General features: G+C 60.1%; 60 protein-coding genes (2 of these 60 cut by a window edge). 33 read left to right on the forward strand and 27 right to left on the reverse strand.

All coding sequences use genetic code 11. The annotated features are described in order from the left end of the window. The 9 genes from mlaD to IE079_RS07780 all read left to right on the forward strand — a co-directional run. Positions 1-250, forward strand: partial view of an outer membrane lipid asymmetry maintenance protein MlaD gene (mlaD, locus tag IE079_RS07740; protein ID WP_189575129.1) — the 3' portion only. 209 nt of this gene lie to the left of the window's left edge; the window shows 250 of its 459 coding nt (coding positions 210-459); the start codon falls outside the window, past its left edge; it ends in the stop codon at positions 248-250. A 23-nt stretch (positions 251-273) separates the two neighbouring features. After that, positions 274-969, forward strand: a complete 696-nt coding sequence (locus IE079_RS07745; RefSeq protein ID WP_189575132.1) for an MlaC/ttg2D family ABC transporter substrate-binding protein — start codon at positions 274-276, stop codon at positions 967-969. Next, entirely contained in the window at positions 966-1,271 is a 306-nt protein-coding gene (locus IE079_RS07750) for an STAS domain-containing protein (protein ID WP_189575133.1), read from the forward strand. The genes IE079_RS07745 and IE079_RS07750 overlap by 4 nt, the downstream gene beginning before the upstream one ends. Before the next feature lie 49 nt (positions 1,272-1,320). Next, positions 1,321-1,563, forward strand: a complete 243-nt coding sequence (locus IE079_RS07755) for a BolA family protein (RefSeq protein WP_189575135.1) — start codon at positions 1,321-1,323, stop codon at positions 1,561-1,563. Positions 1,564-1,633: 70 nt separating this feature from the next. Continuing rightward, on the forward strand, positions 1,634-2,896 hold the full coding sequence (gene murA, locus IE079_RS07760) for a UDP-N-acetylglucosamine 1-carboxyvinyltransferase (RefSeq protein WP_189575137.1): 1,263 nt from the start codon (positions 1,634-1,636) through the stop codon (positions 2,894-2,896). A 40-nt stretch (positions 2,897-2,936) separates the two neighbouring features. After that, positions 2,937-3,590: an ATP phosphoribosyltransferase gene (gene hisG / locus IE079_RS07765; protein WP_189575140.1), complete on the forward strand. Its 654-nt coding sequence runs from the start codon at positions 2,937-2,939 to the stop codon at positions 3,588-3,590. Positions 3,591-3,894: 304 nt separating this feature from the next. After that, on the forward strand, positions 3,895-5,214 hold the full coding sequence (gene hisD / locus IE079_RS07770) for a histidinol dehydrogenase (protein ID WP_189575143.1): 1,320 nt from the start codon (positions 3,895-3,897) through the stop codon (positions 5,212-5,214). 9 nt (positions 5,215-5,223) lie between these two features. Next, positions 5,224-6,282 (forward strand): histidinol-phosphate transaminase, encoded by a 1,059-nt coding sequence (hisC, locus tag IE079_RS07775; RefSeq protein WP_189575145.1) that lies wholly within the window; start codon positions 5,224-5,226, stop codon positions 6,280-6,282. 58 nt (positions 6,283-6,340) lie between these two features. Continuing rightward, complete coding sequence (locus tag IE079_RS07780) at positions 6,341-7,084, forward strand: Nif3-like dinuclear metal center hexameric protein (RefSeq protein ID WP_189575147.1); 744 nt, start codon at positions 6,341-6,343, stop codon at positions 7,082-7,084. A 166-nt stretch (positions 7,085-7,250) separates the two neighbouring features. Here IE079_RS07780 and IE079_RS07785 read toward each other — a convergent pair whose 3' ends face one another. Continuing rightward, positions 7,251-7,700 carry a Z-ring associated ZapG family protein gene (locus IE079_RS07785; RefSeq protein WP_189575149.1) on the reverse strand — a complete coding sequence of 150 codons (450 nt, stop codon included), beginning with the start codon at positions 7,698-7,700 and terminating at the stop codon, positions 7,251-7,253. Between the two features lie 362 nt (positions 7,701-8,062). On the opposite strand from IE079_RS07785, the gene zapE reads away from it, so the two are divergent. Then, complete coding sequence (zapE, locus tag IE079_RS07790; RefSeq protein ID WP_189575151.1) at positions 8,063-9,160, forward strand: cell division protein ZapE; 1,098 nt, start codon at positions 8,063-8,065, stop codon at positions 9,158-9,160. 22 nt (positions 9,161-9,182) lie between these two features. On the opposite strand, the gene IE079_RS07795 is transcribed toward zapE, so the two are convergent. The 8 genes from IE079_RS07795 to IE079_RS07830 all read right to left on the reverse strand — a co-directional run bounded on the left by IE079_RS07795 (position 9,183) and on the right by IE079_RS07830 (position 17,255). Then, entirely contained in the window at positions 9,183-10,103 is a 921-nt protein-coding gene (locus IE079_RS07795) for a glucosaminidase domain-containing protein (protein WP_189575154.1), read from the reverse strand. Positions 10,104-10,177: 74 nt separating this feature from the next. After that, on the reverse strand, positions 10,178-10,744 hold the full coding sequence (locus IE079_RS07800; protein ID WP_189575156.1) for a YfaZ family outer membrane protein: 567 nt from the start codon (positions 10,742-10,744) through the stop codon (positions 10,178-10,180). Positions 10,745-10,913: 169 nt separating this feature from the next. After that, positions 10,914-11,117: a DNA gyrase inhibitor YacG gene (gene yacG / locus IE079_RS07805; protein WP_189575158.1), complete on the reverse strand. Its 204-nt coding sequence runs from the start codon at positions 11,115-11,117 to the stop codon at positions 10,914-10,916. Beyond that, positions 11,117-13,498: a response regulator gene (locus IE079_RS07810; RefSeq protein ID WP_227712379.1), complete on the reverse strand. Its 2,382-nt coding sequence runs from the start codon at positions 13,496-13,498 to the stop codon at positions 11,117-11,119. Before IE079_RS07810 ends, yacG begins: the two co-directional genes overlap by 1 nt. 31 nt (positions 13,499-13,529) lie before the next feature. Continuing rightward, on the reverse strand, positions 13,530-14,273 hold the full coding sequence (tsaA, locus tag IE079_RS07815) for a tRNA (N6-threonylcarbamoyladenosine(37)-N6)-methyltransferase TrmO (RefSeq protein ID WP_227712380.1): 744 nt from the start codon (positions 14,271-14,273) through the stop codon (positions 13,530-13,532). Between the two features lie 14 nt (positions 14,274-14,287). Further along, complete coding sequence (locus tag IE079_RS07820; RefSeq protein WP_227712381.1) at positions 14,288-15,364, reverse strand: hypothetical protein; 1,077 nt, start codon at positions 15,362-15,364, stop codon at positions 14,288-14,290. 6 nt (positions 15,365-15,370) lie between these two features. Next, a complete protein-coding gene (coaE, locus tag IE079_RS07825) occupies positions 15,371-15,982 on the reverse strand; it encodes a dephospho-CoA kinase (protein ID WP_189575162.1) in 612 nt (203 codons plus the stop codon). A gap of 121 nt (positions 15,983-16,103) precedes the next feature. Then, positions 16,104-17,255 (reverse strand): isocitrate/isopropylmalate dehydrogenase family protein, encoded by a 1,152-nt coding sequence (locus IE079_RS07830; RefSeq protein WP_189575164.1) that lies wholly within the window; start codon positions 17,253-17,255, stop codon positions 16,104-16,106. A gap of 225 nt (positions 17,256-17,480) precedes the next feature. Between IE079_RS07830 and IE079_RS07835 the strand changes: the two genes are divergently transcribed. Then, complete coding sequence (locus IE079_RS07835) at positions 17,481-18,251, forward strand: EAL domain-containing protein (protein ID WP_189575166.1); 771 nt, start codon at positions 17,481-17,483, stop codon at positions 18,249-18,251. A gap of 15 nt (positions 18,252-18,266) precedes the next feature. Then, positions 18,267-18,623 (forward strand): hypothetical protein, encoded by a 357-nt coding sequence (locus IE079_RS07840; RefSeq protein ID WP_189575168.1) that lies wholly within the window; start codon positions 18,267-18,269, stop codon positions 18,621-18,623. A gap of 12 nt (positions 18,624-18,635) precedes the next feature. On the opposite strand, the gene IE079_RS07845 is transcribed toward IE079_RS07840, so the two are convergent. Continuing rightward, a complete protein-coding gene (locus tag IE079_RS07845; protein WP_189575171.1) occupies positions 18,636-19,562 on the reverse strand; it encodes a LysR family transcriptional regulator in 927 nt (308 codons plus the stop codon). Positions 19,563-19,689: 127 nt separating this feature from the next. On the opposite strand from IE079_RS07845, the gene IE079_RS07850 reads away from it, so the two are divergent. Next, positions 19,690-20,379 carry a histidine phosphatase family protein gene (locus IE079_RS07850; RefSeq protein ID WP_189575172.1) on the forward strand — a complete coding sequence of 230 codons (690 nt, stop codon included), beginning with the start codon at positions 19,690-19,692 and terminating at the stop codon, positions 20,377-20,379. Positions 20,380-20,412: 33 nt separating this feature from the next. Beyond that, on the forward strand, positions 20,413-21,186 hold the full coding sequence (locus IE079_RS07855) for an SDR family oxidoreductase (protein WP_189575175.1): 774 nt from the start codon (positions 20,413-20,415) through the stop codon (positions 21,184-21,186). Between the two features lie 63 nt (positions 21,187-21,249). Here the strand turns inward: IE079_RS07855 and dacB are convergent, their stop codons facing one another. Next, positions 21,250-22,767, reverse strand: a complete 1,518-nt coding sequence (gene dacB / locus IE079_RS07860; RefSeq protein WP_189575176.1) for a D-alanyl-D-alanine carboxypeptidase/D-alanyl-D-alanine endopeptidase — start codon at positions 22,765-22,767, stop codon at positions 21,250-21,252. Positions 22,768-23,101: 334 nt separating this feature from the next. Between dacB and IE079_RS07865 the strand changes: the two genes are divergently transcribed. Then, positions 23,102-23,515: a GFA family protein gene (locus tag IE079_RS07865; protein ID WP_189575178.1), complete on the forward strand. Its 414-nt coding sequence runs from the start codon at positions 23,102-23,104 to the stop codon at positions 23,513-23,515. Between the two features lie 17 nt (positions 23,516-23,532). On the opposite strand, the gene IE079_RS07870 is transcribed toward IE079_RS07865, so the two are convergent. Continuing rightward, positions 23,533-24,606 (reverse strand): PQQ-dependent sugar dehydrogenase, encoded by a 1,074-nt coding sequence (locus IE079_RS07870; protein WP_265013634.1) that lies wholly within the window; start codon positions 24,604-24,606, stop codon positions 23,533-23,535. Between the two features lie 455 nt (positions 24,607-25,061). On the opposite strand from IE079_RS07870, the gene IE079_RS07875 reads away from it, so the two are divergent. Then, positions 25,062-25,277 carry a dodecin gene (locus IE079_RS07875; RefSeq protein WP_189575183.1) on the forward strand — a complete coding sequence of 72 codons (216 nt, stop codon included), beginning with the start codon at positions 25,062-25,064 and terminating at the stop codon, positions 25,275-25,277. Positions 25,278-25,296: 19 nt separating this feature from the next. On the opposite strand, the gene IE079_RS07880 is transcribed toward IE079_RS07875, so the two are convergent. Then, entirely contained in the window at positions 25,297-25,749 is a 453-nt protein-coding gene (locus tag IE079_RS07880) for a YaiI/YqxD family protein (protein WP_189575185.1), read from the reverse strand. Between the two features lie 124 nt (positions 25,750-25,873). On the opposite strand from IE079_RS07880, the gene IE079_RS07885 reads away from it, so the two are divergent. Then, positions 25,874-26,443 (forward strand): histidine phosphatase family protein, encoded by a 570-nt coding sequence (locus IE079_RS07885; RefSeq protein WP_189575187.1) that lies wholly within the window; start codon positions 25,874-25,876, stop codon positions 26,441-26,443. A gap of 66 nt (positions 26,444-26,509) precedes the next feature. Here the strand turns inward: IE079_RS07885 and IE079_RS07890 are convergent, their stop codons facing one another. Then, entirely contained in the window at positions 26,510-27,322 is an 813-nt protein-coding gene (locus IE079_RS07890) for a hypothetical protein (protein ID WP_189575189.1), read from the reverse strand. Positions 27,323-27,657: 335 nt separating this feature from the next. Between IE079_RS07890 and IE079_RS07895 the strand changes: the two genes are divergently transcribed. The 6 genes from IE079_RS07895 (at position 27,658) to IE079_RS07920 (ending at position 34,474) form a co-directional block, all read left to right on the forward strand. Beyond that, positions 27,658-28,740 (forward strand): thiamine pyrophosphate-dependent dehydrogenase E1 component subunit alpha, encoded by a 1,083-nt coding sequence (locus tag IE079_RS07895; protein ID WP_189575191.1) that lies wholly within the window; start codon positions 27,658-27,660, stop codon positions 28,738-28,740. Then, entirely contained in the window at positions 28,737-29,765 is a 1,029-nt protein-coding gene (locus tag IE079_RS07900; protein ID WP_189575193.1) for an alpha-ketoacid dehydrogenase subunit beta, read from the forward strand. The genes IE079_RS07895 and IE079_RS07900 overlap by 4 nt, the downstream gene beginning before the upstream one ends. Next, positions 29,762-30,883, forward strand: a complete 1,122-nt coding sequence (locus IE079_RS07905; protein WP_189575195.1) for a dihydrolipoamide acetyltransferase family protein — start codon at positions 29,762-29,764, stop codon at positions 30,881-30,883. The genes IE079_RS07900 and IE079_RS07905 overlap by 4 nt, the downstream gene beginning before the upstream one ends. A gap of 138 nt (positions 30,884-31,021) precedes the next feature. Next, a complete protein-coding gene (locus tag IE079_RS07910; RefSeq protein WP_189575198.1) occupies positions 31,022-31,564 on the forward strand; it encodes a GNAT family N-acetyltransferase in 543 nt (180 codons plus the stop codon). A 49-nt stretch (positions 31,565-31,613) separates the two neighbouring features. Next, positions 31,614-32,714, forward strand: coding sequence for a histone deacetylase family protein (locus tag IE079_RS07915; protein WP_189575201.1), 1,101 nt, complete (start codon positions 31,614-31,616; stop codon positions 32,712-32,714). Between the two features lie 329 nt (positions 32,715-33,043). Next, a complete protein-coding gene (locus IE079_RS07920; RefSeq protein WP_189575203.1) occupies positions 33,044-34,474 on the forward strand; it encodes a Coenzyme F420 hydrogenase/dehydrogenase, beta subunit C-terminal domain in 1,431 nt (476 codons plus the stop codon). Between the two features lie 18 nt (positions 34,475-34,492). Here the strand turns inward: IE079_RS07920 and IE079_RS07925 are convergent, their stop codons facing one another. Beyond that, on the reverse strand, positions 34,493-35,998 hold the full coding sequence (locus tag IE079_RS07925) for a lipopolysaccharide biosynthesis protein (RefSeq protein WP_189575205.1): 1,506 nt from the start codon (positions 35,996-35,998) through the stop codon (positions 34,493-34,495). 909 nt (positions 35,999-36,907) lie between these two features. Here IE079_RS07925 and IE079_RS07930 point away from each other — a divergent pair. Then, positions 36,908-38,137 (forward strand): polysaccharide pyruvyl transferase family protein, encoded by a 1,230-nt coding sequence (locus IE079_RS07930; protein WP_189575206.1) that lies wholly within the window; start codon positions 36,908-36,910, stop codon positions 38,135-38,137. A gap of 66 nt (positions 38,138-38,203) precedes the next feature. Then, a complete protein-coding gene (locus IE079_RS07935; RefSeq protein ID WP_189575210.1) occupies positions 38,204-39,070 on the forward strand; it encodes a hypothetical protein in 867 nt (288 codons plus the stop codon). Between the two features lie 103 nt (positions 39,071-39,173). Here IE079_RS07935 and IE079_RS07940 read toward each other — a convergent pair whose 3' ends face one another. The 5 genes from IE079_RS07940 to IE079_RS07960 form a co-directional block, all read right to left on the reverse strand. Next, entirely contained in the window at positions 39,174-40,031 is an 858-nt protein-coding gene (locus IE079_RS07940; RefSeq protein WP_189575212.1) for a hypothetical protein, read from the reverse strand. Positions 40,032-40,137: 106 nt separating this feature from the next. Then, positions 40,138-41,121, reverse strand: coding sequence for a glycosyltransferase family 2 protein (locus tag IE079_RS07945; RefSeq protein WP_189575213.1), 984 nt, complete (start codon positions 41,119-41,121; stop codon positions 40,138-40,140). Beyond that, on the reverse strand, positions 41,118-42,275 hold the full coding sequence (locus tag IE079_RS07950) for a polysaccharide pyruvyl transferase family protein (RefSeq protein WP_189575214.1): 1,158 nt from the start codon (positions 42,273-42,275) through the stop codon (positions 41,118-41,120). The genes IE079_RS07945 and IE079_RS07950 overlap by 4 nt, the downstream gene beginning before the upstream one ends. 487 nt (positions 42,276-42,762) lie before the next feature. Continuing rightward, positions 42,763-44,763 (reverse strand): Fe(3+)-hydroxamate ABC transporter permease FhuB, encoded by a 2,001-nt coding sequence (gene fhuB, locus IE079_RS07955; protein ID WP_189575215.1) that lies wholly within the window; start codon positions 44,761-44,763, stop codon positions 42,763-42,765. Continuing rightward, entirely contained in the window at positions 44,760-45,698 is a 939-nt protein-coding gene (locus IE079_RS07960) for an ABC transporter substrate-binding protein (protein WP_189575217.1), read from the reverse strand. The genes fhuB and IE079_RS07960 overlap by 4 nt, the downstream gene beginning before the upstream one ends. A 150-nt stretch (positions 45,699-45,848) precedes the next feature. Here IE079_RS07960 and IE079_RS07965 point away from each other — a divergent pair, with 150 nt between their 5' ends. Further along, positions 45,849-47,510 carry a multidrug ABC transporter permease/ATP-binding protein gene (locus IE079_RS07965; protein WP_189575219.1) on the forward strand — a complete coding sequence of 554 codons (1,662 nt, stop codon included), beginning with the start codon at positions 45,849-45,851 and terminating at the stop codon, positions 47,508-47,510. Positions 47,511-47,586: 76 nt separating this feature from the next. Then, positions 47,587-47,766, forward strand: a complete 180-nt coding sequence (locus tag IE079_RS07970; RefSeq protein WP_189575221.1) for a hypothetical protein — start codon at positions 47,587-47,589, stop codon at positions 47,764-47,766. Positions 47,767-47,861: 95 nt separating this feature from the next. Here the strand turns inward: IE079_RS07970 and IE079_RS07975 are convergent, their stop codons facing one another. Together IE079_RS07975 and IE079_RS07980 are read right to left on the reverse strand one after the other, a co-directional pair. Continuing rightward, on the reverse strand, positions 47,862-48,068 hold the full coding sequence (locus IE079_RS07975) for a cold-shock protein (RefSeq protein ID WP_189575223.1): 207 nt from the start codon (positions 48,066-48,068) through the stop codon (positions 47,862-47,864). Between the two features lie 227 nt (positions 48,069-48,295). Next, entirely contained in the window at positions 48,296-49,264 is a 969-nt protein-coding gene (locus IE079_RS07980; RefSeq protein ID WP_189575225.1) for a ribonuclease Z, read from the reverse strand. 73 nt (positions 49,265-49,337) lie between these two features. Between IE079_RS07980 and IE079_RS07985 the strand changes: the two genes are divergently transcribed. The 4 genes from IE079_RS07985 to IE079_RS08000 all read left to right on the forward strand — a co-directional run bounded on the left by IE079_RS07985 (position 49,338) and on the right by IE079_RS08000 (position 51,940). Continuing rightward, on the forward strand, positions 49,338-50,921 hold the full coding sequence (locus IE079_RS07985) for a PQQ-dependent sugar dehydrogenase (RefSeq protein WP_189575227.1): 1,584 nt from the start codon (positions 49,338-49,340) through the stop codon (positions 50,919-50,921). 105 nt (positions 50,922-51,026) lie between these two features. Further along, positions 51,027-51,227: a hypothetical protein gene (locus tag IE079_RS07990; RefSeq protein WP_189575229.1), complete on the forward strand. Its 201-nt coding sequence runs from the start codon at positions 51,027-51,029 to the stop codon at positions 51,225-51,227. 119 nt (positions 51,228-51,346) lie between these two features. Beyond that, the gene (locus tag IE079_RS07995) at positions 51,347-51,670 is read left to right on the forward strand and encodes an antibiotic biosynthesis monooxygenase family protein (RefSeq protein WP_189575231.1); all 324 of its coding nucleotides are present in this window, start codon (positions 51,347-51,349) and stop codon (positions 51,668-51,670) included. Positions 51,671-51,673: 3 nt separating this feature from the next. Continuing rightward, on the forward strand, positions 51,674-51,940 hold the full coding sequence (locus IE079_RS08000) for a DksA/TraR family C4-type zinc finger protein (RefSeq protein ID WP_189575233.1): 267 nt from the start codon (positions 51,674-51,676) through the stop codon (positions 51,938-51,940). Between the two features lie 126 nt (positions 51,941-52,066). On the opposite strand, the gene arfB is transcribed toward IE079_RS08000, so the two are convergent. After that, positions 52,067-52,477, reverse strand: a complete 411-nt coding sequence (gene arfB, locus IE079_RS08005) for an alternative ribosome rescue aminoacyl-tRNA hydrolase ArfB (RefSeq protein ID WP_189575628.1) — start codon at positions 52,475-52,477, stop codon at positions 52,067-52,069. Between the two features lie 77 nt (positions 52,478-52,554). After that, positions 52,555-53,424 carry a LysR family transcriptional regulator ArgP gene (locus IE079_RS08010; protein WP_189575235.1) on the reverse strand — a complete coding sequence of 290 codons (870 nt, stop codon included), beginning with the start codon at positions 53,422-53,424 and terminating at the stop codon, positions 52,555-52,557. A 99-nt stretch (positions 53,425-53,523) separates the two neighbouring features. Between IE079_RS08010 and IE079_RS08015 the strand changes: the two genes are divergently transcribed. Next, a complete protein-coding gene (locus IE079_RS08015; protein WP_189575237.1) occupies positions 53,524-54,132 on the forward strand; it encodes a LysE/ArgO family amino acid transporter in 609 nt (202 codons plus the stop codon). 8 nt (positions 54,133-54,140) lie between these two features. Here IE079_RS08015 and IE079_RS08020 read toward each other — a convergent pair whose 3' ends face one another. Next, on the reverse strand, positions 54,141-54,521 hold the full coding sequence (locus IE079_RS08020) for a ribbon-helix-helix domain-containing protein (protein ID WP_189575239.1): 381 nt from the start codon (positions 54,519-54,521) through the stop codon (positions 54,141-54,143). A 55-nt stretch (positions 54,522-54,576) separates the two neighbouring features. Continuing rightward, positions 54,577-55,146, reverse strand: coding sequence for a DJ-1/PfpI family protein (locus IE079_RS08025; protein ID WP_189575241.1), 570 nt, complete (start codon positions 55,144-55,146; stop codon positions 54,577-54,579). A gap of 165 nt (positions 55,147-55,311) precedes the next feature. Here IE079_RS08025 and IE079_RS08030 point away from each other — a divergent pair, with 165 nt between their 5' ends. After that, a complete protein-coding gene (locus tag IE079_RS08030; protein WP_189575243.1) occupies positions 55,312-55,899 on the forward strand; it encodes a CPBP family intramembrane glutamic endopeptidase in 588 nt (195 codons plus the stop codon). A gap of 8 nt (positions 55,900-55,907) precedes the next feature. Here IE079_RS08030 and IE079_RS08035 read toward each other — a convergent pair whose 3' ends face one another. Then, a protein-coding gene (locus IE079_RS08035; protein WP_189575246.1) for a C40 family peptidase crosses the window boundary here: on the reverse strand, positions 55,908-56,010 show its 3' end. 404 nt of this gene lie beyond the right edge of the window; only the last 103 of its 507 coding nucleotides appear in the window; the start codon falls outside the window, past its right edge; it ends in the stop codon at positions 55,908-55,910.

The following is a 56,010-nucleotide window of genomic DNA, read 5'->3' on the forward strand; positions in this document are numbered from 1 at the left end:
AGTGACCCTGGACCAGGAAACCTTTCAGGCCCGGGTGGTGATCGACATTGAGGCCGATTATGACAGCATTCCCGCCGACAGCTCGGCGATCATACGTACATCCGGTCTGCTGGGAGAGCAGTATATTGATATTTCGCCAGGTGCCGATATGGAGTCCCTGGCAGACGGTGATACCTTTTACGAAACCCAGTCAGCGCTTAATATCGAGCGTATGATCAGCAACTTCGCCACCGGTCAGGGTGGGGACTAAGTCAAAGAAAACGGGAGAGACCCATGACCGCAGTTCGATCAAACAACCGGTTTGCCATTATCCCCTGGGCGTTGGCGGTGATTGCCCTGTCAGCGGCCCTGCTGGTGCGGCCAGCCGCAGCCAACAGCCAGGAGCTGGCCAGCTATGTCGATGACAATACCCAGAAGCTGGTACAAAGGCTCAATCAGGAAAGTGACCTTTACACCGACGATCCGGATGCTTTCTATGAGGAAATGGAACAGGCCTTGAGCGGCTTCGTGGATTTCCGCCGGATCGCCGCCCGGGTGATGGGGCGCTATGCCAGGCAGGCTACGCCGGAGCAGCGTGACGAGTTTGTGGTCCGCTTCAAGCGCAGTCTGTTCGAGAGTTACGCCCAGGCGCTGGTGAACAATTCCGACGGCTTTGAGATCGCCGTGCGGGAGGCCCAGATCAACCCCAGGGATGAGGACCGGGCCTCCGTTGACATGATGGTGACCACTGAAGCCGGTGACCGTTACCAGGTGACCTATTCCATGTATCGCAACAAGGACAGTGGTGATTGGCTGATGGAAAACGTGATTGTCGAGGGCGTGAACATCGGCCTGGCTTTCCGTGACCGTTTCGCCCAGGAAATGGAATCCCGTCGTGGTGATGTGGATGCGGTTATCGAAAACTGGGGTGAGGCCGTGGCCTCCCTCAACCTGGACGAGGAAATGGACCAGGGTGCCGACGGCGAATGAGCGCCAGCGCCGAACCCGACGGCAGCCGCCTTGTCCTGGCAGGGCGGATCACGGCCGGTAACGTATCTGCCATCCGCCGTCGGGGCGAGGGCTGGCTTGCCACGCTGTCGCCCGGCGCCTCGGCGAGGGTGGATCTTGCGGCGGTAACCACGGCCAGCAGCGTGTTGTTGTCGTTGCTTCTGTGCCTGCGTCGCCGGGCGGGTCAGCGACAGGTTACACTGACCTTCGCCGGAACGCCGGAGGATCTGGTCGGTCTGTCCCGTCTCAATGGTGTTTCCCGCTGGCTGACCGGCCCCGGATAATCCGGTACAATTCCGCTTTCGTTTCGAACAAAACCGAGGTTAGACGCGTATGCAAGCCCAGGACGTTGCCGAACTGGTTCGCAAAGAACTGCCCGACTGCGAGATCGAGGTGCAGAACGATGGAAACCACTACCTGGTGGTGGCTGTTGGCGACCGCTTTGAAGGCATGTCTCCGGTAAAGAAGCAGCAGCTCATCTATGGTGCGCTGCGGGAGCAGCTGGATGACGGCACTATCCACGCCCTGACCATTCGTGCTTTCACGCCGGCCCAGTGGGCAGCCCGGCAACAGTAAGCGGGCGTACAGCTAACAGTTTACAGCTGTCGGTTCACAGCTGTGGGTTCATAAAAACAGGACATTCAACGTGGATAAACTACTCATCCGTGGGCGCAAGCCGCTTGACGGCGAGATTCGCATCTCCGGCGCCAAGAACTCAGCCCTGCCGATCCTGGCGTCCACTTTGCTGGCGGACGAGCCGGTGACGGTTGGCAATCTGCCGCACCTCAATGACATCACCACCATGATCGAACTGCTTGGGCGCATGGGGATCGAGGTGATGATCGACGAGAAAATGAGCGTGCAGGTGGATGCCAGCACCATCAAGGAAACCGTCGCGCCCTACGAGCTGGTGAAGACCATGCGGGCGTCCATCCTGGTGCTGGGGCCGCTGGTGGCGCATTTCGGCGAGGCCGAGGTCTCGCTGCCCGGCGGCTGTGCCATTGGCAGCCGCCCGGTGAATCTTCACATCCACGGTCTTGAGCAGATGGGAGCCGAGGTGCGTGTGGAGAACGGATATATCCACGCCAAATCCAATGGTCGCCTGAAGGGCGCCCATATCTTTCTGGACACGGTCACCGTAACCGGCACCGAAAACCTGATGATGGCAGCGGCTCTGGCAGATGGCGTGACCATCCTGGAGAACGCCGCGCGAGAGCCGGAAGTGGTCGATCTGGCGGAGTGCCTGATCGCCATGGGCGCTGACGTTCGTGGTCATGGCACTGCTACCATCGAGATCCACGGTGTGGAGCGCCTGCACGGCTGTCATTACGATGTGTTACCGGACCGTGTGGAAACCGGTACCTACCTGGTGGCTGCGGCGGCAACCTGCGGCCGGGTGCGGCTGAAGGATACCCGCGAGGGCCTGCTGGAAGCTGTCCTGCTCAAGCTGGAAGAGGCGGGTGCCCATATCAGCACCGGCAAGGACTGGATCGAGCTGGACATGAAGGGCAACCGGCCGAAGGCGGTGTCCCTGCGCACCGCCCCTTATCCCGCCTTCCCCACGGATATGCAGGCGCAGTTTGCCGCCATGAATACGGTGGCCGAAGGCACGGGCACCATCGTCGAGACGGTGTTTGAGAACCGCTTCATGCATATTCAGGAGCTCAGCCGCATGGGTGCCGATATCACCCTGGAGGGCAATGCCGCGATCATCACGGGTGTACCACACCTGACCGGCGCGCCGGTAATGGCAACGGATCTGCGGGCGTCTGCGAGCCTGGTGATTGCCGGGCTGGTGGCGGACGGCGACACCATTGTGGATCGTATCTACCATATTGACCGTGGCTATGAGTGCATTGAGGAGAAGCTCCAGCTTCTGGGCGCGACTATTCGCCGGATTCCGGCCTGAGGCCGGGCCGGATAAGACATTCAGACCGGACTGATAACCGATGACCGAAACGTCGATTACCATTGCGCTGTCCAAGGGACGCATCCTTGACGAGACCATCCCGCTGCTGAAAGAGGCGGGCATCGAGTTTGTGGACGATATCAAGAAGTCCCGCAAGCTGGTGTTCCCAAGCACGGATCCCAATGTGCGTCTGCTGATTATCCGCGCCACGGATGTGCCGACCTATGTCCAGTATGGCGGTGCCGATCTGGGGGTGACCGGCAAGGATGTGCTGTTGGAGCATGGTGGCGACGGCTTGTATGAGCCCCTGGATCTTGATATTTCCCGCTGCCGGCTGATGACGGCCGGCGTGAAGGGCCAGAAGGCGCCCGAGGGGCGCCTGCGGGTGGCCACCAAGTTTGTGAATCTGGCCCGCCGTTTTTATGCGGCCCAGGGCCGGCAGGCGGATATCATCAAACTCTACGGGGCGATGGAGCTGGCGCCGCTGCTGGGGCTGGCGGATGAGATTGTGGATATTGTGGATACCGGCAATACGCTGAAGGCCAATGGGCTGGAGCCGCGGGAGCTGATTGAGAATATCAGTACGCGGCTGGTGGCGAACCGGGCGTCCATGAAGATGAAGCATGACATGTTGCAGCCCATTATTGAGAAGATGGGGCAGGCGGTTGAGGCTCGTCGGGTTGTTGAAGCCTGACGGGTACGGGATTGCTGACTAATGAGTTTGGCGCCCGCCCGGCTAAGCGGTATGGCTTTCCGGGACACGCCGTGAATACGTCCCTGGCAGATTTTTGCTCCTGCAAAATCTGCACTTCCGCCATCCGTGGCGGTCGTAGATCTTCAAAAACGTCCTTGTTTTTGAAGGTCCCGGAAAGCCATACCGCTCATCCGGGCTTACATCAGAGGCGCCTTCATGGCGCTTGAAGGTTCTGGAAGGGCTCCCCGGTCCATCCGGACTACTTGGGAGTTGACCTCAGCTTTCTTTTTTTCGCAGGTGACCTATGACTGACCTTACGATTACCAGACTGTCTGCTTCCGACGCAGGATTTGATGATGCGCTGTCCCGCCTTCTGGCCTGGGATGACAGTGTGGACCATCAGGTAAACGAGTCGGTCCGTCATATCCTGCGCGAGGTGAAGCTGCGGGGTGACGAGGCGGTGATGGAGTTTACCGCGAAGTTTGACCAGCTTGAGGTGGCTTCCATGGCCGAGCTGGAGATTTCCGCTGCCCGGTTGGAACAGGCTCTCGACGCTATTCCGTCTGAGCAGCGTGATGCCCTGGAAGCTGCCGCTGATCGGATTCGTGATTATCACCAGCGGCAGAAGCAGGACTCCTGGCAGTACCAGGATGCCGATGGCACGGTGCTGGGGCAGAGGGTGACGCCGCTGGATCGGGTGGGGCTTTATGTGCCTGGGGGCAAGGCGGCTTACCCGTCTTCCGTGCTGATGAACGCGCTTCCTGCCAAGGTCGCAGGTGTTGGCGAGGTTATCATGGTAGTGCCGACTCCGGCGGGGGTGGTGAACGATATGGTGCTTGCCGCAGCCGCGATTGCGGGGGTGGATCGTGTGTTCACCCTGGGTGGTGCTCAGGCGGTTGGGGCACTGGCCTATGGTACCGAGACGGTGCCCGCAGTCGACAAAATCGTGGGGCCGGGGAATATCTTTGTGGCTACGGCCAAGCGTGAGGTGTTTGGTACCGTGGGCATCGATATGATTGCCGGGCCGTCGGAAATTCTGGTGATCTGTGACGGCAATACCGACCCGGACTGGATTGCCATGGATCTGTTCTCCCAGGCCGAGCATGACGAGCAGGCCCAGTCCATTCTGGTAAGTCCGGATGCGGCGTTCCTGGATGCGGTTGAGGACAGTATCCGCAAGCTGGTGCCCACCATGGAGCGGGGTGAAATTATAGCCCGGTCGCTGTCGGATCGCGGTGCGCTGATTCAGGTGAAGGATCTGGATGAGGCCGCGGCGGTGTCCAACCGGATTGCGCCGGAGCACCTGGAGTTGTCTGTCGAGAATCCGGAGCAGCTGGTGGAGAGGATTCGCCATGCCGGTGCCATTTTCATGGGGCGTTACACGGCCGAAGCTCTGGGCGATTACTGCGCCGGGCCCAATCACGTGCTGCCCACCTCCGGTACGGCCCGGTTCTCGTCGCCGCTGGGGGTGTATGACTTCCAGAAGCGTTCGTCGCTGATCGGCTTCTCGGCAGCCGGTGCCGCCCGCATGGGGCAGGTGGCTTCTGTTCTTGCCCGGGGTGAGGGACTGACCGCTCACGCCCGTTCTGCGGAATATCGCGTCGATATGAACCGCGATCAGTAAGGAGTTGCCATGAGCAAGTTCTGGAGCCCCCTGGTAGGCGAGCTGAAGCCTTACGTGCCGGGTGAGCAGCCGAAAATGAGGCGGCTGGTCAAACTCAATACCAATGAGAACCCCTACGGCCCGTCACTGCGGGTGCTGGAAGCTATCCGGCAGCAGCTGGATGATGGCCTGCGCCTGTATCCGGACCCGGAGAGCGAGCAGCTTCGTGAGGTGGTGAGCCGTTACTATGGAGTGGCCTCCGACCAGGTGTTCGTGGGCAATGGGTCGGATGAAGTGCTGGCCCACATCTTTCAGGGGCTGCTTAAGCAGGACAAGCCCGTACTGTTTCCGGACATCACCTACAGTTTCTATCCGGTGTACTGCAGTCTCTATGGGGTGGAAAGCCGCCTGGTTGCCCTTACGGATACTTTCGAGATTAATCCCGATGATTACCTGGTGCCGAACGGTGGCGTTATTTTCCCGAACCCCAATGCGCCAACTGGCCGCTACCTGCCTCTGAGTGAGGTTGAGCGTATCGTTGCCGGCAATCCGGATAGCGTAGTGGTGGTTGACGAAGCCTATGTGGATTTCGGCGGCGAAACCGCCATCAGTCTGGTGGACCAGTATCCGAATCTGCTGGTGACCCAGACCCTGTCGAAGGCCCGCTCGCTGGCCGGCTTGCGGGTCGGGCTGGCGATAGGGCACCGGGATCTGGTGGAGGGCCTGAACCGGGTCAAGAACAGTTTTAATTCCTACCCGCTGGACCGCCTGGCCCAGGTCGGGGCGGCCGCTGCCTTTGAGGACGAGGCCTGGTTCGACCAGACCCGCAAGCGGGTGATGGCGGAGCGGGATCGGGTGACGGAAGCCATGACAGGCATGGGCTTCGAAGTCCTGCCGTCCACTGCCAATTTCATCTTCTGCCAGCATCGCACCATGACCGGCGAAGATCTGGCGGCGCGGTTGCGGGAGCGGGGAATCATCGTGCGGCACTTCAGCAAGCCGCGGATCGACAACTTTCTGCGTATCACTATCGGTACCGCCGGGCAGAATGACGAACTGTTGCGGGCGCTGGGCGAGCTGACGGGCTGAGGCCCGGGCCGGCCCGAATTCTTCAGTCAGGCGGCCCGCTGATCGACAGGAGTAACCTATGGCAAAACGTACCGACATACTCCGGACCCTCAACCAGTGGCTCACTCCGGAAAACTTCCAGGATTACTGTCCCAACGGTCTGCAGGTGGAAGGCAGTGACGAGGTCACGCGGATTGTCAGTGGTGTCACAGCCTCCCAGTCCTTTATCGATGCCGCCGTGGAAGCGGGCGCCGACATGATCCTGGTGCACCATGGTTATTTCTGGAAAGGGGAGCCCCAGCCGGTCACGGGCATGAAAAAAGCCCGCATCAAGACTCTGCTGGATCATGATATCAGTCTGGTCGCCTATCATCTGCCACTGGATGACCATCCCGATTATGGTAATAACCGTCAGTTGGCGGAAGTGCTGGGATTCCGCAATCCCCGCCCGCTGGCCGGTCTTTTGTGGGAGGGAGAGCTGGACGAACCCATGACACCGGAGGGGTTTGCGGGGTATCTGAATGAGCGCCTGAACCGGCATCCGTTGCATGTTGGCTCCGGCCCGGAGCAGATTCGCCGGGTGGCCTGGTGTACGGGGGCCGCCCAGGGCTTCCTGCCATCAGCGGTGGAGGCCGGGGTGGATGCCTATATCAGCGGTGAGGCTTCAGAGCCAACCACCCACACGGCCCGGGAATGTGGTATCCACTATTACGGCGCCGGGCACCATGCAACCGAACGCTACGGTGTGCAGGCGCTGGGTCGGGCGCTGGCCGAGTCGTTCGGGGTGCCGCATCAGTTCATCGACTGCGACAACCCCGTCTGACCTGGGAGTCTGCGCGGCAGAACGTCTCACCGCTGCGACCGCCCCACTTTGGCCCCTTTTGAGCGCTCATCTTCGTTACATAGAACCACTATGCGCCTCAAATGACCGTCAAAATGGACTCAAAGTGGGACGATCTCGCCTGGCGCGATTTCTACCGCGCAGACTCCTAGGCCTTGGCTTTTTCCTCGTCAGTGAGGCCGAAACCCTCGTCAAGGGTGCCTTTTTCGGCGGGGTCTTTCTTGGGAGCGTAGTCCCGTGGGGGCTCCGCGTTATCATCGCCGGTTTCGCCGCTGGCGCCGGTCAGTCGGGCGCGCCGGTTTTCCTGTTCCAGTTCTTCCAGCCATTCGTCATCGCTTGCCAGGCGGTTGGCGCCGCGGGCCATGTGCTGGTTGACGTCACGGAAAGCATCATTGAAGCGCCGCAGCAGTTGCGCTGACTCCATGAAGTGCTCGTTTACCTGTGCCTGGTAACGGGTATATTCGTTGCGCAGTTCTTCGGTCTGTTGCTCGGCGCGGCGCTGGCGCAGGGTTGCCCCCTGGCTGGAGCGGCCAATGAGCAGGCCAATGATCAGTCCTACGGCGAGTGCCGCAACAGCGGCCAGAATCAGGTTGGTCATACGGTTATCGTCCTGTCGGAAGTCCTTTTTTGTGTCTGGGGTGGCCTTTCCGAAGAACCCGGGGCCTGGTCGCACGATCAGCCCACCCCTTCTGTCTCCGGTCCACCCCGACCGGGAAGATTATAGGGGAAGTATACCCGTTTAGGGGCGGCCCTGCCCATGGTCTCATCTTCCTGCAGGGGTTTTGTTGTTTTATTGCAACGGCACGGGGCGTTCAGCGAGCCGGGTCGCTTTCGGCCCGTTGTGGGCTAGATGGCGAAACTCCTGAAAATCAGCGACAATAGCGGCCGTTTTTTTGATGAATAGGCATCTGCCGCCTGTCATGGTGTGGGTGCCCGGATCCTGATAAGGGAAGGTTCTGAATGACACCCTGGGAGCGATACCAGAAAGATCTTGAACGCCCGGATTTCAAGTCTGATCCGGCTCAGGAAGATGCCGTGCGTCGACTGCAGGCCCTTTACGAGAAACTGGTGGAGGCAGAGAAGGAGCGCGACAAGCCGCTCAAAAAGCTCTCGCTGAAGGTTCGCAAAGGGCGCGAAGAGCCGGTCAAGGGGCTTTACTTCTGGGGCGGTGTTGGCCGTGGCAAGACCTACCTGATGGACACCTTCTACGAGTCGTTGCCGTTTGATCGAAAGATGCGGGTCCACTTTCACCGGTTCATGCAGCGGGTGCACAATGAACTGAAGGCCCTCAAGGGTGAGAAAAATCCGCTGGAGAAGGTGGCCGCCCGCTTTGCCAGCGAGGCCCGGGTCATCTGCTTTGACGAATTCTTCGTCTCGGATATCGGCGACGCCATGATCCTGGCAACCCTGATGGACGGGTTGTTCAGCCGTGGCGTATCGTTGGTATGCACCTCCAATATCCATCCCGACGGGCTCTACAAGGACGGTCTGCAGCGGGCACGATTCCTGCCGGCCATTGACCTGGTCAAGAAATACACCGACGTGGTCAACGTGGACGGTGGCGTGGATTACCGCCTGCGCACTCTGGAGCAGGCGGAGCTCTACCATTCGCCCCTGGACGAACAGGCGGATATCAGCCTCAAGAAGAGTTTCGATAGCCTGGCCGTGGAAGCGGGCAGCCATTCCCTGAATCTCGAGGTGAACGGCCGCAAGCTTCAGGCCCGGGCCCATGCGGACGACGTGGTGTGGTTCGACTTCCGGGAGCTGTGCGATGGCCCCCGTAGCCAGAACGATTACATCGAGCTGGCGCGGGAGTTCCAGACCATCATTGTGTCCAATGTGCCGGTTCTGGGGGGTGACAAGGACGATCAGGCCCGCCGGTTCGTCAATATGATCGACGAGTTCTACGACCGCCACGTCAAGTTGATCCTTTCCGCCGAGGTGCCAATCACTGAACTCTACGCGGGCGGCCGACTTGACTTTGAATTCGAGCGCACCGAGTCACGGTTGCTGGAAATGCAGTCACGGGACTACCTGGGGTCGGCCCACAAGGCCTGAGGGCCAGGACCCCGGTGACGGGTCACTCTTCCGATGTGGGGCCGAAACCCGGCTGTAGCCGCTCCTCGGAGGCCGTGGCCAGCTCCAGCAGACCCTGGATGTTGTTCCGCCTGCCAATGGTTTCCCGGTAGCGCTGGTCGTACCACAACAGATTGTTGTAGCGGATCATACTGCGTAACTCACGAATGTACGCCTGGCCACGCTCGGAATAGTTCACAAGTCCGGCGGCCAGTTCGGACCCGGTGGGGTAGTTGCCACGCTGGTGCGCTTTTTCCCGCAGCACTCGCAGTTCATGGTAGGCGGGGTGTCGGTTCAGGTTCTCGACATAGCCCCGCACCGAGTGATAGGGCGAGCGAAAGCGGGCCACTTCGTGGCTGGCACCTTCCGGACGACTCAGTGGTACCAGACCGCAGCCCCGGGTGAAACACCACTGGCCAAACAGATTGTTGCCCTGGCGGGCGAAGCGGGAGGTGCCCCAGGCGGATTCGTTGGCCGCCTGTGCCAATACCAGCGACGGGGCAATGGTGTCCAGCCGGCGCAGCAGGCGTTGGAACATCTCCTCGCTGCCGCTCTCTTCATCAACGCGCAAGCGTTCGGCCTGAGCAGCCAGCCAGTTAATATCTTCCTCGCTCAGCTCGTCTTTTGCCTGTAATTCCAGCAGGTGTCGGCGTTGCAGAAGTATCCGGCTGTTGATCAGCACGGTGCGGCTGTACACGTAGGAGAAGAACGCGGCCTTTTTCTCGGTTACATCTGCGTATCGATCAAAATTGGGCAGTGGCGACAGAGCCCATCGGGGCAGTTCCGGCAGGGTCGCCAGTTCAAGGTCTTCCGCGGCGTCGCCCACGCGCGGCTCCGGGGGAGGGGGTGGCGTGTGCAGTGCCCCCCACAGTGCCGCGAGGGTGAAGGGGACAATCAACAGAAGGCTTTTTGAACCAGCAGACATTCGATTCCTCGTAAGTGACCATAACTCTGACAAGTCTACCAGTCACTACGAGGAAAGTTCTGTTCAGGTTTGTATCAGAAGAAAATCTTCATGCCGACGAGCACGCCTTCATCCAGGTTGATGTCGCTGCTGCTGTTGTCCAGGTCTGTGTTGACGTAACGATAGCCGGCAAAAACGTCTGCATTGCGGATAACCCGGTAGCTGATCCTGGCTTCTATGTCAGTCACGGCTTCGGAGTCACCGAATGACAGGATGCTGGGGGCATAATGGGCGCTGCCACCGAAGGAAAGCCCGGGCACAGTGGGAATGTTGACGGTGGCATAGCCACCGATACCGACGCCGCCGCCATCCAGGTCGTCGTCATCCCACAGCAGGCCGCGGAAACCGATACCGGCGGTGGTCGGCAGGTTGCCCAGAGCGGTCTGACCCTGGGCATGGAATTCCCCATTGATCAGGTGCCGGCTGCCTTCGTGATAGGTATAGCCAGCACCCGCCTGTATCTCGGACCGGGCATCAAAGAAGTTGACCTGGCCCTTGACGGACTCGTCGGTCAGGCTGAAATCCGCGTCGGCAGCCAGCGCTGGTGCCGCCGCGATGGACAGGGCAAGGGGCAGGGCAGTGACAGAAGTCCTGAACAGCATGATGGGGGTACCTCTGGAAGTTGGTTGATTCGTTCGGGTCAGATCAGACCTTGTTGTGAACGTGTAAGCATAGTACCGGCGGGTCGCAGGGCGCTCAACTTAAACTACGTTCAGCCGCTGTTTACCGCCGTCGGTGAGCCCTGCCGGAAACGACCGGGCACCGGGTGGCTCAGGGTGACTGGTCGGTATCCTGGTCTTGCAGCGACTCGATCAGGTCATCTTCGGACACGGGTTCCCGGGAGGGGATGCGATACTCCCCGCTGGCCCAGGCTCCCAGGTCGATCAGGCGGCAGCGATCCGAGCAGAACGGGCGGTGCGGATTGCGGTCGGTCCACTCCACCGGGGTCTTGCAGGTTGGGCAGTCTACGAACATCAGGACTCTCTTGCGGCTTCCGGTTGATTCTCGGAACAGTATTGTTCCAGAACTGCCCTCAACATGTCGATGTTTACCGGCTTGGCCACGAACACATCCATGCCCGCCTCGCGACTGCGCTCCTCATCCTGCTCCATGGCACTGGCTGTCAGCGCGATGACCGGAGTGTGTCGGAGCTGATGATCCTGTTCCTCGCGGCGCAGCTGACGGGTGGCTTCGTAGCCGTCCAGTTCCGGCATGACGCAGTCCATGAAGATCAGGTCGAAATGACCGCCGCGCCACTGCTCCAGCGCCTGTTGGCCGTCAGTGGCAGTACTTACCCGGCAGCCCAGCTTTTCCAGCAGGCGCTGGGTCAGGGCACGGTTGACCGGGTTGTCTTCGGCCAGCAGCACCCTCATGGGGCCACAGGGCAGGGGCTTCGGAGTTGGCAGCGGGGCCATGGGGGCCTGCAGCGAAAACCGTGTGAGGAATGGCCGTTCGCCGCGGTCGGCGTCCTCGAACAGCTGGTTGAGCATGGGGGCCAGGCGGGACTCCCGCAGTGCCTTGCTCAGGAACGCGTCGGCACCGGCGGCCCGGAAATGCTCGCCATCGCCCCGCTGCGGGTTGGCGGACAGTACGAAAATCCGTGTTGCTTCCCAGGCAGGGTTTTCGCGGATCTTCCGGCACAGCAGGTCGCTGTCCATGTCCGGCACGAAGCCATCGAGAATCACCGCGTCGATGGGCGTTCCGGTTTCTTCGGCGGTAGACAGTGCCGCCAGTACTTCAGCGCCGGAGCGTGCGGCTTCAATATCCACTTCCAGACGCGACAACATCTCCAGGGTAATTTTCCGGGAAAGGGCGTAGGAGTCGGCCACCAGTATCCGGCGGCCACGGACCTTGCCCAGGTTGGCGCGGGTTTTCGGCGCCCGCTGACTGGCCTCCGGCAGACTGACCTCCAGCCAGAAAGTGGAACCCTCGCCCGGGGTGCTTTCCACATCCAGGTGGCCCTCCATCAGGTGGACCAGCTGGCGGCATATGGTCAGGCCAAGACCGGCACCTGGCAGCTGCCGGCGGGTGCGGGCATCGAACTGGACGTAGGGCTCGAATATCAGTGGCAGGTTGTCGGCGCCGATGCCTATGCCGGTATCCTCCACTGACAGGCGCAACTGGGCGTTGCCGTCCTTGCGACCGAGCAGTTCGGCGCTGATCAGCACGTGACCTGAATCGGTATAGCGAATGGCGTTGGAGGTGAGATTCAGCAAGACCTGGCGGATGCGGATGGGGTCACCAATCAGGTGCCCGGGCAGGTTCTCGTCGACCCGTAGCTCCAGAGCAAGGCCCTTTTCCCTGGCCCGGGGGCCGAGCATGCTCACCAGGTCATTGAGGGTTTCCCGCAGGTCGAACTCGATGGCGTCCAGCTCCAGTTTGCCGGCCTCGATGCTGGAAATATCGAGCAGATCGTTGATGATGGCCGACAGGCCCTCGGCTGCATGCAGCAGGGTGTCCACATAATCCCGTTGCTCCTGGTCGAGGCGGGTGTCCTGGAGCAGGCTGGCGTACCCGAGTACGGACTGCAGCGGAATTCGCAGTTCATGGCTGAGGTTGGCCAGGAACAGGTTTTTGGCGTGGTTGGCGCGGATGGCCTCATCCCGCTCATCCATGGACTGACGGCTGGTCTGGCGCAGGTCCCGGGTTTCCTCCAGCAGCCGTTCGCGCATCTGGTTGAGGGCCTGTTCCATCTCACTCAGTTCGTCGGGCCGCGAGGGTGGTTTGCGGTTCAGCTTCAGGGGCTCTATGAGGGCATCCAGGTTGAGCCGGGTGGTGTAGTCGGCCATCGCCTCAAGATGGCGGGACAGCATCAGGCGAACGATCAGTAGCAGCCCCAGGGTGCCCAGCATAACGATGATCGACTGAAACAGAAGCAGGACCAGGGCCCGGTCTCTCACCGCAGCCTGTATCTGGTCGGCGGAGGATGTCAGTACCAGCTGCCCGAGGTTGGAGCTTTCAACCAGTTCCGGGCGGGACATTTGCAGTGGATGCTCGTGGCTGATGACATCCCCTTCCGGGTATTCGCCGATGCTGAATTCGCGACCGTCGGCGGTGATCACCCGGGCATGCTGGATCACGTCGAAGGACAGGAGGTCGTCCAGCATGTTGTCTACCTCACCGAAGTTCATCAGCCACAGCTGCTGGCTGAGGTTGCCCTCGATGATCTCCGCGGTTTTCTGCTGCAGGTTGCGGATTTCGGCCAGCCGCCGTCCGGTTTCTCCGGCCAGCTGCAGACCCGTGGCCACTACCGCCACCAACAGGCTGAACAGCAATACGTACACCAGCAGGCGTGCGGCCAGGGGCCGGACACTGAGGTTACGGGTGAGAGCAGCAATCACTCGCGATGCAGACAAGGCACATGATTCCCTGTGATACAGAATTCCGTCAGTCAGTGTAACAGACTGTCAATATAACAACACCGACCAGATCAAACCGGAAACGGACATTCAAGTCATAAAGGTGGGCGCCATAAACCCTTTCCTCGTCTTGCCGGCCACGACGGAAGGAGGGTCTGGGGTCGTAGCTTGTCACATCTTCGATCAATCCCTTGAGGTCGGGGTAGCGCTCCGCCGGAAGGACGGCAAGCTGGGCTTGTGCTTCTGTCGTAAAGCGCACGGGCAGGCGATCCGGCGGCGCCTCTCCGGCCCATCCGACCCGAGCATCAGGCACCGAGTCGGCGAATGGCAGGTAGGGTTTGATATCGAGGATCGGCGTGCCGTCGATCAGATCGTGGTCACGAATACGCAGCAGCAGTTCGTCATCACGCCGCACCAGCCCTTCGTTGCGTACCACCGACAACCCCAGGCTGTTGGGACGGAAGGGGGAGCGGCTGGCGAATACCCCCACCTTGCGGTTACCACCGAGGCGGGGCGGGCGCACCACCGGTCGCCATTCAGCCCGCACCGCCTGATGAAACTGGAAGGTCAGCCACAGGTGGCTACAGGTTTCCAGGCCCCGAAAGGCATCCTCCCGGTTGAACGGCGGTTCGATCACCAGTTCCGCCCAGGCGTTGCGAGTCAGACCCGGCTGGCGGGGTACGGCGAACTTGTCCCGGAAGCAGGAGCGGGTGGTAGCCACCGGAGTGAGGGTCAGGGCTTCCCGCGCGGGTCTGGATGGGTGGCGTGGCACTGGCATTCCTGTGGTCAGCGGCGTATCACGTTACCGGAAAAAAACATCTCGATACGGAACAACAGAGAGGTTTCTTCCTGGAAGTCGTTTTCCCGGTCGTATTCGATGGAGGGTATAATCTCGCCGTACAACCAGTCCTGATAAAGACGGTAGCGCCAGGTGATATCAGCGAAGACGGTTTCATGTCGCCAGTCGGGATCGCTGCCACCCACTACGCCGATGCGTGGGTTCAGTTCGGAGCGGTTATTCAGACGTTTGTGGAAATCGAAAGTCTGGGCCACGTCAAAGCGGCGGTCATCGTGTTTCCATACCGCTTGGGAACTGGCCAGGAAAGACCAGCCTTTGCCGATGTCCTTGCCAAGCCTGAAGCGGGTGGAGGCACCCCAGCCGTCCTGATGGAAATAGTACACCCGCTGCCGGGCTGACAGCCGCCAGTCGGACAGACCCCATCGCCCGCGGATACTGGTCCGCCAGAAGGCGTCGGGAGGAAATCGCAGGCGCGCACCCACATCGTTGCTGAAATTGACGGTGTCGGAGATCCTGGTCAGGTAACTCAGGGCGCCAGTCGGGTCGGTGTCGGAGCGCTGGTCATCAGTGAACTGCCGGTCCCTCTGGCGTTCTTCCAGGGGGATGAGGTCCTCGCTTTCACTTTCCACCACCACCCGCAGTTTTTCTTCCGCTGTGGGCAGGTCCAGCTTGAAGCGCACTTCCGGGTCGAAGTCCGCCAGATCACTGGTGCGGGACTCCGCCGCCAGCCCGAGGCGGAGATAGCTGGCGTTGTCGGGCATGGACCGGGCGTTGCCGGAGAGAGTGCGATCAGCCCAGGCGCCGAGAGCCTGTATTCGCCGTGACTGGGTATGCTCCTGACGGATGACCCAGTTGGAGAAGGCCATCCAGTAGGAGTCTTCCGGCTCCCGCCAGAACTCCTCTGGTGTGAACGTGAAAAATTCCGGCGGCAGCTGTTCCGGTGACAGTGTTTGCAACAGCGGGGGCTCGGCCCTGGTGGAAGGGCCGTAAAGGCCGGCCAGCAGGATGATGCCGATGATTCGCCAACAGCGTCGTGGCGCAAAAGAGTAGTGCCAGCAATTCACAGGTGGTCAGCTCCGGGACAGATCCAGTAGTTGCTCGTGGAGTGTCTTCACCTCCGCCCTGACCTCATCCAGCGGTCGGTCGTTGTGAATAACGAAGTCGGCTCGTTCCAGCCTGTGTTTGCGAGGCATCTGCGCGGCGATGATCCTTTCCACCTGCTCCCGGTCGTTGCTGTCCCGACTCATGGTGCGGTCGATCTGGGTTTCCTCTGGTACGTCCACCACAATAGCCTTGCGTACCAGCGTGTACTGGTCCGTTTCCAGTAACAGGGGTGACACCAGCAGTACGTAGGGCAACTCATAGTCGGCGGGCTGCAGCTGGCTGGCCAGTTCGTCGCGAATGGTGGGATGCAGCAGGCCCTCCAGCCACTCGCGCTCACTGTCGTCCCTGAACACGATGGTCCGCAGGGCGGCGCGGTCGAGGGTGCCGTCGGATTGCAGAATCCCCTCACCGAAATGCCTGGCAATCTCTGCCAGTGCCGGTGTGCCTGGTTCTACCACTTCACGGGCGACGATATCGGCATCGACCCAACGCACACCGAGGTCGCCGAACATTGTTGCTACGGTGGATTTGCCGCTGCCTATACCGCCGGTCAGTCCGATCACTACAGGGTTGCCCATCGATACCTCTTTATTGGTGGTGGGGATAGCCCCCTCCGCTCAGTCCTGGCGGGGTCGTGTCAGCATGGAAACCTTGCGGATTCTGCCACGGACCCCTTGCCGGTTGCACGAATGTTCGGAGCTATTTCAGCCGGTTGAGAACTGAATCGGCGATATCCCTGGTATCCCGGCGGGTGCCGCCGTTCTGGGCCAGGTCGGCGGCGACGGCGTCGTACAGTTCGCGGCCGGCTTTGGCCAGCAGTGGTTCCCGGCGGCCCAGCCACTCCAGCATCCGGGCCGTGGTGAACAGCATGGCGGTGGGATCGGCCAGGCCCTGGCCCGCGATGTCCGGGGCGCTGCCATGGGTGGGTTCGAACATGGAGGGCATGTCCGGGTCGTCCGGATTGAGGTTGCAGGACGGGGCAACCCCCATGCCTCCCGACAGCACGGCGGCAAGGTCCGTGAGAATATCCCCCTGCAGGTTGCTGGCGACCACCACATCGAAGGTCCAGGGCGCCTGTACAAACTTCATGCAGGCTGCGTCGATCAGTTCGTGGTGGGTGGCGACATCCGGGTAATCACGGGCGATTTCCTCGAATACCTCGGTATACATGTCGCCCCAGTAACGCAGGGCATTGCGTTTGGTGATCACGCATACCTGACTTTCACATAGCTTGCCCCCACGGCCGGGGAATTTCCGCTGCTTGCCATCACCGCGCCGGGCCTCGGCTCTCAGACGGGCCTGCTCGAAACCGTAACGAATAATGCGTTCAGCGCCACGGCGGGTGAATACCTCCATCTGCGTGGCCACCTCATGCTCGGTGCCCTGGCGCAGGCGGCCGCCCTGGCCGACGTATTCACCCTCGCTGTTCTCCCTGATAACGAGCATGTCGATATCCCGGGCACGATCGTCGGCCAGGTACTGTCTGGCGCCCGGCAACAGTCGGGCCGGGCGTTCACAGACCCACTGATCAAAGCCCTTGCGCATCTGCAGCAATGGCGCCAGGGAAACACTGTCGGGCAACAGGTAACGCTCCGGGTCGTCCATGGGCCCAGGATCGCCCAGGGCACCCAGCAGGATGGCATCGTACTGCTCAAGCTGCGATAACGCGTCTTCCGGCATCACCTCGCCATATTGCTCGTGCCAGGCATGGGAGGGCCAGGGGAAGCGGGTCCATTCGATGGGCAGCTGGTGCTTCTCCCGCAGTGATTCCAGGCAGTGAACCGCTTCTGATACCACTTCCGGACCAATCCCGTCACCGGGCATGACGGCGATGCGCAGGGTTTGGGGCATAGGGGCCGCTCCTTGAACGAGAATTTACAGATGTTTGCAACCGGGTGCCCGGCAACCGTGTACCTTGATAACAGCACGGAGCATGGGGCGCCGGGAACACAGGACATTGTAGACATGCCGGCGGGTTTCGTCAGTTTTTCAGTACATTTACGTAACTGCCGGGCGTGTCTATAGTGAAATTCGGTAGTAAAGTAACACTCTATTTATCAGGTCACAGGAGCAGATGTGGAGCGGCCGGACATATTGTTTGATGAATCTTATTGCGACCAGTGCGCCTGTGGCGAAGGTCTGGATTTCCAGTTTTCGTTTGCTTTCCAGCCCATTGTGGACTCGACCGACGAGAGCGTGTTTGCCTATGAAGCTCTGGTCAGGGGGCTTCAGGGTGAAGGGGCCTGGAGTGTGCTGTCGCAGGTGACCGAGCGCAACCGGTACTCCTTTGATCAGATCTGCCGGGTGAAGGCCGTCAAACTGGCGTCGAAACTGGGTATGGATACCATGCTCAGCATCAATTTCATGCCCAACGCGGTCTATAAGGCGGAATACTGCATTCGAACCACCCTGGCGGCCGCGAAGAACTATAATTTCGACACCCGCAAGCTTATCTTCGAGCTGACTGAGGGCGAAGACCTGTCATCAACCGACCACCTGGTATCCATTATCAAGGCCTATCAGGGTATGGGGTTCAGTACCGCTATTGATGATTTTGGTGCCGGGTTTTCCCGCTACAACCTGATGACCGCGAGTCCGCCGGATTTGCTCAAGCTGGACATGGGGCTGATTCGCGATATCGACCGTGAACCCAACAAGCAGGCGGTGGTGAACGGCATTATCACCATGATGTCCGAGCTGGGTGGCCGGATCGTGGCCGAGGGCGTGGAAACGGTGGAGGAATACGCCTGGCTGAAGGGACGCGGTATCCGGCTGTTTCAGGGATACCTGTTCGCCCGGCCCGGGTTCGAGACACTACCCCGACCCTATTTTCCCGATGTCGGATAAGCTGGAGGCAAGCCTGTGTTCTATCGCCTGGTGACCCTGGTCGGCGGCGTCCTGTTTGTCGGGGCGCTCTACGGATTGATCTGGCTTTTGTGCCGCTGGTTTCTGCGTCATCATCATGTTGTCGACCAGCTTGACGAGCGGACCACCGAGCTGGCCACCTGGACATTCAGCGGCGCCTGTCTGGGCCTGGTGTTCGCCGTGTTTGGTGCTTTTGTGCTGGGGCCCTGGGCTTTCTATCGCACTGTTCGTGCCCACGACGTGGGGGTGTCCGACGGCGCCGCCGTCTGGTGGGGATTGGGAGTGGTCTTGTTGGCGCTGGGTCTGACCGGGGCGGGCTTCGCCGGCTTCCTGTGGCTGGTCGGCGTGTTTTGAGTTTCCCCGGCTTCAGTCTGACAGCTGCGGTTGTGCCTGGCGCTCCGCCGTCACGGCATGGAACTGTTCCCGCAGCCACAACAGCGCGGGTTCCTTCTCGTAGGCACGGTGCCAGTACAGGTGAATGTCCACATCCGGCAGTCCTTCCGGGGGGTTGAGGATGCAGGTGTCCGAACGTGCCGCGATTTGCCGGGCATAGCCTTCCGGCATGGTCAGCAGCAGGTCTGATGTCTCCACTACCTGACAGGCTGCGTAGAAGTGCTGGCAGCGCAGGCGGATCTGACGCTGAAGCCCCAGACGGGACAGCTCGAAATCCTCGATGCCGGGCCCCTCGGTGCGGGAAGACACCAGGATGTGTCGTTCCTGCAGGTAGTTTTCCATGGTGAGTTTTTTTCCTGCCAGCCGGTGGCCCTTCCTGGCCAGCACCACCAGCCGGTCCTTGCGCAACTGTTCATGGGCCGTCTGGTCACTGATCGGCAGCAGCACATCCACCGCGAAATCCAGTTTACCGGCAGCCAGCAGGCTCTCCATGTCACGGCGCGCGATACGCTGGCTGTTGATCTCGATCTCCGGGTAGCTGTTCAGCCGTGTCACCAGTTGTGGCAGGAAGGTGGATTCCAGTACATCGCGCAGGGCGAGGGCGAACGTCTTGCGATTGCTGGCCGGGTCAAAAGCGTGAAACTGGTTGACCGCGCTGTGAATCTGGTTGAGCCCCGGGCGCATGGATTCCACGAAACGGCGGGCCAGTGGTGTCGGCACCATGCGATTGCCCTGACGGGAGAAGAGCGGGTCGTCGAAATGCTCCCGCAGGCGGGCCAGAGAATGGCTGACGGCCGGCTGGGTGAGATGAAGCGCCCGCGCGGCCCGGGTCAGGCTACCCTCCCGATAGATGGTGTCGAAGACATGAAGGAGGTTAAGATCGAGTCGGTTCGAGGCCATGGACAGTTCCCCGGGTAATAAGCCTGGATTATGGTCAGAAATCAGAATAATTCAGTCGTGTAATAGTATACAGGCCGATAGACTGGCTTGTTATGAAAAATTTGGTGCAATCGGAGGACTTTGAGTCGTGGCAACTATCCACCTGATCCGTCATGGCCAGGCCAGCTTTGGTGATGACAATTACGACCAGCTGTCAGCGATCGGCTGGCAGCAGGCCCGGGTTCTGGGCCAGTGGCTGGCCGGCAAGGTCCAGCCTGACGTGGTTATTGGTGGCGACATGCAGCGCCACCGGGAAACCGTGGAGGCCATCGCCAGCGGCTACCGGACGGATTTTCCGGACATGCAGGTTGCCAGCGGCTTCAATGAGTTTGATCATGCCGCCGTGGTACACCGGCTCAAACCGGAATGGGCAGACCGCGAGCGGATGCAGGCGGATCTGCAGACGGCGGAAAAGCCCGCGAAGTTTTTCCAGCAAACCTTTGTCAAAGCGGTTGATCGATGGGCCAGCGGTGACTACGACAGCGAGTATCCGGAAACCTGGCTTCAGTTCAAGACGAGGGTACAGCAGGCCCTGGATGATCTGGTCGACTGGGCCAATGGGGGTGAAGTGTTTGTTTCCACGTCCGGTGGCCCGATTGCCGTGATTCTGCAGAGCCTGCTGGGCATCAGCGACCAGAAGACCCTCGGCCTCAACGAAGTGATCGCCAACACCAGTGTTACCCGGGTGCTGTATTCCGGGCGCCGCCGCAGCCTGGCGGTCTTCAACAACTACAGTCACCTGGAGGCGGAAGGCCCTGAGATGGTCACTTTCCGCTGAGAGGAAACCGGCAACGAATCAAAGGAGCGCATCATGAGCAAGAAGAACCTGTTTGACCTGCAGGGCCGGGTCGCCCTGATTACCGGCGCCAGCCGTGGTATCGGCGAGAGCGTCGCACGCCTGCTGGCGGACAATGGCGCCCATGTCATCGTCAGCAGCCGCAAAATCGATGGCTGTGAGGCCGTGGCCAGCAGTATCCGTGACAATGGCGGCAGCGCCGAGGCTGTAGCCTGCCACATCGGCGAAATGTCTCAGATCGAAGCCATCTGGCAGCATATCCGTGACCGGCACGGCAAGCTGGACATCCTGGTGAACAATGCCGCCACCAACCCGTACTTCGGCAAGATCGAGGAGACCGATCTCGGCGCGTTCCAGAAGACCGTTGACGTCAATATCCGTGGTTATTTCTTCATGTGTGCCGAAGCCGCCAAACTGATGAAGGAGAAGGGCAACCAGGGCACAATCGTCAACGTGGCCTCGGTCAATGGTGTGACGCCGGGCATGATGCAGGGCATCTACTCCATCACCAAGTCCGCCGTTATTGCCATGACCCGTTCCTATGCCCGCGAACTGGGCCCGGACAATATCCGTGTCAACGCGCTGCTGCCGGGTCTGACGGACACCAGATTCGCCAGTGCCCTGACGTCCAACGACAGCATTCGTGACCGTGCCCTGGAGCACATCCCCATGCACCGGATGGCGGACCCGGACGAAATGGCCGGCACCGTGCTGTACCTGGTGTCGGATGCATCCAGCTACACCACCGGTACCTGTGTGAATGTGGACGGTGGTTACCTGACTGTCTGAGCAACAGGCATGAACGCAAAAAACCCCGGCAGGACCGGGGTTTTTTGTGGGCGTGCTCCGGGATTACTGGATGTCGGCCTGTGACAGGGCCGTTCCCGTGGGCGGGTTAGCGTGCAGCGAATACAGTACCTTGTCGAGCACGGACTGGCCTTTCCAGGCGGGAGCGTGGTTGATGATGCCCACCACTGCCCAGGTGGTGTTGTTGTCGTCCCGGGTAAAGCCGGCCACGGAGCGCACGTCCTGCAGTGACCCGGTCTTGATACGGCCCATGCCTTCCATGTCCAGATCCCGCAGTCGCCGGGCCATGGTGCCATCCATTGCTGTCAGCGGCATGGAGGTCATCAGGTCCGAGCGGTACGGGCTCGACCAGGCGTTGGTAAGAATGGACGATAACTGGCGTGCGGTCATGCGGGCATGGCGGGACAGGCCGCTGCCGTTGTCGATTACCATGCCCTTGGTGTTGATGCCCTTGCCCTCGAGCCAGTCATAGATGGCGCGGATCCCGGAAACCCGGTCGTCATTGTCGGCCACATGCCGGTTCTCGGCGCCGATGGTAATCAGCAGCTGCCGGGCCATGACGTTGCTGCTCCACTTGTTGATGTCGCGAATCATGGTGACCAGGTCTGGCGAGGTGGTGCTGGTAACCAGCCGGCTGTCGGCCGGGGTGACGCCCTCGCGCCAGCCGCCGGTGATGGTGCCCCCCAGCTCCTGCCACAGTGACTGGATAATCTCGCCGCTGTACTGGCCATGGGGCAGCAGTGACACGTAGGTGGTGGTACGGCAGCCGATGGGTAATTCGCCTTCCACTGTCAGCGTGACATTGCCCTGGTTGTCGAAAACCGGTTTCCAGTTGAACTGTCGCCGGCTCGGGCAAGGCCCTTCCCTGGTGGCGGTAATACGGTTGTCGATGCTGACGGATGCCAGTGACGGTGTCGCCCAGGCCTGGGTGCCGCGCTCGTCCGCGCGCACCTGCAGGTGCAAGAGATTCATGTTCAGCAATACGGGAGATGGTTCCACCAGGAACGGACGGTGTGGGTTGTTGCCGTTGTCATTGAACCTGGGCAGGCCTTCCGGCAGCGCGAATACCCGACCATCCAGCACGATGTCGCCGTCAATCCGGCTGACGCCCATGGCCCGGATTTCCCGCATCACCACCCACAGGCGCTCGATGGTCAGCTTGGGGTCACCCCCGAAGTGAACATAGAGGTTGCCCTTCAGGGTGTCGCCCTGGAAGTCGCCGTCGGTGTAGAAGTGGGTGGTCCACCGGTAGTTTGGCCCGAGAATTTCCAGGGCCGCATAGGTGGTGAGCAGTTTCATGATGGAGCCGGGGCTCATGATGGTATCGGCGTTGATGAACTGCTCGATGCCCGGGCCGTCGAGGGGTATGGCAGCCACGCTGAGACCATTGGTGTCGTCGAAGGAGTCCTGGGCAAAGCCCCGGACCTGGGTCCCCCATACGCGCGGCTCGCCCTGGATGCCTTCAGCCGCGGTGGTGAGCGGCATTGCGAGAAGCGCGGTGGCAATTACTCCGGCGCTCAGGGAGCGGGCAAGGCTGGTTGTGAACGATCGAGTTTGCCGCATTCCACAAGGTTCCGTTCTGTTGGTGTTGGAGCTTCGCCAGCGTATTGTTCTTGGGCGCCCTGGGCCGATTCCGGGAAGTGTGCGCGGCTCCTGACAGAGCCGTGTGTTTCGCGGAACAGGAAGTAAATGAACAATAGCTCATTTTCTGCGTCGCGACTATGTTCTGAGCCTATACATAACGTTAAAAAATGACAGCAGAGTGGCGGAATTAAAGAAATTTTGTGACAGCTGGTAACGGAATGTGTGGGCGGGGGCTGCTCCGGTGTACGGGGATTGCTAGAATATTGCGGTGGTAGTTTTACCATGTATTCGAAAAATCAAGAGGTTGGGGTGGATGCTGACAGGGCACTGTTTGTGTGGCGAGATAACATTTGAATACGATGGCCCGCTGGGACCCGTGGACCTTTGCCATTGCCGTCAGTGTCGCCGGGCACACGGCAGTGCATTTTCCGCAAGCGCGCCGGTGCAGAAGGTGCATTTCCGCTTTACCGGCGGCGAGCATCGCGTTACCGAATACGAGTCACGCCCCGGCAAATATCGGGCATTTTGCAGCGTCTGCGGCAGTCAGCTGTACAGCCGGCTGGATGCCATTCCCGGCGTGCTGAGATTGAGGGTGGGGGTGATCAACGAACCCCTGGGCAAGGGGCCCGCCGCCCATGTGTTCACGGGCTCCAAGTCGGACTGGTTCACCATTACTGATGACCTGCCCCGGTTCGAGAAGACCGAAAGGACCAACGACCCTCACTGATGCGGGCCGCTGCTGCGTCACTTTGCAGGCATGACACGCAGCACCTTGCCGTCAGAATCATCGGTCAGCAACCACAGGTGACCGTCAGGCCCCATGCTGACCGCCCGGATGCGCTCGCCCAGGTCGGTCAGCAGGTCTTCCTCGCCGGTAATCTCACGCCCATCCAGTTCCAGGCGAACCAGTTTCTGCATCTTGAGGGCACCCACGAACAGATCCCCCTGCCACTGTGGAAAATCATCTCCGGTGTAAAACGCCATGCCCGAAGGGGCAATGGACGGATCCCAGTAGTGCAGCGGCTGGGCCATGCCTTCCTTGTGGGTCTGGTCGGTGATGGGGGTGCCGTTGTAGTTGATGCCGTAGGTGATCACCGGCCAGCCATAATTGGTGCCCGCTTCGATGACATTGACCTCGTCCCCGCCCCGTGGGCCGTGTTCATGGCTCCATAGTTCGCCGGTTTCCGGATGTAGTGCCATGCCCTGGATGTTGCGGTTGCCCAGGGTAAACAGGGTTTTGGAGCCGTCCTCGTCATGGAAAGGGTTTCCTTCCGGCGTCTCACCGTCAATGGTGATGCGGTGCACCCCGCCGGCATCATCGCCAATGTCCTGCGCCCGATCCCGTTCGCCCCGGTCACCCACGGCCACGTACAGATAGCCGTCAGCCGGGATCGCCAGGCGACCGGCAAAGTGCCGGCTGGTGCCGGATCTGGGCTCTGCCTCGAAGATGACGCGAAGATCGTGCAGGGCTCCGTCCCGGTATTCCGCCCGGGCGACGCGGGTGGTCATGCCCTCTGCGTTGCGATGGGCATAGCTGAGAAACAGCAACCGGTTAGTCTCGAAATCCGGGTGCAACAGCAGATCCAGCAGGCCGCCCTGGCCCCTGGCGGCCACGTCCGGGACGCCGCTCACCGGCTCGTCCAGAAGCTTCCCGTCCCGGATTACCCGCAACCGACCAGCACGCTCTGTCACCAGCCTGTCGCCGTTGGGCAGGAAAGCAATGGCCCACGGGTACTCCAGGCCTGAGGCGACGGTTTCCAGCCGGAAATTCCCCTGGCTGGACGTGTAGGTATCAGCAGACACCATGGTCAAGGGCATTATGGCCAGTGCCAGGGTAGTGGCTATCCGGAGTTGTCGCATAACTGGCTCCTTTGGGTGCGTTGCAGTGGGTCAGGTGCCCGAATCAATATTGCAAATGATAATTAATATCATTAATATGGGGGGTGTAGATCCCGATACTTTGATATCTACAGGATCGTCCAGATGGCAACAAGGAGGCAAGCATGTTCGAGCATGAACTGAAAGAAGGGCTCAAGATTGCCGTGGTGGCCGGACTGTTTATTCTGGTCCTGGCCTCGGTGGTGGCGTTGGCGGGCACCCGTGTGTGACACGCTCCGGTCTGCCCTCGGTGCGGTGGTGAACCAGCAGGGCTTGTTGACACGTAGGAGTGGGTGTTGAAGTCAGGCTCACCAGGCCTGATGGTGTGGGTGTGCCATACTGGGAATGTCACCCCGGTGACACCTTTTTACACGGAAAGCGACAGGAGACGTTCTATGTCAGATCATCACGTGTACAAGAAGACCGAAGTGGTAGGCTCCTCGAAAACCAGCATTGAAGAGGCTATCGACAATGCACTGGCGGAGTGTGCAAAGAGTATTCGCAATATGGAATGGTTCGAGGTTACCGAGACCCGTGGCCATATCGAGAATGGCAGGGTGGGCCACTATCAGGTCAGTCTCTTGGTGGGCTTCCGTATTGAAAACAGCTAGTCCTTTGGGTATTTCGCGATCAGCGGCGGTGATGCTTCTGCAACCACCGGTCCAGTTGATCGGCGAATTCCTTGCGGTCCTGTTGGCTGAAGGCTGACGGGCCGCCTGTCACCTCTCCCGCACTGCGCATTTCCTCCATGAAGTTCCGCATGGCCAGGCGCTGGCGGATGTTATCCCGTGTGAACGCCTGCCCCCGGGGGTTGAACACATCCGCACCCTGCTCAATGGCCTCTGCCGCCAAGGGAATATCCTGGGTGATCACCAGGTCGTTATCGGAAAGCTGAGCCATGATTTCATTATCGGCCACATCAAAACCCTGGGCCACCTGCCGCGCCTTGATCCAGGGGCTGGGTGGCAGTTTGATGACGTGGTTGGCGATAAAGGTGGTCTCGATCTGCCAGCGGATGGCCGCGCGGCAGAGAATGTCGCGAATGGGGACAGGGCAGGCGTCGGCATCGACCCAGATCGGCATGGCGTTGGCCTCGGTACAAATGATGGCGGGATTTTACCCGGCTGACAGCCGTAATGGTACCCGGTAATCCGTCCGTAGCCGGGCAGGGTACAATTATCATGAACAGGCATTGGGAGCATCGCGCATGACATCAACAAGGTGGTTTTCAATCGGGCTTGCGCTGGTACTGGTGTTTGTCTTGAGGCCGGCCATTGCCGACGAAACCGAGGCCTGGCAGGCATTGCGTGACGGGCGTGCGGTGTTGATGCTTCGCCATGCCCTGGCGCCTGGCACCGGTGACCCGGCGGATTTTGATCTGGAGGACTGTTCCACTCAGCGCGACCTGAATGCCCGGGGACGTGAGCAGGCCCGGGCCTGGAAAAGTCTGATGTCCCGCCACGGTATCGACAGGGCCCGGGTCTATACCAGCCAGTGGTGCCGCTCCCGGCATACGGCAGAAGAAATGGGGATAGGGCCGGTGACCGAATGGCCACCCCTGAATTCCTTCTTCGGTGGCCAGGGTGATGGCGAACGGCAGACTCGTCAGACCATCGCGGCGGTGAATGCGCTGGACGAAGGTCTGCCGGTGGTGTTGGTTTCCCATCAGGTCAACATCACTCGGCTGACCGGAGTTTATCCATCGTCCAATGAAGGCGTGATCCTTTCGCTGCCGCTCTCGGAATCACCGACGGTATTTGCCCGGGTAAGCCCCTGAGTGGGTGATGAGACGATACAAAAAAGCCCGGACGAACCGGGCTTTTGCCTGCATCAATGCTGAGAGTTACAGCGTCTGCAGAAAGTCGTTAATGGTCTCGCGCTGATTGCTGGCGTCTTCGCTGGTCTGGAACACCAGGCTCTGGTCGTGACGGCTGAGATTCAGGGCATCCGCAAAACCGCAGCTCACTTCGGAAATCTCCTTTACCTGCTGCTTGAAGCTGGCATCGCTGAGGCAGAGGTACTCCATTTCCGCCGCCACCTGGCCGCAGTAACCGGTAATATTCAGGTTGTTGAGCTGATCATTGGTCAGCGCCTCCCAATCCACGCTGGTCGACACCGGGCTGCCACACACCTTGCTGGCCGAGTCGTCAATGTCGGCCAGGGCAGCTTGCTGGCGCTGCACGGCCTTGGCCCGGTCGAAACGGGCCAGCCCGGCCTGCCTGCCCTCGCCCATCTGCTGTTCATATTCCGCCACCAGTTCATCCACGTTGATTGCAGCGCTGCGTTCCTCGTCGGCCTTGATGGCATGGGGCTCCTGCTGGCCTGGAATATAGGCCGTATAATCCGTGGGCGACCAGTAGGACTGGGCATAAACCACCAGCGAGCGTTGCTTGCCATCCACTTCGGCCCGGTAGGCGCGACCATCATTATCGCGCTGTTCCACCTCTGCCAGCATGACCACACCATCCAGTGGGTGGTTCAGTCCGGTCAGCTTGATCAGTGCCTGGCTGTTATCGGCAGTGGGAGCAACAATGGCCTCCAGGCCGTTATCACCAACGAGTGCCAGCGGGTTATCCCCCAGCTCCAGTGCGGGGGTTGACAGTGACAAAAGCGCAAGGGCTATGGAAGTAAAAGCGGTGGCTAGGATCCGGGCCATGGATGTTAAGTCCTTGTGTCCTGTTGAGTCAGTGTCCGGTCAGGGAATTACCCAGACGGAACACCAGGAACGGCAGGTAGCTTCCTACCGCCGGCTGATTCTGGTGCCATTACCTGCCATACACAAGACGTTAGAACATAACGTCTCATTTACTAGCTGGGAGCGAGAACTGTGTCTCGTTTTCGTTGATCAATCTTTCATCATCGACTAGAAACTAAAGATGTACAGCAGATTCTGTATCCCATAACCGCCGATGTGATCCACCGGCCATTAACCAACAGTCAGCGTAACCCGACGGCCAAAAGCCGGGCCCGTTACGGTGTGAGGAGACGGGGATGAAACAGCGTCACAACTTTACCGTGGTGAGCTCCCGCTACCTGGATGAGGCCGGGCTGCCACTGGATGCCCTGCCTGAACTGGCGTCAGATTCGGCGCGCCTGCTGGATGCCTATCGCAACATGGTGCTTGCCCGCACCCTGGACCAGAAAATTATTGCCCTGCAGCGAACCGGCAAGTGCGGCACCTACCCCTCGGTGCTGGGCCATGAGGTGATCGGCACTGCGGTGGGGCAGGGCATGGGCCACCATGACGTATTCGTGCCCTATTACCGGGACCAGGCCACCCAGCTGATCCGCGGTGTCACCATCGTTGATCTGCTGCTCTACTGGGGTGGGGATGAGCGGGGCAGCGCCGGCTGGGAACGCTGTCCCCAGGACCTGCCGGTGGCTGTACCCATTGCCACCCAGTGCTGCCACGCCGTGGGCATTGCCGCAGCCATGCGCATCCGGGATGAGAAACGGGCCGTGGTGGTCACCCTGGGAGACGGCGCGTCCTCGAAGGGGGATTTCCTGGAGAGCCTCAACCTGGCCGGGGCCTGGCACCTGCCGGTGGTGTTCGTGGTGGTGAATAACCAGTGGGCCATTTCCACCCGCAGAGGCCTGCAGACCGGCAGTGAAACCATCGCCCAGAAGGCCATCAGCGGCGGTCTGCCCGGCCATATCGTTGACGGCAATGATTATTTCGCGGTGAGCGAGGCCGTCGACCATAGCCTGGACCGGGCCCACGGTGGCAAGGGTGCCTCCCTAATCGAAGCGGTCACCTACCGTCTGGGGGATCACACCACCGCCGATGATGCCACCCGTTATCGCAGCGCGGAGGAACTCAAGGCCGCCTGGGAGCGGGACGGCGTCAAGCGTTTCCAGAGTTACCTGCATCAGGCCGGGCTGTGGGATGCGAGCCAGGAGAAGGATTTACAGGCTCACTGCAAGGATATGGTGGACAAGGCGGTCCACGTCTACCTGGAGACTTCCCCGGAACCGCCCACCGCCATGGTGGATTACCTGTTCGAGACCCTGCCGACAGCCCTTGCTGGCCAGCGGGAAAGACTTGCCCGGATCCGGCAGGGAGGTGCGGCATGAACGCCTCGGTGGAGAAAGCCATCAACCATGAGGACGGCTCTGGAGTCAGTCGTGATGTAACCCTGGTGGAGGCCGTCAATATGGCCCTGGCCCGGGAAATGACCAATGACGACAGTGTCGTGGTGCTAGGGGAGGATGTTGCCATTAATGGTGGCGTGTTCCGGACGACTGCCGGCCTGCAGGAGCGCTTCGGCTACAAACGCGTGATGGACACGCCCCTGGCGGAAGCGCTGATTGCCGGCACCGCCGTGGGTATGGCGACCCAGGGCCTGAAACCGGTGGCGGAGTTCCAGTTCATGGGCTTTATCTACGCCGGCCTGGAACAGATCATCAGCCACGCCGCGCGCATGCGCAACCGCACCCGTGGCCGGCTGCATTGCCCCATCGTCTACCGGGCGCCCTTCGGCGGCGGCATCCACGCCCCGGAACACCATAGCGAAAGTACCGAAGCCCTGTTCGCCCATATTCCCGGCTTGCGGGTGGTGATTCCCAGTTCACCACAACGGGCCTATGGCCTTTTGCTGGCGGCTATCCGCAATCCGGACCCGGTGATTTTCCTGGAACCCAAACGCATCTACCGGGCCGTCACCCAGACCGTAAAGGACAACGGCGAGTCCTTACCCCTGGACAGCTGCTTCACCCTGCGGGAAGGAGACGACGTCACCCTGATCAGCTGGGGCGCTTCCATTATGGAGACCCTGCAGGCCGCCGATCGGCTGGCGGAACAGGGTGTATCGGCGGAGGTGATCGATGTGGCTACCATCAGCCCGCTGGACCGGGAAACACTGCTGTGCTCCGTGGCCAAGACCGGCCGCGCCGTGATCGTCCACGAGGCCTGTGGCAACGGCGGTTTCGGTGCGGAAGTGGCAGCCAGCATCGCCGAGGGCGCCTTCCTGGACCTGCAGGCGCCGGTGGTCAGGGTCACCGGCTACGACACCATCATGCCCTACTACCGGAATGAGTCGCACTACCTGCCCAGGACCGGGGACATCGTCCAGGCCGTTGAGGAGGTGATCTCGCTATGAAGTACTTCAGACTGCCCGATCTGGGCGAAGGCCTGCCGGAAGCGGAAATCGTGGAATGGCACGTCAGGGTGGGGGACACCGTTGAGGTGGACCAGACCCTGGTCAGCGTGGAAACCGCCAAGGCCATTGTGGAAGTACCCTCGCCGGAGGCCGGGGTGGTCGCCAAACTGTTCGGGAAGGGGGGCGATATCATCCATACCGGCGAGCCCCTGCTGGGGTTTGAGGGAGAGGGTGACGACAGCGGTACCGTGGTGGGTGAACTCAAGGGTTCCGACCGGCACGGGGAAGGCAGCCGGGAAGATCAGTTCATCATCGGCGCCGCCCCCTCCAGCAAGCGGGCAAGGGCCAACCGGGCCACCCCGGGGGTACGGGCGCTGGCGGAGCGCCTGGGAGTCAGTCTGGAGGCTATCAAGGGCAGCGGCCCCGGCGGGCTGATCACCAACGACGACGTACACCGCCAGGCCAGTCACCAGAAACAGCTTGGCGAAGCGGAAGGCCTGAGGGGGCCGAGGCGCACCATGGCCAAAAACATGGCCCTGTCCCACGCCCAGGTCGTGCCCGTCTCCATCTTCGAGGATGCCGATATCCATGACTGGAAGGCCGGCACCGACATTACCATGCGCCTGGTGCAGGCCATCGCCAATGCCTGCGAGGCCAGCCCGGCCCTGAATTGCTGGTTCGACGGCGACAACCTCAGCCGCCGGCTTCTGGATGAAGTCCATATCGGCATTGCTGTGGACACACCGGATGGGCTGTTCGTACCTGTACTGCGGGACGTCAACCACCGCACCCTGAAAGACCTGCGCAAGGGTCTGGAGAACCTCCGCGAAGCCGTTGCCACCCGCAAGATACCGCCAAAGGAAATGCAGGGTGCCACCATCACCCTGTCCAACTTCGGCACCATGACAGGCCAGTATGCCAATCCCATTGTCAGCCCGCCCCAGGTGGCCATTGTCGGCGCCGGCAAGATCCGGGAGAAGGTGGTGCCACACAAGGGTGCACCCGCGGTAAGGCGGATATTGCCACTGTCTGTGACCTTTGATCACCGGGCGGCAACGGGTGGCGAGGCGGCGCGGTTTATGGCGGGGGTAACAGGGGCGCTGGAAGCTGACCCGTAAAAAGGAGTCCGCGCGTTACGTCGGGTAGAGGTGCTTGAATATCAAACAGAACCAGCCATAGTAAAAGAGCAGGTGGTGGAGGCTTCCGTAGCCGGAACCTGTATCTTTGGTGAAAACGTGGTTGGCCGGAGCCCCGCAATGGTTAGCAGGAAAAAGTCTGAGAGCGGTTACCTGATACGGGAAGCCGTCGAAGGTGATCTGACCGTGCTGGTGGAATTTCTCGCCAAGCTGGCCCTGCACGTGGCGGGTGCGCCACCTCATAGCCTGAAGGATGATGAGCGGGAGCGCCTTCTTGCGGTATTGCGGTCGTCCCTGAACGATGGCAATAAACAGATCCTGGTGGCGGAGGTGCCCCGGGAAGGTCTGGTTGCTATGGGCTATATCTATATATCGCGCAGTCAGGGGATCTGGGAACAGACCAGCCATGTGGAGTTCAGAACAGGATTCATTGATGATGTCTGGGTGGAACCGGAATTCCGCAAGCTGGGGATTTTCCAGGACCTGCTGCGGGAACTGGTAGCGTTCGCGGAGAGCCATGGTGCCGGTGAGCTGGTGCTTGAGTACGCCGCGTCGAACAGGGAGGCCCAGGCGGCCTGGACCCGGTTGGGCTTCAAAACCACAGGGGTACGGGCAGCGGCATTCACCAGCTCGGTGCAGGAAGCCCTGGCCAACCGGCCTTGAGGCCGGCATTGTTACCGAATCAGACGCTCAGGGCGCAAAGGAGGCTGGAGTGTTAGGTGATCGAACGGTTAATGTCTTTTACGATGATGTCATGCTGGGCCACAATCCCGAGGTGGATCTGCCTTTCGTCCCCAGCCGGGTGGAAAAGCGTGTCCGGCACATCCTGGAGGGCCTGGATTTCAAGTGGAGTTATCCGGAGCATCCGGGCCGCCTGACTGCAATCACCGAATACCTTGAACAACATCCTGTTCCCGGTGTCCGGTTCACGTCAGGCGCCCCCGCGACATACAACCAGCTCGCACGGGTGCATACCACCTCCTACCTGGATCACTTCCTGTCACTGTTTGGCAAGAGTGCCTGGGTCGACTCGGATACCACTGCGGTCTCCCCCGACAGTGTCAACGCCGCTCTGGCCGCTGCCGGAAACGCCATTGCGGCTGTAGAGAGCGTGGTCAACGGTGAATGTCAGAGTGCGTTCGCGCTGGTGCGTCCACCCGGTCATCACGCAGAGCCGGTCAGGGCACGTGGCTTCTGCCTGTTGAATAACGTGGCAGTGGCGGCAGCCCATGCCCAGGCGAAGCTGGGATGTGAGCGAGTTCTGATCATCGATTGGGACGCGCATCATGGCAACGGAACCCAGGATATCTTCTGGGCAGACCCGGACGTCCTGTTCTTCGATACCCATGTTGCCGCGCCCTTTTATCCGGGTTCCGGATTCCTGGAAGAGGTCGGCGCCGGATTCGGCGAGGGCTACACCATCAATGTCCCGCTGCCTGAGTCAGCCGGCGACGTCGCCTTTGAAAAAGTGTACCGCGACATCCTGGTGCCGGCCGCCGAGTACTTCAAGCCGGACCTGATACTGGTCTCTGCGGGATTCGACCCCCATCGTAATGACGTGGCCCTGAACCTGACCTACGACGGCTTCAAGGTTATTACCCGCATCATTCAGGAGATCGCCGACCAGCATTGCGATGGCAGGCTCGCGCTGGTGCTGGAGGGCGGCTACAATCTGACCTCCCTCGCCCGTGGTGTCCACGCCGTGCTGGAAGTGCTTGCCGGCGGAGACATACCGGAATTGCTGGAAACGGGCGTGAAGGAAGCGGAGGAGGCTGCGGCATTCCACCGTTCTGCTTTCAGTGATAACGACTGACAGGAGTGCATGGTCCTCCTTCTGAGGCCAGGGTGCGTCACCCATTTCGCGAGACGTCCGCTCAGGACTTCATTTTGGTCTGATATCTGTAGCCTCTGGCGGGCTTTGTGTGCATCGCTTGTACTCCTAAACTGTTGGTTTGGAGAAGTAGCGGAAGTGTTGCGACTTGCTGGTCCGGTTATCACCAATCCAGAGCTGAATGACCGGGATGGCGCAGCTCCTGGTCCGTCGACACTGGCCTCAGGGCGGGCGTAAATGCCCACCTGCACAGGGCTTTGGGCAGTCCCGAAGCCAACACGGATACGAATGCATAGGAAGGCGATACCTCAGTGAGCACAGCTAACGAATACCAGGCGCTGAACGATACCGTGATTTCAAATGGGTTTTGTGTAGGGTGTGGTGCCTGTGCCGTGCCTGAAGAGAGCCCATTCCATATGGCTTTGAATGAGTACGGGCAATACCAGGCAGTATTGCCTGCTGACAGAGTGTTTGCCAGAACATCGTTTGATATTGAGAAGGTTTGTCCGTTCGGATCCGGATCCGCCTCTGAGGATCAGATCGGGAAGGACCTGTTTGAAGAACACTGCAGTTACGACTCCCAGGTCGGCTATTATCAGCAAGCCTATGCCGGGTACGTGACAGAAGGGACGTTCCGGGAGCGTGGCAGTTCCGGTGGGATGGGCACCTGGATTCTCAACGAACTGCTGGCCAAAGGCTATGTCGATCACGTCATTAACGTGCGCTCTGACGTTGGCGGGAGTGTGGATAGCAATCTGCTGTTCGGTTACACCATCAGCAGTTCCCTCGAGGAAACACAGTCAGGGGGGAAGTCGCGATACTACCCGATAGAGTTATCCCGGGTTTTGCAAAAGGTCCGCAGTACGCCCGGGAGATACGCCGTTATTGGTCTTCCTTGCTTTATCAAGAGTGTAAGGTTGCTGCAGCGGCAAGATCCGCTTCTCGCCGAACGCATCAGATTTTGTGCCGGCCTGGTGTGCGGTCACCTCAAGAGCACCCGGTATGCAGATAGCCTTGCCTGGCAGATGGGGATTGCCCCGGAAAAACTTGAATCCATTGATTTCCGGGTAAAAAATCCAGAAGCACCGGCAAATCGCTACAGCACCTCTGTGACCAGTGATGATCGTCACGAAGTCGTTCCGACGAATAAGCTTTTTGGTACGGATTGGGGCGCAGGTGCCTTCAAGTATAAGGCCTGCGACTTCTGTGACGATGTGTTTGCAGAAACTGCCGATATCGTTCTGGGCGACGCCTGGTTACCCGACTACGTCGAGGATAGCCAAGGCACCAATATCATTGTTACCCGGCATCCTGACATTCAGGAAGTCATAGAGAACGCCCGCAACGAGGGTCGGCTGGTATTGGATGATATAACCATAGCGCAAGCTATCCAGTCACAGGATGCCGGCTTACGGCACCGGAAGGTGGCGATTTCCTACAGATTGTTCCGTGAACATCGTAAAGGTTCATGGGTACCAACCAAACGAGTGGCACCCTCGAAAACACTGAAGCCCCGATATGAACAAAAAAGACAGAGGCTGAGAGTAGACCTCAGGATTCTGTCACACAATGCTTTTGTCACTGCTTTGAAGAGGAACGATTTCGAGGCTTATTTGAACTCGATGCTCCCTGTTTACCGGGAATATAAAAAACACAGCAGTTCTCTGATGAAGCGGTCGCTGTTGCTTTTCAAGCGCATCGTCAAGAAGTTTGTTCGAGTGGTGCCCGGCGTTCAGCGCTGATTCAGGTATCAGTCCTGGCTAAGCCCTTGGGTAACCCAGGCTTGTCCGGACATAGCCGAGAAGCTCGACAATATCCAGTCGGGTTCGTCTGATGGATAACGAAAAGAACAGATAAAGAGCAGCACCCAAAGTGCTGAAAACAAGCAAAGCGTAAACAGGATTCTGTGGCTCGTACACGAGTCGCAGCGCGTACAGTAACAGGCCGGTGATGAGACCGATCAGCAGGCTCGGCACCAGTGCCCGAAGGTGGTCGAAAATGGTGATCGGCAGGAATCGGGTGGAGTAGAGCAGGAACAGGGGCATGCGAATAAAGAAACCGGAGATGGCGTATGCGATGACGATACCCATGACACCCCATACAGAGCCGACGGCAACGAACACCAACAGAATAAAAAAGGTAATGATTTTCCATTTCAGCAGGGCTTTCGATTCACCGATTGATACCAGGCTGATAGCGATAAAGGTAGTTATCGGTTCGACCACCGAGAAGGTGGCCAGAAGCTGGAAAAGGATTACCGCGTCGTCCCAGCCATCACCCAGCAGAATGGCCACCAGCCAGTCGGCAGTGACCACCATGACCAGAGTCACGAACACGGTAGTCAGCGCAATTTTGCCCGCTAGCGAAATAATTGCAGATCGCAGGCGGTGCTCGTCTTCCGCTACCCGGGCCAGCGCCGACTGGAACACATTGAATACCGGGGGCAAGAGCTGTTTGGAAGGAATGGATGTCAGTTTGAAGGCCCGGTCGTAGAGGCCCAGAGGCTGAGCACCTCCCACCAGGCCAATACCAAAGGGGGTGATGTTGGTGGCGAAGTAGCCCACAAAGTTGGCGCCGGTCAGATTCATGCCGAAGCCGAGCAGGGAACGTACCCCGCTTCCCCGGGATATCCACCCCGGCGTCCACCGGGCAGCGAGCCATCGCATGATGCTCATGACTGTGATGGTGGCAATCTGCTGGCCCACCAGAGACCAGTAGCCAAATCCATACCAGGCCATGCTAATGGCTACACAGACGCCGACCAGGTTGGCTACCACCTCAATAACCGCGAGGGCCTTGAAGTTCATTTGCCGCTTGAGAATGGCCTCATGCTGTACGGATAGTCCACCAATCAGGAAGAACAGGCTCAGCGCACACATAATCTCTATGATCCGATCTTCGCCATAGATCAATGCCACAAGTGGCGAAGCGGCAATATAAATCAGGCCCAACAGAAAACCCAGGCCGACATTGGTCCAGAACAGGTTGGAAACCTGCTCATGGGTAATATGCGGTCGCTGTATCGTGGCCATAGACAGGCCGCCTTCCATAAAGGCGAGGGCAAGACCGGTAAAAACGGTGACCATGGCCACCAGGCCGAAATCTTCGGGCTGCAGCAGGCGGGCCAGGACGGTGATCGATATGACCTGGAAGAGAAGCTTCAGACCCTGTGCCGACACTGTGAAGCCGACACTGCGCACGGAGTGGTTCTTGAGGTTCCCCTCAAGGTGCTGGTTCGAGAAAGTATGATCAGTGTTGGTCGACAAGGTAAGTCCGTTTTGATCGTCTCTGAAAACGAATACCGCAGGCCGACTCCGGGCCTGCAACTTTTTCACCAAGGATATGCCGCCTTTGCTTCACGGGCGTCAATCACGACAACAAGAGTATCGTTTGGGCAGGTCGTTCGCCCACTTAACAGATGGCAATAAAATAACACAGGTTGACCGGGCGACAGTGCAAGCTGGCTGGTGAAGGCGCTCAGACACTGTTACATGCATCCGGGGTGCCAGCTCAGTGTCACTACCGAACTGGAACGCTGGCGTGAAATTCAGCAATTCCTTGCCGATACCTCATTCCCTTGGCCAGGACAGCAAGGGCCGGAGCGCCGGAGTTTAGTCAAGGTCAACCTGTTCGCCGAATGCGCGGATCTTCGATTCATCGCGGATATCTGAAACCATGCGACGAAGCGGTGACCTGTGGTAAGGAGAGCACTGAAATGGTGCTCAGTGTTCCCGAAAGTGGCATAAGACAGCAATGGTTCAGGCTCGCTACTGTGGTTAGATCGGGGATCCGGGAAGCCGTATCCGGGAAGTGGCGGTCAGTCTGTTTCAGAACCGTACCTGTCCGGGATTGCGGTCTCTTACGATACACCGTCATTCCTGCGTTCGTTTTCCCGTCGACTGGGCGCCCCTCATGGTAATCGTTTAATGCAGGACAGTGTTGGCAAGGGAGTTGCTGCATCAATACCACCAACCCATTGCGGGCTTTGCCGATGGATAGCCGCCCCACTATTGCCCGACGGGCAGCTGAGCGGCTGGCGGACAGGGCTATCAAATTGGTGGCGCGGTGAATGGGTTCGAAGAATCAGCCAATGCCGACGACGTGGTGTTGGTGACCATGGGAAACCCGATACAGGAAGAGTGGGTTCTCGCTTACCGTGATTAAGTGACTGATTGATGCGAATCTTGATTGTGGGGGTCAAATACAGTGCCAATCTGGGTGACGGCGTTATTGCCTGTTGCCTCGAAGGCGCGTTACAGGAGCGGTTTCCCGCCGCCGAAGTGGAGTCACTGGATTTGAGTGGCAAGACCCGTTTTGGTGGTCATGGTATCGGTCGGCGTAGCTCTCTGCTCAATCAGTGGCTGACCAGCCTTCCGGGGCGTATCCGGTCCCTGCTTGCCTCGTCGATGCATGTTGTCGCATCCCGACTGGTGCTGAGGCAAAGGTGGCTTGAGCAGGTCGCAACCGCAGACGTCATTGTTATTGGTGGTGGCCAGTTATTCGACGACCGCGACCACTACTTTCCCAGCAGGATCGGGCAGGTTCTGGATATCGCACGAAGCCGGGAAATTCCGGTCTGTTTGTTTGCGGTGGGGGTGACCCATGCCATGACAAGGCCGGCCCGATACTCTTTTGCCCGGAGCCTGCAACGATCGAGGCTTGAAGGTATATGGGCTCGTGACGCGGCGTCCCTGTCGAATTTCAAACGTTTTTTCCCGCGCTTCGATCCGCACCTGTGCCGCGACCCAGGCTTCCTTTCCCACCTTTTTTTCGAGGCGTCACCGCAGAACTCCGTTGAACCGGCGCCCCCTTCCAAACCCAGGATTGGCCTGTGTATCACCAATCCAGTGACACTGCGTCCGCTCAGCGGCTTACCTGGAGGCTGCCAACTGGATGCCCACTTTTACGCGGAATTGATCGCGGGCCTGGATGAAGATGGTATGGACTGCGTGGTGTTCTGCAGCGGGCTTGAAATGGACCAGGCGTTTGTTGGCGAGGTGGAAGCGGTCTGCCGCCGACATTTCCCCCGGAGTGGTCAGCGCGTGTATTTTGCCGAGCGACTGTTGTCCCCGGATCAGATGGTGAGTCTGATCTCATCTCTTGACGGGGTTGTTGCGCAGCGGATGCACCCGACAATCGTGGCGTATGCGTACCGGGTACCTCATGTCGGGCTTGGCTGGCACCGGAAGCTGGAAAGCTTTTTTACATCAGTAGGGCGTGACGCATTCCTGATACCGCCTGATCAACATGAGCCGGCTCATGTCCGGCAAACCCTTCACCGGGCGCTGGAGGCACCGATCAGCGAAGAAAAGCATGCCGAGACAACCGCTGAAACCCATGAAGGCTTCCAGGCGCTTGCAAGCGTTATTGAGCAGACGCAACTGGCATCGGCGCGCAGGCACTGACAAGTTTCTTCGAGCAGAGGGTCGCGTGCCTCCGGCTTCAACACGGAAGTCACGCTGAGGATTAACATGGCAAAACAGAATATTGCGTACAGGATGTACAATCGGGCTTACAGGTATCTGCGGGTCCGGTGTTTGATTTTCAGGATAAGACTGGGTCAGTTCAGGAATTTTAATGGCAACAAGTCTGCCAATCTGATTGCAAGCCTGACGTCGTTCCCCGCCAGAATTGATGACGTCTGGATTACAATCGAGTCAATATTCCAGCAGGAATATAAGCCGTCGAAAGTCGTGCTGGTTCTGGCCGACCCGGAGTTCCCCGGAAGAAAGCTGCCGAAGTCTCTCGAAAGGCAGATCGAGAGAGGCCTGGAGGTCTTGTGGGTTCAGGAAAATACCAGGAGTTACAAGAAACTGTTACCCGTTCGCGCGAAATATCCTGATAGTTTTATAGTCACTTTTGATGACGATATTATTTATGAACCCTGGCGGCTCCGACAGCTTGTGGATCATGCGGAAAAATACCCGAACAGTGTTATTGGCTTTCGCGGCAGGGAAGTATCCCTGTCGGGAAAGGCACGATTCAGGCCATATATGGACTGGTCGCCGGCAAACAAGGAATCGCCCCCTTATCGGACCCTGCTGACCGGAGTTGGCGGGATTCTGTACCCGCCGGGAATTATGGATGATGGGATGTTGTCCGACGTTGCGGCGGCTCAGCTGCTCGCGCCAACGGCGGATGATATCTGGTTCTGGGCGGTTGCCCTTTATTCCGATGTTCCGGTGCGTTGTCTCGGATACCAGAGCCATATACCGATAAGGTCGAACGACATCGACAATTCACTGCAGAAACTCAACTGTTATGGAGGGCGTAACGACAAGCAGCTGGCGGCCGTTGTCGATACCTATAATCTGTGGGGAAAAATACTCGCGGGGTAGCGTGTGCCCGCACAGGGCTGCGAAGGATCAGCCCGGGCCAATAGCGGTCGTGTTTTTTCGGGCCGGACAGTCCGGGCTGAAAACACATCCCCGGGTGACCGGGTCAGACCGTCTGTCCGGGCACGACCCGTTGTTCCGAAAGGTTCCTGAAGTACTGCTCAACACTCTGATAGGCCCGGTCATTGCCACATACCGGTACGCCCATGTACCCCGCACCCCATTCCCACAGCCGCAAAGCGAGTTTTTTCAGCAGAGCGGCCTGCCGGGGATGGTTGTGATTGACCAGGCCATCCTTGTGCTCGATGAAATTCAGCTCTCGCAGCACGCCAGGCACAACCCGGACCAGGGTGTCATTGCGCAACAAAAGTTTGGAATACCAAAGATCGTCAGCGGTTGGCGCTATCTCCAGGAAGGCGTCGTCGAGGATATCCTGTTCGCGGAACATGGGCCGTGACAGCACGGCGCCACCACCGAATGTGATGATATAGGCCTCTGAGATCACGGATGGGTCACGCAGGATATCCCAGTTCATATAAGACATGGTCCTGCCGAAGGCGTTGTAGCGTTTTTGTCTGACACGGCCCGCTATGGCCACGTTGCTGCCGGGCTCGTGGGCCTGGAGCAGTGTTCCGAGCCAGTTCTCGCCGTAGATAATGTCGTCGTCTGCGGTAATCAGCAGGTCGTCGGGCCCGGCCTCCCGAAGGGCGGGAATCAGCTTGCGGTAGGGACCGGTATTGGTGACCCAGCATACCTTGATTCGTCGACGCCACTCGGCCGGCAGGTCGTGGAAATAATGATGCAGTTCTTCCCTCTCCGGGATGCCGCCGTCGCGCAGATAGGGCTCGGAGGACACCCAGAGCCGGATCTCGTCCGCTTGCCGGGACTGAAGGCACAGTGACATCAGGGTGATTTTGCACAGGGGGAGTCGTTGGCACGTTGTTGTCAGGTTGACCGTTATCATCTGATGTTCCTTTTTTATACGATCGATCCCGTGCCCCGGCACTGCATGGGTCCTTCGGGACGGTCTTCTTTCCGTGGGCCGTTTGCGCTGACTCGTTCTGGAAACACTAGACAGCTTCCCCCCGGAATCTCCTTGATAGTGCGTTGACCACCCTGCCCAGCGACATCGGCGTGCGCGGAGGCGTGGTGGTAAGTCCCCCCAGCCCGGCCGGGTAGCAGCGGACAATCAGCTCCACGGCTTCGGTAATTTCCGGCCCGAAGGATGCCATGGACCGGGTGTCGTCCAGCTGGTAGGGGGGCCAGGACAGTTGCTGGCGATACATGTTGGTGATTTCCGCGAGCACATCTTCGCCACAGTCGCGGAACAGGCTGACCGCAACGGCATAGGCTCTCAGTGTCTGCAGACAAGCCTTTTCCACGCTGCCCGAGGTGCTCGCGCTGGTCTCCCGGAAGACATACTCATAGAGCATGTCCTTCATCAGGTGCACGGTGTTGGCATCCTTGAAGCATCCGATGTTGAGGATCAGGTCCTCGTTGATATTCTGACGCCAGGGAAAATGCAGCGCGCTATAAGGCATGATCAGCTCGCGCCGGAACAGCTTGTTCCACAGCATGCCCGTGCCGAACCGGAACTGGCAGAAACGCCGGAAAATGTCCCCGGTAACGGTAGCATTATTGCGGAACCGCAGTTTCGGATTGATGACCTTGCGGTCTCCGGTCACCCGCCAGGCGCCGCAGACCACGATATCCGCGCCATGTTTCTGGCCGGCAGCGTGCAGCTTTTCGAACATCTCCGGCCGGGCAATATCGTCGGCGTCCAGGAAGCCGATCCAGGGTGCGACGGCAGCACGCAGGCCGTTCAGGCGGGTTTCGTGGACCCCCTGATTCTCCTGATTATGGATGGCCCGGATCTGTGGGTGCTGCGCCGCCAGTCGGTCGATCAGGTCCGCCGAGCCATCGGAGGATCCATCGTTGATCAGGATAATTTCAAGCGCCTTCAGGGTCTGGTCCAGCAGGCTGTTCACGGACCGCTCCAGGGTATCCTCCCCGTTAAAGACCGGCACAATGACGGACACCGCTGGCGTGGTCACGGTGTCGCCCTCTGCAAAGGGTCACTGATCAGGTTGTCATCGAGAAACTGCCGGCCCAGATCCTGTTGTTGACGGCGCAGGACGTTCACTCGGGACCAGTCGATCTCCGCCTGCAGCCGTTCCGTGGTGATATCGTCCGCGTGCTCTACCAGCCTGTCCTGCAGGCCGAATTGCGACAGCAGCGACTGGAAGCGGGACAGCCCACGGGTGCGGTTGCCCACCGAGATAAAAGGCTTGTTGAAGAGGATGGAGAACACCGTGCCATGGAAGGAGTCCGTCACCACAAAGCTGGCGTCCCGGAACCCCTGCAACCAGGCGTCAACACCGGGGTAGCAGCACTCGTCGAAACTGGCCTTGGTGACTTCCATGAGTGATTTCTGTGGCTTGACGGTGAAGTGATTCTTACCGAGACCATCTACCACCCTGTGCACGATCTGTTGCTTCGCTGCCTGGCCATCAAGTACGTAGGTCAGTACCTTGCCCTGGTTACCGGGTGCAGGCTTGCCATCGATCACGGCCTCGTAATCCTTACGCTCAAGCAGGAAGGTCGGGTCGGGGATACATTGGGCAGTCCGGCCCAGGTGTTGCTTGCAAAGGTCGACGCCGGACTGCTCGCGCACCGAGACCACGTCGAACCGCCTCAGCAGGTCACGGCAACGGGCGGTGGCTTCCGGGGTAAACTCCCAGTGGTCGACGCCAAACGAGGCCGCATAGCTCAGACGCCGGGCCGGGCGGTTGATGTCGTCGAGAAAATCCAGGAAGTAGTTGGTCAGGCTGGGGGAATACCGTGGCCGCCATACCTGGTCGCTGCCAACGATGAAGGCATCGAACGGATGCTGGCGGTAGTAGTCCCTGATTCCCTGCTCTGAGGCAATGCGTTCGGACAGGGAGATATGGCGGTCCCGGAAGGACTCAAGCGCCTGAAACATCATGGCGTGCCTTTGTCTGGTGGGTATGGTGCCAATCCGGCCCAGTAAAAACTTGGCGACATTGATGCCATAGTCCCTGGCGGCCTGCACGGGCTGTGCGGGCGCCCGCCGGTCCAGGGTTTCCACCGTGTGGCCCTGGTCCCTGAGGTGCTTCTGCAGGGCAAAGGCTTGCAGAAGCCCGCCGTAGTTGTGACCCAGTGGCTGTGTAAGGATGGCGACTCTCATGGTGTCACCCGGCATTTCGGGATACGCCGGCAGACCACAGCGTCGTAAGGGTGCTGGTTCGAAAGAACACGATCGGCGTTGGTAGACAATGGGAAGTCCGTTTTAATCGTCTCTGAAAATGAGTGCCGCTGGCCGATTCCGGGGCTGCGACCTTGTTGCCAGGACAGGTCGCCAATGCTTCGCAGCGATCAAGTGACTGACCAAGAGTATCGCCTGTACCGGTCGTTCGCCCACTTAACAGATCGCAATAAAACAGTGCCGGGACGCTCGGGCAAGGGTGACAACAGGCTCAGGCTATCTTTGAAGCTTTGACATGCAATAAAGGCGCCAATCCGGCGTCATGGCCAAATCGGGAAAACTGGCGGGAAACACAGCAATTCCTTGCCCATACTCCATTCCCTTGGCAGGCCTGCATGGTGCCGAAACGCCCAGGGGCGGTCAACCTGCCCGGTAAGGTGACAGTTTCTGCCCGGGGCTCCGGGGCGGGTCAGTGCCGGCGCAATCCCCACATGAAGTAGGCTCCCCCCAGTAGAGCGGAGACAAGCCCGGCGGGCACTTCCTGCGGAAACAGCATCTGCCGTCCCAGCCAGTCCGCTGAGACCATCAGGATGGCCCCGATCATGGCGGCGCCCAGCAGGTGGGGCAGCGCCCGGGACAGGCCCAGCATTCTGGCCATATGTGGCGCCAGCAGGCCGGCAAAGCTCAGGGGGCCGACAATCAGTGTGGCAAAGGCGGTCAGCACCGCCACCATGGCCAGCAGTGCCAGCCGCACGCGGTTGACCCTGACCCCCAGCCCCAGAGCCGTTGCCCGTCCCAATGGCAGCAGGTCCAGCCACCGTGCCACCAGTGGCGTCAATGCCATCATGATAACGGCGAAGACAATGGCTGACAGCCCCATGGTCATGTCGACGTAGTAGGTGGAGCCGGACATCCAGGCGATCATCTGCTGGATACGGGGGTCACCGTTGGCCAGGAAGATGCTTCGCAATGGGTCGAACAGGGCCGCGATGGCAATACCGGTCAGCAGCAGCCGGTCCGCCTGGAAACCGCTGCGCCGGTTCAGCAGGATCAGAATCGCCAGGGTCACGAACGCACTGACCGAGCCGGCCACAATCAGCAGTGGCAGGGAAACGCTGGCCACGAGATAGATGGTGACAATCAGTCCGATGGCGGTACCGGCGCTGATCCCCAGCACTTCCGGGCTCGCCATGGGATTGCCGGTGATGCGCTGGATGGTGGTGCCCGCCAGGGCCAGCAGGATACCGGCACCGGCCGCTGCCAGGATACGGGGCAACCGCCATTGGGCAATGGCCGACCAGTGGTCGATGCCATCCAGGGTCCAGCCCTGGGGTGACTGGCTGACAAACAGGGCAAGGGCAGCCGCGGCGGTCAACACTACCATAAGCTGCGGCAGCCGCCGGACTGCCCTGGTCCTGGCGGCCTGCAGCATGGTGGCCGATGCTCCCTCGGGGCTGCCCTCGAGGGCCAGCCGCGGAATCATCCACAGCAGCAACGGCGCGCCAAGCAGGCCAGTCATGGCGCCGGTGGGCACCAGTGAGGGCAGCCGGCCGGAATAGTTCAGCAACAGCAGGTCAGTGGTCAACAACAGCAGGCCGCCGAATACCGGCGCCCATATCAGGCGCTGACCCAGGGTTCTGGCCCCCATCAGGCGCACAATGGCCGGGGCCGCCAGGCCCACGAATCCCACAATGCCCACCAGGCTGACGGCAGACGCAGTGATGAACACCGACAGGCCCAGACCCGTCAGCCGAAGTTGCCGAACCGAGGCGCCCAGACTGCGGGCATTGCTCTCGTTCAGCTCCAGCAGCTTCAGGGGGCGGGCCAGCAGGGCAGCAAGTGCTATCGCCACCAGCAGGCGGGGCAGCAGGTGCAGGGTATCGTCCCAGCTGTTCTGGGCCATGGAGCCTGCAGCCCAGATCATCAGCCCCCGGAACTCCTCCTGGTTGAACAGGATCAGCACCGTACTCAGGGCCCCCAGATACAGGTTGACCACCAGCCCCGACAGTACCACCGCCACGGGAGCCAGGCGTTGCCGCCAGGACAGCGACAACACCAGCATCAGCGACAGCCCGCCGCCGGCCAGGGCCACCCACTCACCTCCGAAAACCAGCAATCCCGGAGCGTACAGCGTTGCTACCAGCAGGCCCAGCTGGGCGCCGCTGGCGACCCCCAGGGTTGTGGGAGAGGCAATGGGGTTTCTCAGCACCTGTTGCATCAGCACACCAGCCAGTCCCAGGGCGGCGCCCACCAGAATACTCATGGTGATGCGGGGCAGCAGGCTGTATTGCACGACGGCCAGCGCCATCCGGTCCGTCTGTGACGTGGCAAAGGTCGGCAGCCAGTCGCCCATGGCAAGCGCAAGGCCGGGCAGGGCCTGATGCAGTATGGCGAAGCCAAGGGCGGTACATGCCAGGGCGAGGCACAGACAGAGAGGGGCCGGAGTCATACGCAGGCGTAGGGTGGTCATGAGTCCTTGAGGCTGGCGTGGGTGTCAGGGGTGGTTTGCAGGGCATGACCGAGGGATTCCGCAAAGCGGACGGCGGAGGGCAGGCCGCCAAAACTCCATACCGCCGGCAGTCGCAGAAGTCGTTGCTGCCGGACAGCAGGCAGCATCTGCCAGAGGCGGTTCTGGTCCAGTTCGTCCGACACACCGATGGGTATGGGGTCCACCAGCACCAGATATCCCGGCGCTGTCAGTTCCTCGATGCCAATGGTGGCGTATCCCCACAGGTTGGTGCTACCAGTCCAGGCATTGTCCATGCCCAGACGGTTCATCACCATCTCATACAGGCTACCCTTGCCATAGACTCGCACGTGGCGGCTATCGATGAACTGGATGACCAGCATGGGGGGCAGGTTATCCGGCAGCTGTTGCCGAACCTGGTCGATGCGCTCTCGGTGTTCATTAACCACTTTGCTGGCCCGGGTCTCACGGTGGGCAATCCTGGCGACTTCGTGGGTGGTGTCGATCAGGTTCTGCCAGAGATCCGCCTCCGGTCTGTAGGTGGTCAGGGTGGTGACCCGGGTCATCCTGGACAGGGTAGGCTCCAGGGTCTGGTATAACGGCGACAGTAAAAACTGGTCCAGTTCCAGCGAGGCAATCAGTTCACGGTTGGGCTGGGCCCGCAAGCCCAGGTCCACCACCTCGTCGGGCAGCGCCGGTTTGCCGACCCAGGCCTGGTAGTCCCTGGTCTGGGCCACACCCACGGGCACCACGCCCAGCGACAGCAGGGTTTCGGCGAGGGTCCAGTCCACCGTGCCGATCCGGGGCGCGAACGAGTCACTGCTTTCGGCAGCGCCAGCACAGGGCCAGAACAGAAGTGTCAGGATGGGCAGTGCCACCAGCAAGCGGGGCCATGATGCGGCAAACACGGTCTGCTGGCGGAGATAGGTCTGGGACATGGGGCGTCGACCAACTGTTGGGAACTGCGCCAGCACCTTCGCCGGGGTGCGGCTCCGTTTGCATGCACCGTGAAAGTGCGAGATCATAAACACGATCGATTCGCATTATATCGTTATTTCCCACCATCAGCCACCACCGCAGGAGCCCCGATGGAACTTCTGGCCATCGTCTATCGCCAATACCGACTCTCTTTCATGATCATCATGCTCCTGAGTCTGGCCAGCGCTGTGGTGGGTATCGGCGTCATTGCCTTCATCAACCAGCAATTGATCGAAGCGTCGGCGGCTCCGTGGCAGGTGCTGCCGACTTTCCTGGGGTTGGTGCTGCTCCTGCTGGTGGTGACACTGGGAGCGCAACTGGCGCTGACGACCCTCGGTCACCATTTTGTCTATGATCTCCGCGCGCGGCTGATCAAGCGGATCCTCGATACCGACACGGAAACCCTGGAGCGCATCGGCAGCGCCGGTGTGCTGGCCAGCCTGTCGGCTGATGTGCGCAATGTCACCATTGCCTTTGTGCGTCTGCCGGAACTGGTACAGGGCGTGGTAATAACCATTGGCGCGGTACTCTACCTGGCCTGGCTGTCGCCGGGCATGCTGGCGGTAACAGCCCTGTGGGTGGTGTTCACCATGGTGGTGGGCTGGTTCCTGGTGCAGAAGGTGTATCGCCATCTGGCAAGGGTGCGGGAGACCGAGGATGCCCTCTACCGGGACTATGAATCCTTTATCGACGGGCACAAGGAGCTGGCGTTGAACCGCAGTCGTGCCCGGGCGCTTTTCGAAGGTGACTATGACCGCCATTCCCGCACCTATCGCAGCCATATTATCCGTTCGGACACCTTCCACCTGTCGGCCGTGAACTGGTCCAATATCATGATGCTGGGTGCCATTGGCGTGGCCTTCTTCCTGGCCAATGGCCTGGGCTGGGCCAATACCAATGTGGCGGCCACCTATTCCCTGACGCTGCTGTTCCTGCGTACGCCGCTGATTCAGGCGGTGGGGGCCCTGCCAACATTGCTCAACGCCCAGGTGGCTTTCCGCAAGCTGGATTCCCTGAAGCTGGCGGAATACCGGGCCAGCTTTGGTGAAACCTCGCCGTCACCGGCGTGGGAGACCATTGAACTGCAGGGGGTCACCTATCAGTACCCGGACGCCGATGGCAACGGCTTTACCGTCGGCCCCATCGACCTGACCTTGCAGCGCGGCGAACTGGTTTTCCTGATTGGTGGTAACGGCAGTGGAAAATCCACCCTGGCACGATTGCTGACCGGGCTTTATCGTCCTCGTCAGGGTCGGGTTCTGGTGGACGGCAAACCGCTGACTACCGAGGATGACTGGCAGCAGTTCCGGCAACGGTTTTCCACCGTGTTCACGGATTTTCACCTGTTCGACCGGCTGATGGGGCCAGACGGCAACGAGCCCGAGCCGCAACTGGTAGATACCTGGCTGCAGCGCCTGCAGATGAAGGACAAGTTGCTGTTTGACGGAAACCGGGTCACCAACCCGAAACTGTCCCAGGGGCAGCGCAAGCGTCTGGCCATGCTATTGGCAGTGGTCGAGCAGAGGGGCTTTCTGCTGCTGGACGAGTGGGCGGCGGACCAGGACCCGCAATTCCGGCGTACCTTCTATCGGGAGCTGCTGACCAACCTTCACGACCTGGGTGTGACGGTGTTCGCCATCAGTCACGACGACCATTATTTCGAGAGGGCGGATCGGTTGCTGGAAATGAGCAATGGCCAGCTGAGGGAGCTGAAAGGTGAGCAGCGTGACCTGGCTTCCCGGGATGCTGTGGCGCGTCTGAATCAGGTCTGAGAGTAACGTGGTGGAAACTTGCCTGCCGCTTGGCAGCTGCGTAGGCTGAGTGAAACAGATCGGAACGGGTTACCCAATGACAACGCTGTTTATTATTCTGGTCGTACTGTTTGCGACCTTGTTCCTTATTGTTCCTTTCCTGGAGAAGCATGCCTCCAAGGGGGATGCGATCGACGATCGCAAGATTTCACGGTGGATCATTCCGTTGATGGCCCTGGTGCTGGTTCTGGCCATTGCCCGCCATTACCTCGGGTAAAGCCCCGGGCTATCTGACTGCCGAACATGGAAAAACACTCACGCAACAAAAAAGGCAGCCGAAGCTGCCTTTTTAGCGTGCTGTGAGTCTGTTAATTACAGACCAACAACGTTCTCTGCCTGCGGACCTTTCTGGCCCTGGGTAACAGCGAACTCAACCTGCTGGCCTTCAGCCAGGGTCTTGAAGCCGTCGCCCTGAATAGCGCTGAAGTGAACGAATACGTCGGGGCCGCCTTCACGAGTGATAAAGCCGAAGCCTTTGGATTCGTTGAAGAACTTAACGGTACCGGTAACTGTAGACATATCTATTAATTTCCTGAATTCAATCTTCTAATATGCGCCGCCAGGATCCCTGATGGGGCTGGTCAGCAGTGTTCGGAAACAAGAAACGCGCGGGATCAAAAACAGGACGTGCACTACAAACTTCGACAGGTCTTATTGATGAACTGCTTTGCTAACTCTTTCCTACGGTGACCACGGTACGGGTCTTGTCCGGCAATAGCCAGTGTTTTTTCGCGTCATGGGTGATTCTACTCATCCACCTCTCTCAGGATCAGGTCACGATCCAGCCGGTAGCGCTGGTAATCCCGCGCCAGATGCAGACCGCCGGAGTAGGCGTCACGGGCCTCGGCCGCAATGTCTTCAATGACCGGGCCACGGCTGCCACCGGACTGATAGCGGGAGCTGAAATGGGTCAGTATCAGGTAGGGCAGGTTCACCCTCATGGCAAAGGACGCGACCTGTTTTGCTGAGCTGTGCCGGGGCCAGGGCCCGACCCGGTCGGCGACCGCCTGGGTATAGGTGGCCTCATGAATCAGCAGGTGGGCATCCTGGCAGGCCCCGGTCAGCAGTTCCGGGGTGTCATTGTCGCCGGCCACCACGACTCTCCGCGGTGGGCGCGGAATAGTGGTGTAGTCTGCGGCCCGGACAAGCCTGCCGTTGGCAAGGCAGACGTCATGGCCCTTCTGCAGTTGCCCCCAGTGTGGTCCCGGCTCGATGCCGTCTGCCATCAACCGTTCGGTCAGCAACTTGCGTTCAAGGCGGATTTCCTCGAAGCGAAAGGCGTGGCAGGGCACCCGGTGAGACAGGGGGGCGCTGGTTACCCGCAGGCTGTCGTCCTGCCAGAGGAAGTCACCGGACTCCGAATTGATGTACTGAAGCTCGAAACCCAGATTGGAATCGGTATTGGCGAGGGTGGTTTCCAGAAACGGTCTGAGCTGCGGCGGGCCAATCAATGGAAGCGGAGCTGTCCGCCCGGACATGGAAGCACTGGCGAGCAGCCCCGGCAGCCCGAAGGTGTGATCACCGTGTACGTGGGTGATAAAAATGGCCTGCAGCTGGACCACCGACAGGCGGGTGCGTAACAGCTGGTGCTGGGTGCCCTCGCCACAGTCGATCAGGTACCAGTGCCGTGGACTACCGTGCCGCAGGGCCAGACCGGTTACGTTGCGGGCCCGGGTGGGTGTGCCGGCGGAGGTGCCAAGGAAGGTGAATTCCACCTGTGGGTCCTTCTTTCATCTACACTTGGGGATTGATTGACGAGCTTATCAGAATTCCCGACAGCGAGGTTTTATGAATAACCGGCCATCCTGGTCACGAGTCGTCCTGGCCTTTGCCACCGCGTTGGTGATTGGTGCCGTGCTGGGTTCCGTCGTGCAGACCCAGATCAATCTTCTGGCCCTGCGGGGGCTCGGCGTTGAAATAGGCGCTGGCGCCTGGCTGAGCACAACGCTGGAGGATCTGCTCAAGTTCGGACCGGTGTACCTGGTGATGTTCGGCTGCGGCTTCCTGGTGTCCCAGCTGGTGGCCATGGGGGTGACCCGGTACCTATTGCAGGCATGGCGCCAGCCGGTTTGTTCATTGGCAGCCGCCGTGGGGCTATGGGCGACCTTCAGGCTGGTGGATGCCCTGGCGCCGCCGCCCACGCTGATTGCCGCCACCCGGGACCCGGGCGGCATGCTGGCCATGCTGGTGACGGCCGCGGTGGCCGGCTGGTTTTTTGCCAGTCTGGCCGGTAACCGGTCGCCACAGTCGCGGTCCGTCGGCGGTAGCGCGGTTGCTGTCATGGCCCTGGCCGCACTGGCCACCTTCCCGGTCGGGGAGGTTCGCGCCCAGGATTCCGATGCCTATCAGTTCCAGACGGTCGTTGCCGGGCTGGAGCATCCCTGGTCGCTGGCTTTCCTGCCGGATAGGCGGATGCTTGTCACCGAACGCCCGGGCCGGTTACGGATCGTCTCGCAGAATGGCGACCTGGTGCCTGAGCCGGTTGCCGGTGTGCCCGAAGTGTTCAACCATGCCCAGGCAGGCCTGTTCGAGGTCCTGCCGGCGCCGGATTTTGTCGACAGCCAGCTGATCTATCTGAGCTATGCCTGTGGCACTCTGGAAGCCAACCATACCTGTCTGGCCCGAGGACGACTGGAAGGTGGTGCGCTGGCAGACGTGGAGGAGCTGTTCCGCGCCATGCCTGCCAAGGCCGGCGCGGCGCACTTTGGTGGTCGCATGGCCTGGCTGGCAGACGGCACCCTGCTGTTGACCCTGGGGGACGGTTTCGATTACCGGGAGGAAGCCCAGAGGCTTTCCAGCCATATTGGTACCATTGTGCGCCTGAACGGTGATGGCTCGGTGCCTGCTGACAACCCGTTCGTGAACGACCCGGACGCCCTTCCCGAAATCTACAGCTATGGCCACCGCAATGTGCAGGGCCTGATTCATGACCGCGAGAATGGGCGGGTGATCAGCCACGAGCACGGGCCCCGTGGCGGCGACGAAATCAACCTCATCGAAGCGGGTAATAACTACGGCTGGCCGGTGGCCACCTACGGTCTGGACTACACTTGGGCCAGGGTGACACCGTTTACCGGGTACCCCGGAACCGAGCAGCCGCTGTTGCACTGGACGCCCTCCATCGCGCCTTCCGGCATGACTCTGTACGACGGAGCGCTGTTCCCGCAATGGCAGGGCAGCCTGCTGGTGGGAGGCCTGGTCACCGGTGCTGTGCACCGGGTTGAACCGGGCGCCGATGGCGCCGTGGAAAAGGAAAGACTGTTCACCGAAGTGGAGGCGCGTATCCGGGATGTTCGTACCGGGCCCGATGGTGCAGTGTATTTGCTGACAGACAGCGCGGAAGGCCGCCTGTTGCGGGTAACGCCTCGCTAGAATGCATCATCGCGTCCGGAGGAATTCATGTCGTTATTTTACAGGTATCAGGCCAGCTTCTATTCTCAAGGGTGAACCCCTAGCCCATGAATGAGGAGAATGGTTATGAGCAAGGCCGTCAATGGCAAGTATCAAAGTATGGAGCAGGCCCGCAATGCCCGGGAGGATCTGATCGGTAGTGATATACCCCAGGACGTGATCTATATAGACGAGGAGGCAAAGGTCATTCGTGTGATGATGCCCCCGGAAGAAGCCCGGGAAATCCATGAGATATTTGACCGCCATGGTATTACTTATCCTGCCTGAGTCCGGGCGCTGCACCGGGCGGTGTCGTTGTGCGGCACTCGCCCGGATTTCCGACAGCAGGGTGGAGCGTTGAAACTGTCGTGCCTGTACTACCGCCCAGTCAGGAATCCGGAGGATGTGTGAAGTTTATTTTCGAAGTCCGTGTAAAGGAAGGTCACACCGCTGAAGAATATGCTGATGCCTGGGTGCGGGCCAGTGAGTTGATCCAGCAGGCGCCCGGCGCCCGTGGCACGGCGTTGCACCGCAAGATCGGCGACCCGAACACGCTGATTGCTATCGCAAGCTGGGAAAGCAAGGCCCAGCGGGATGCGATGGAGGGGCAGCATAACCCGGAGATCGCCGGGATCATCCGTAGTGCCGCGCCCTTCGTGGATATTACCCCCATTGGTGAATTTGAAGATCCGGAATGGGTGGTCATGCCACCTGACCGGAAGGAGGGCTGAGGCATGGCTGGTGGCTGGTCCAAAGACGGTGCAGTGCAGGAGCAGATCGACAGCACCGTGGGTGACGCCCTTGAACGGGCCCGCGCCAGTCTCCCGCAGGGTGAAAGTCTGAGCCATTGCGAGGAATGTGATGAACCCATCCCGGAAGCCCGCCGCAAGGCATTGCCGGGTGTTCGCCTGTGTGTACGATGCCAGAGCGAGCGAGATCGGGAGCAGGCTGATGTCAGCCTGTTCAATCGCCGGGGCAGCAAGGACTCCCAGTTGCGTTGATTTTGCCCGGTCGGGGCCCTGGGCCAGGTTACTGCCCCTTTGGCAGGCTATATCAGCACTTTTTGCTGGCGTTGCCCCAGGTGGTCTGTTTCGACATTTGCTGGCAGAGTTGCACGACTTTGCGGTCTAAACCACTTTGCCACGCAGGGCCTTGGTCTTGCCTTTCTGTGTTTTCTTGTCCACGCGCTTGCGCTGGGATGACCGGGTAGGTCGGGTGGGCCGTCGCCTTTTCTGTACTTTTACCGCATCCAGTATCAATGCCTGCAGCCGGTCCAGGGCATCCTGTCGGTTCAGTTCAAAGGTACGGTGGGACTGGGCCTTGATGATGACCACCCCGTCTTTGGTAATCCGATGGTCCGACAGGGCCAGCAGCCGTTCTTTGTAGAAAGGCGGCAGCGTGGAACGCTGGATATCAAAGCGCAGGTGCACGGCACTGGCCACCTTGTTCACGTTCTGGCCACCGGAACCCTGGGCCCGTATCTGGGTAAGCTCCACCTCCCAGTCGGCCAGTTCCACCGCGTTGGACAGGCGTATCAGTGTTGGCATAGGACGCTCTCAACAGAATGAACCGTACAGTGTACCAAATCCGGCCGGCCGACTCTGGCGGTCAGGTGTCACGGCTTCCATGCGGCCAGCAAGGCGTCAGTGAGTCGGTCCATCAGGCTGCCGCCGTGGCGCCAGAAGTGCCAGTACAGGGGAACATCCAACTGCCCGTCCGGGATAATGCGGGACAGCACTCCCGATTCCAGCTCACGGCGCGCCTGGATTTCCGGAATCATGCCATAGCCCATACCGCTGACTGCCAATCGTACGAAGCCTTCCGATGAGGGGCAGAGGTGATACGGAAAGCGACCGTGGTAGCCCCATTGAGCCAGAAACCGGTGCTGGAGCTGGTCGTTGGGGCCAAACACGATGACCGGGGCGTTGCGGAGCGCCTCAAGGGTGGGCCCCTCAGGAAAATACCGGACCTGGTAGTCGTCGGTGGCCAGGGGCAGATAGACCATGGTTCCCAGCGGCACACAGCGGGCGCCAGCGACCGGCTGAGGGCTGCTGCACAGGCAGGCAGCCACGTTACCTTCCCGCATCTTCTGCAGGCCAATATCCTGATCTTCGATCACCAGATCCAGTAGTAAGCCCTCCTGTTGGCAAAAGGTACTGATGGCGTCCGCCCACCAGGTGGCCAGGCTGTCGGCGTTCAGGGCAATGCGCAAGCGGCTGGCGGTTTCGACGAGGGTAGGCATGCTCTGGGCCAGGTCTCGCTCCAGCAGCCTGACCTGCTGCACATGGTTCAGAAGTCGCTGACCGGCCGGAGTCGCATGGGGAACCGGCGAGCGGATCAGCACCGGCTGTCCAATACGTACCTCCAGGGAGCGCAACCGTTGGGACACCGCGGATTGGCTGATCCCCAGAGCATCGCCGGCGCGCTCAAAGCCACCGTGTTCGATCACCGCCGACAAGGCTTCCAGGAGTTTGTAATCGATCATAAGTAAAATTGATGTTGCAGTAGCAGTATGAATTTCCAGTATAGCGGGAATTGGCTATGCTTGCGCCGTTCAAATGGAACCGATCGGATCGAGAGAAAGATGCTGGACAGTTACCTGACTGGATTACTGGTGTGTGGCGGGATTATCGTGGCGATTGGCGCCCAGAATGCTTACGTGCTGAGCCAGGCCATTCGACAGGAGCACCATTGGTGGGCCGCCGGCCTTTGCATGCTGTCGGATGTGGTGCTGTTCAGTGCCGGTATGCTGGGCGTGAGTGCTGCCCTGATGGCGGTGCCGGAAGCGCTGGAGGTTTTACGCTGGCTCGGGGTGGTTTTTCTCGGCTGGCTGGCGGTGCAGGCCCTGGTGCGGGCGAGCCGTGGGCGTAACCGGTTGCAGGCCGGGGAAGTAAAAGCCCGTAGCCTGAAGGGAGTCTTGTTTACCACCCTGGCGGTAACCCTGCTCAACCCCCAGGTGTACCTGGACACCCTTTTACTGATACCGGCAATCGGCGCCCAGCAGGAGAGCACAGCGACCTTCGTGGCAGGTGCCAGCAGCGCTTCGATCCTGTGGTTCGGGGGACTGGCCTGGGGTGGCGCAGCCCTGGCGCCGATATTGTCCCGCCCGCTGGCCTGGCGGATTATCGATGGCCTGATCGGGCTGATGATGGCGGGCATTGCCCTGCACCTGGCCATCAGCGGCCTGGGCTGAACGGAACGTCAGTGGGTGGCGTTGCCACCGCCGGCGTTCGCCATGGGCTGCCTGGGCTCCTGCTCCAGAATTTTCTCCGTATCCAGCGACGCGATGGGTACCCGGTTGTCCCGGGGCACATCACCGCTGAGTTGCAGGGCAAGGTAGCGCATGGCACAGACCCGCAGAAACGAGGTGAAGTTGCCCAGATCGTGGCCGGCATCGATGGATTCGTGATACAGGCGGGTCACCAGTTGGGGCACGTTCATACCGTCCCGCTCCGCCAGTTCCGCCAGCACGGTCCAGAAAGTATTCTCCATCCGGATGCTGGTCACCATGCCATCGATACGCAGCGAGTGGGTCTTGCTGTCCCACAGCTCCGGGTCGGCATTGATGAAGAGTTTGCACATGCGTTGGTCTCCTCTGATGTGCCCGGGCCGGGTAGCTGCCGGCCCGGGTCACTTGTCACCGATCCAGCAGTTTGAAGAACTGGGCCAGCCAGGCCGGATGGGCCGGCCATGCCGGTGCTGTTACCAGATTAGCATCGGTAACCGCCTGGTCCACTTCAATCGTGGCGAAGGAACCTCCCGCCAGCTCCACTTCCGGCTGACACGCCGGGTAGGCGGAGCACTTCCGGCCTTTGAGCACGCCGGCCGCCGCCAGTATCTGGGCGCCGTGGCAGATGGCGGCTACCGGCTTTTCGGTGTCAAAGAAGTGCTTCACCATTTTCAGGACCTGGTCATTGAGCCGCAGGTATTCCGGCGCGCGGCCTCCGGGGACCACCAGGGCGTCGTAGCTGGCCGGGTCCACCGAATCGAAGTCCGCCGTCAGCGCAAAGCGGTGCCCGGGTTTCTCGGTGTAGGTCTGGTCCCCCTCGAAGTCATGAATGGCGGTGGCGACGGTATCGCCGGCCTTCTTGTCCGGGCACACAGCATCCACGGTATGGCCGACCGCCATCAGCGCCTGGAAGGGCACCATGGTTTCGTAGTCTTCGGTGAAATCACCGGTAATCATCAGGATTTTTTTACCGCTCATGGCCTTCTCCTTGTCGTTGTCAGGGCACATTTGCCATCTATAACGCTAGCAGGCCTTGATACGCAGCGGGTATTAGCCGGTTACTACAGTGGTAGCTTCTTGCCTTTATCCTGCGTCCACGTAGAGTGAGCGCGGTGTGACTCAGTGACGAACGGAACAGGTGCGATGGCAACACGTCGAAGAAGAGGGTTTTCCCCACTGGCTGGTCTGCTGTTTCAGGCGGGCATTGTGCTGCTGGGACTGTTGCCGCTGTTGGTATTCAATATTCCGGTGGCGACCCATGGCCTGACGGCCGGTGATTATCTGTTCTGGGGCACGCTGGCCGGCCTGCTGACCTATGGGGTGCTACTGATTTTGTCGCTGGTGGATGCGTTATCCTCGGACAGTCTGATGAAGCATATCCGGGAGCTGCACCGGTTTGTCTGTTCCCAGCGCTGGTCGGTGCTGGTCGGCCTTGCCGTGCTGGCGGGTATCGGAGAAGAGTTACTGTTCCGGGGTGTCATTCAGGGCTGGGTCAGTCAGCATCTGGGCGTGGTGGCGGGCATCCTCGCCGGAGCCTTGGTGTTCGGTCTGGCCCATGCCATGTCGCTGGCCTATTTTCTGGTGGCAAGCGCCCTGGGAGTCGTGTTCGGGGTGGCCTATGCCGTCACTGACAGCCTGCAGCTGGTGATGGTGTGGCACGCCGTATACGACCTGGTTGTGATTGCCGTGCTGCGCTGGTATCCCCAACTGTTCGGGCTCAGGACGTCCTGACGCCCGCCTCAGTCAAAGCGTCGGACCTGGGTGAGGCGCCCCTGCCAGTAATAGCCATTGAGAGAAGACTGGGTGACGCCCACGGATGACGAGGCATGGATGAAATCATCG

The sequence above is a fragment of the Marinobacter zhanjiangensis genome (assembly GCF_014651935.1).
Lineage (GTDB): Bacteria > Pseudomonadota > Gammaproteobacteria > Pseudomonadales > Oleiphilaceae > Marinobacter > Marinobacter zhanjiangensis.

Bases quoted from the DNA above. Each gene is read 5' to 3' on its own strand.
- IE079_RS08020 (WP_189575239.1), bottom strand. From the start codon at position 54,521: ATGTGCAAACTCTTCATCAATGCCGACCCGGAGCTGTGGGACAGCAAG.
- IE079_RS07855 (WP_189575175.1), top strand. From the start codon at position 20,413: ATGAGCAAGAAGAACCTGTTTGACCTGCAGGGCCGGGTCGCCCTGATT.
- IE079_RS07990 (WP_189575229.1), top strand. From the start codon at position 51,027: ATGAGCAAGGCCGTCAATGGCAAGTATCAAAGTATGGAGCAGGCCCGC.
- IE079_RS07975 (WP_189575223.1), bottom strand. From the start codon at position 48,068: ATGTCTACAGTTACCGGTACCGTTAAGTTCTTCAACGAATCCAAAGGC.
- IE079_RS07875 (WP_189575183.1), top strand. From the start codon at position 25,062: ATGTCAGATCATCACGTGTACAAGAAGACCGAAGTGGTAGGCTCCTCG.
- IE079_RS07880 (WP_189575185.1), bottom strand. From the start codon at position 25,749: ATGCCGATCTGGGTCGATGCCGACGCCTGCCCTGTCCCCATTCGCGAC.
- IE079_RS07795 (WP_189575154.1), bottom strand. From the start codon at position 10,103: ATGTCTGCTGGTTCAAAAAGCCTTCTGTTGATTGTCCCCTTCACCCTC.
- IE079_RS07905 (WP_189575195.1), top strand. From the start codon at position 29,762: ATGAAGTACTTCAGACTGCCCGATCTGGGCGAAGGCCTGCCGGAAGCG.
- hisG (WP_189575140.1), top strand. From the start codon at position 2,937: ATGACCGAAACGTCGATTACCATTGCGCTGTCCAAGGGACGCATCCTT.
- IE079_RS07830 (WP_189575164.1), bottom strand. From the start codon at position 17,255: ATGCCCCAAACCCTGCGCATCGCCGTCATGCCCGGTGACGGGATTGGT.
- IE079_RS07870 (WP_265013634.1), bottom strand. From the start codon at position 24,606: ATGCCCTTGACCATGGTGTCTGCTGATACCTACACGTCCAGCCAGGGG.
- IE079_RS07960 (WP_189575217.1), bottom strand. From the start codon at position 45,698: ATGTCCCAGACCTATCTCCGCCAGCAGACCGTGTTTGCCGCATCATGG.
- IE079_RS08010 (WP_189575235.1), bottom strand. From the start codon at position 53,424: ATGATCGATTACAAACTCCTGGAAGCCTTGTCGGCGGTGATCGAACAC.
- IE079_RS07745 (WP_189575132.1), top strand. From the start codon at position 274: ATGACCGCAGTTCGATCAAACAACCGGTTTGCCATTATCCCCTGGGCG.
- fhuB (WP_189575215.1), bottom strand. From the start codon at position 44,763: ATGACCACCCTACGCCTGCGTATGACTCCGGCCCCTCTCTGTCTGTGC.
- IE079_RS07965 (WP_189575219.1), top strand. From the start codon at position 45,849: ATGGAACTTCTGGCCATCGTCTATCGCCAATACCGACTCTCTTTCATG.
- IE079_RS08015 (WP_189575237.1), top strand. From the start codon at position 53,524: ATGCTGGACAGTTACCTGACTGGATTACTGGTGTGTGGCGGGATTATC.
- IE079_RS07755 (WP_189575135.1), top strand. From the start codon at position 1,321: ATGCAAGCCCAGGACGTTGCCGAACTGGTTCGCAAAGAACTGCCCGAC.
- IE079_RS07845 (WP_189575171.1), bottom strand. From the start codon at position 19,562: ATGGCCTCGAACCGACTCGATCTTAACCTCCTTCATGTCTTCGACACC.
- hisC (WP_189575145.1), top strand. From the start codon at position 5,224: ATGAGCAAGTTCTGGAGCCCCCTGGTAGGCGAGCTGAAGCCTTACGTG.
- dacB (WP_189575176.1), bottom strand. From the start codon at position 22,767: ATGCGGCAAACTCGATCGTTCACAACCAGCCTTGCCCGCTCCCTGAGC.
- IE079_RS07865 (WP_189575178.1), top strand. From the start codon at position 23,102: ATGCTGACAGGGCACTGTTTGTGTGGCGAGATAACATTTGAATACGAT.
- yacG (WP_189575158.1), bottom strand. From the start codon at position 11,117: ATGTTCGTAGACTGCCCAACCTGCAAGACCCCGGTGGAGTGGACCGAC.
- IE079_RS07950 (WP_189575214.1), bottom strand. From the start codon at position 42,275: ATGAGAGTCGCCATCCTTACACAGCCACTGGGTCACAACTACGGCGGG.
- IE079_RS07930 (WP_189575206.1), top strand. From the start codon at position 36,908: ATGCGAATCTTGATTGTGGGGGTCAAATACAGTGCCAATCTGGGTGAC.
- IE079_RS07940 (WP_189575212.1), bottom strand. From the start codon at position 40,031: ATGATAACGGTCAACCTGACAACAACGTGCCAACGACTCCCCCTGTGC.
- IE079_RS07985 (WP_189575227.1), top strand. From the start codon at position 49,338: ATGAATAACCGGCCATCCTGGTCACGAGTCGTCCTGGCCTTTGCCACC.
- IE079_RS07910 (WP_189575198.1), top strand. From the start codon at position 31,022: ATGGTTAGCAGGAAAAAGTCTGAGAGCGGTTACCTGATACGGGAAGCC.
- IE079_RS07890 (WP_189575189.1), bottom strand. From the start codon at position 27,322: ATGGCCCGGATCCTAGCCACCGCTTTTACTTCCATAGCCCTTGCGCTT.
- IE079_RS07895 (WP_189575191.1), top strand. From the start codon at position 27,658: ATGAAACAGCGTCACAACTTTACCGTGGTGAGCTCCCGCTACCTGGAT.
- coaE (WP_189575162.1), bottom strand. From the start codon at position 15,982: ATGGGCAACCCTGTAGTGATCGGACTGACCGGCGGTATAGGCAGCGGC.
- IE079_RS08030 (WP_189575243.1), top strand. From the start codon at position 55,312: ATGGCAACACGTCGAAGAAGAGGGTTTTCCCCACTGGCTGGTCTGCTG.
- IE079_RS08000 (WP_189575233.1), top strand. From the start codon at position 51,674: ATGGCTGGTGGCTGGTCCAAAGACGGTGCAGTGCAGGAGCAGATCGAC.
- IE079_RS07750 (WP_189575133.1), top strand. From the start codon at position 966: ATGAGCGCCAGCGCCGAACCCGACGGCAGCCGCCTTGTCCTGGCAGGG.
- IE079_RS07800 (WP_189575156.1), bottom strand. From the start codon at position 10,744: ATGCTGTTCAGGACTTCTGTCACTGCCCTGCCCCTTGCCCTGTCCATC.
- zapE (WP_189575151.1), top strand. From the start codon at position 8,063: ATGACACCCTGGGAGCGATACCAGAAAGATCTTGAACGCCCGGATTTC.
- IE079_RS07785 (WP_189575149.1), bottom strand. From the start codon at position 7,700: ATGACCAACCTGATTCTGGCCGCTGTTGCGGCACTCGCCGTAGGACTG.
- IE079_RS08025 (WP_189575241.1), bottom strand. From the start codon at position 55,146: ATGAGCGGTAAAAAAATCCTGATGATTACCGGTGATTTCACCGAAGAC.
- IE079_RS07970 (WP_189575221.1), top strand. From the start codon at position 47,587: ATGACAACGCTGTTTATTATTCTGGTCGTACTGTTTGCGACCTTGTTC.
- IE079_RS07900 (WP_189575193.1), top strand. From the start codon at position 28,737: ATGAACGCCTCGGTGGAGAAAGCCATCAACCATGAGGACGGCTCTGGA.
- IE079_RS07935 (WP_189575210.1), top strand. From the start codon at position 38,204: ATGGCAAAACAGAATATTGCGTACAGGATGTACAATCGGGCTTACAGG.
- hisD (WP_189575143.1), top strand. From the start codon at position 3,895: ATGACTGACCTTACGATTACCAGACTGTCTGCTTCCGACGCAGGATTT.
- IE079_RS07885 (WP_189575187.1), top strand. From the start codon at position 25,874: ATGACATCAACAAGGTGGTTTTCAATCGGGCTTGCGCTGGTACTGGTG.
- IE079_RS07780 (WP_189575147.1), top strand. From the start codon at position 6,341: ATGGCAAAACGTACCGACATACTCCGGACCCTCAACCAGTGGCTCACT.